This is a genomic window from Neolewinella antarctica (genome assembly GCF_011927835.1).
Lineage (GTDB): Bacteria > Bacteroidota > Bacteroidia > Chitinophagales > Saprospiraceae > Neolewinella > Neolewinella antarctica.
The window spans coordinates 57,672-115,342 of record NZ_JAATJH010000005.1; the positions used below are offsets into that span (position 1 = coordinate 57,672).

The 57,671-nt window shown below is 56.0% G+C and carries 41 protein-coding genes (2 of these 41 cut by a window edge); 23 read left to right on the top strand and 18 right to left on the bottom strand.

Going from position 1 to position 57,671, the window contains the following annotated elements; all coding sequences use genetic code 11:
- Positions 1-953, bottom strand: the 5' portion of a protein-coding gene (gene porX, locus GGR27_RS14445; RefSeq protein WP_168038550.1) for a T9SS response regulator signal transducer PorX. The gene continues 604 nt to the left of window position 1, outside the view; 953 of the gene's 1,557 nt are visible here — the first part of the coding sequence; the start codon lies at positions 951-953; the stop codon falls past the left edge of the window.
- Between the two features lie 564 nt (positions 954-1,517).
- Between porX and meaB the strand changes: the two genes are divergently transcribed.
- The 5 genes from meaB to purN all read left to right on the top strand — a co-directional run bounded on the left by meaB (position 1,518) and on the right by purN (position 5,193).
- Complete coding sequence (meaB, locus tag GGR27_RS14450) at positions 1,518-2,546, top strand: methylmalonyl Co-A mutase-associated GTPase MeaB (protein ID WP_168038552.1); 1,029 nt, start codon at positions 1,518-1,520, stop codon at positions 2,544-2,546.
- A gap of 3 nt (positions 2,547-2,549) precedes the next feature.
- On the top strand, positions 2,550-3,137 hold the full coding sequence (locus tag GGR27_RS14455) for a LemA family protein (RefSeq protein ID WP_168038554.1): 588 nt from the start codon (positions 2,550-2,552) through the stop codon (positions 3,135-3,137).
- Positions 3,138-3,140: 3 nt separating this feature from the next.
- Positions 3,141-3,572 carry a TPM domain-containing protein gene (locus GGR27_RS14460; protein WP_168038556.1) on the top strand — a complete coding sequence of 144 codons (432 nt, stop codon included), beginning with the start codon at positions 3,141-3,143 and terminating at the stop codon, positions 3,570-3,572.
- A 42-nt stretch (positions 3,573-3,614) separates the two neighbouring features.
- Positions 3,615-4,472 carry a TPM domain-containing protein gene (locus tag GGR27_RS14465; protein WP_168038558.1) on the top strand — a complete coding sequence of 286 codons (858 nt, stop codon included), beginning with the start codon at positions 3,615-3,617 and terminating at the stop codon, positions 4,470-4,472.
- A gap of 151 nt (positions 4,473-4,623) precedes the next feature.
- Positions 4,624-5,193, top strand: coding sequence for a phosphoribosylglycinamide formyltransferase (purN, locus tag GGR27_RS14470; RefSeq protein ID WP_168038560.1), 570 nt, complete (start codon positions 4,624-4,626; stop codon positions 5,191-5,193).
- Positions 5,194-5,340: 147 nt separating this feature from the next.
- Here purN and GGR27_RS14475 read toward each other — a convergent pair whose 3' ends face one another.
- The 3 genes from GGR27_RS14475 to GGR27_RS14485 form a co-directional block, all read right to left on the bottom strand.
- A complete protein-coding gene (locus GGR27_RS14475; RefSeq protein ID WP_168038562.1) occupies positions 5,341-6,672 on the bottom strand; it encodes a SusD/RagB family nutrient-binding outer membrane lipoprotein in 1,332 nt (443 codons plus the stop codon).
- 13 nt (positions 6,673-6,685) lie between these two features.
- Complete coding sequence (locus GGR27_RS14480) at positions 6,686-9,997, bottom strand: SusC/RagA family TonB-linked outer membrane protein (protein ID WP_168038564.1); 3,312 nt, start codon at positions 9,995-9,997, stop codon at positions 6,686-6,688.
- A 646-nt stretch (positions 9,998-10,643) separates the two neighbouring features.
- Positions 10,644-11,408 carry a tetratricopeptide repeat protein gene (locus GGR27_RS14485; RefSeq protein WP_168038566.1) on the bottom strand — a complete coding sequence of 255 codons (765 nt, stop codon included), beginning with the start codon at positions 11,406-11,408 and terminating at the stop codon, positions 10,644-10,646.
- A gap of 344 nt (positions 11,409-11,752) precedes the next feature.
- On the opposite strand from GGR27_RS14485, the gene GGR27_RS14490 reads away from it, so the two are divergent.
- Positions 11,753-14,473, top strand: a complete 2,721-nt coding sequence (locus tag GGR27_RS14490) for a protein-disulfide reductase DsbD family protein (RefSeq protein ID WP_168038568.1) — start codon at positions 11,753-11,755, stop codon at positions 14,471-14,473.
- A gap of 91 nt (positions 14,474-14,564) precedes the next feature.
- Here the strand turns inward: GGR27_RS14490 and GGR27_RS14495 are convergent, their stop codons facing one another.
- On the bottom strand, positions 14,565-16,001 hold the full coding sequence (locus GGR27_RS14495; RefSeq protein WP_168038570.1) for a D-alanyl-D-alanine carboxypeptidase: 1,437 nt from the start codon (positions 15,999-16,001) through the stop codon (positions 14,565-14,567).
- Positions 16,002-16,233: 232 nt separating this feature from the next.
- Here GGR27_RS14495 and GGR27_RS14500 point away from each other — a divergent pair, with 232 nt between their 5' ends.
- Positions 16,234-17,016, top strand: coding sequence for a hypothetical protein (locus tag GGR27_RS14500; RefSeq protein ID WP_168038572.1), 783 nt, complete (start codon positions 16,234-16,236; stop codon positions 17,014-17,016).
- A gap of 49 nt (positions 17,017-17,065) precedes the next feature.
- Here GGR27_RS14500 and GGR27_RS14505 read toward each other — a convergent pair whose 3' ends face one another.
- The 4 genes from GGR27_RS14505 to GGR27_RS14520 form a co-directional block, all read right to left on the bottom strand.
- The gene (locus GGR27_RS14505; protein ID WP_168038574.1) at positions 17,066-17,764 is read right to left on the bottom strand and encodes a glycosyltransferase; all 699 of its coding nucleotides are present in this window, start codon (positions 17,762-17,764) and stop codon (positions 17,066-17,068) included.
- A gap of 77 nt (positions 17,765-17,841) precedes the next feature.
- Positions 17,842-19,068 (bottom strand): class I SAM-dependent rRNA methyltransferase, encoded by a 1,227-nt coding sequence (locus GGR27_RS14510; RefSeq protein WP_168038576.1) that lies wholly within the window; start codon positions 19,066-19,068, stop codon positions 17,842-17,844.
- A 126-nt stretch (positions 19,069-19,194) separates the two neighbouring features.
- A complete protein-coding gene (locus GGR27_RS14515) occupies positions 19,195-19,806 on the bottom strand; it encodes a D-sedoheptulose-7-phosphate isomerase (RefSeq protein ID WP_168038578.1) in 612 nt (203 codons plus the stop codon).
- 75 nt (positions 19,807-19,881) lie between these two features.
- Complete coding sequence (locus tag GGR27_RS14520; protein ID WP_168038580.1) at positions 19,882-21,030, bottom strand: glycosyltransferase; 1,149 nt, start codon at positions 21,028-21,030, stop codon at positions 19,882-19,884.
- Positions 21,031-21,571: 541 nt separating this feature from the next.
- On the opposite strand from GGR27_RS14520, the gene GGR27_RS14525 reads away from it, so the two are divergent.
- The 7 genes from GGR27_RS14525 to GGR27_RS14555 all read left to right on the top strand — a co-directional run bounded on the left by GGR27_RS14525 (position 21,572) and on the right by GGR27_RS14555 (position 31,717).
- Positions 21,572-23,827: a hypothetical protein gene (locus GGR27_RS14525; RefSeq protein WP_168038582.1), complete on the top strand. Its 2,256-nt coding sequence runs from the start codon at positions 21,572-21,574 to the stop codon at positions 23,825-23,827.
- Between the two features lie 398 nt (positions 23,828-24,225).
- A complete protein-coding gene (locus GGR27_RS14530) occupies positions 24,226-24,897 on the top strand; it encodes a transposase (protein WP_168038584.1) in 672 nt (223 codons plus the stop codon).
- Positions 24,898-25,225: 328 nt separating this feature from the next.
- On the top strand, positions 25,226-28,054 hold the full coding sequence (gene polA, locus GGR27_RS14535) for a DNA polymerase I (RefSeq protein WP_168038586.1): 2,829 nt from the start codon (positions 25,226-25,228) through the stop codon (positions 28,052-28,054).
- 744 nt (positions 28,055-28,798) lie between these two features.
- Positions 28,799-29,338, top strand: coding sequence for a hypothetical protein (locus GGR27_RS14540; RefSeq protein WP_168038588.1), 540 nt, complete (start codon positions 28,799-28,801; stop codon positions 29,336-29,338).
- A 276-nt stretch (positions 29,339-29,614) separates the two neighbouring features.
- Positions 29,615-30,064, top strand: coding sequence for a hypothetical protein (locus tag GGR27_RS19865; RefSeq protein WP_209037953.1), 450 nt, complete (start codon positions 29,615-29,617; stop codon positions 30,062-30,064).
- A gap of 711 nt (positions 30,065-30,775) precedes the next feature.
- Positions 30,776-31,246 carry a GreA/GreB family elongation factor gene (locus GGR27_RS14550; protein WP_168038589.1) on the top strand — a complete coding sequence of 157 codons (471 nt, stop codon included), beginning with the start codon at positions 30,776-30,778 and terminating at the stop codon, positions 31,244-31,246.
- A 132-nt stretch (positions 31,247-31,378) separates the two neighbouring features.
- Entirely contained in the window at positions 31,379-31,717 is a 339-nt protein-coding gene (locus tag GGR27_RS14555) for a nucleotide pyrophosphohydrolase (RefSeq protein ID WP_168038590.1), read from the top strand.
- Between the two features lie 776 nt (positions 31,718-32,493).
- On the opposite strand, the gene GGR27_RS14560 is transcribed toward GGR27_RS14555, so the two are convergent.
- Both GGR27_RS14560 and mce read right to left on the bottom strand, forming a co-directional pair.
- Positions 32,494-33,840, bottom strand: a complete 1,347-nt coding sequence (locus GGR27_RS14560) for an MFS transporter (protein ID WP_245184682.1) — start codon at positions 33,838-33,840, stop codon at positions 32,494-32,496.
- A gap of 132 nt (positions 33,841-33,972) precedes the next feature.
- Positions 33,973-34,995: a methylmalonyl-CoA epimerase gene (gene mce / locus GGR27_RS20140; RefSeq protein ID WP_245184683.1), complete on the bottom strand. Its 1,023-nt coding sequence runs from the start codon at positions 34,993-34,995 to the stop codon at positions 33,973-33,975.
- A 134-nt stretch (positions 34,996-35,129) separates the two neighbouring features.
- Between mce and GGR27_RS14570 the strand changes: the two genes are divergently transcribed.
- Positions 35,130-36,002: a mevalonate kinase family protein gene (locus GGR27_RS14570; protein ID WP_168038592.1), complete on the top strand. Its 873-nt coding sequence runs from the start codon at positions 35,130-35,132 to the stop codon at positions 36,000-36,002.
- Positions 36,003-36,077: 75 nt separating this feature from the next.
- Here the strand turns inward: GGR27_RS14570 and GGR27_RS14575 are convergent, their stop codons facing one another.
- Positions 36,078-37,928, bottom strand: a complete 1,851-nt coding sequence (locus tag GGR27_RS14575) for a hypothetical protein (RefSeq protein ID WP_168038594.1) — start codon at positions 37,926-37,928, stop codon at positions 36,078-36,080.
- 181 nt (positions 37,929-38,109) lie between these two features.
- Here GGR27_RS14575 and GGR27_RS14580 point away from each other — a divergent pair, with 181 nt between their 5' ends.
- From GGR27_RS14580 to GGR27_RS14595, 4 genes are all read left to right on the top strand, one after another.
- On the top strand, positions 38,110-39,672 hold the full coding sequence (locus tag GGR27_RS14580; RefSeq protein WP_168038596.1) for a sodium:solute symporter: 1,563 nt from the start codon (positions 38,110-38,112) through the stop codon (positions 39,670-39,672).
- Positions 39,673-39,860: 188 nt separating this feature from the next.
- A complete protein-coding gene (locus tag GGR27_RS14585) occupies positions 39,861-40,874 on the top strand; it encodes a beta-ketoacyl-ACP synthase III (RefSeq protein ID WP_168038598.1) in 1,014 nt (337 codons plus the stop codon).
- Between the two features lie 229 nt (positions 40,875-41,103).
- Positions 41,104-41,892 (top strand): hypothetical protein, encoded by a 789-nt coding sequence (locus GGR27_RS14590; RefSeq protein WP_168038600.1) that lies wholly within the window; start codon positions 41,104-41,106, stop codon positions 41,890-41,892.
- A 460-nt stretch (positions 41,893-42,352) separates the two neighbouring features.
- A complete protein-coding gene (locus GGR27_RS14595; RefSeq protein WP_168038602.1) occupies positions 42,353-46,426 on the top strand; it encodes a tetratricopeptide repeat protein in 4,074 nt (1,357 codons plus the stop codon).
- 260 nt (positions 46,427-46,686) lie between these two features.
- Here GGR27_RS14595 and GGR27_RS14600 read toward each other — a convergent pair whose 3' ends face one another.
- Positions 46,687-48,057: a lytic transglycosylase domain-containing protein gene (locus GGR27_RS14600; protein ID WP_168038604.1), complete on the bottom strand. Its 1,371-nt coding sequence runs from the start codon at positions 48,055-48,057 to the stop codon at positions 46,687-46,689.
- Positions 48,058-48,456: 399 nt separating this feature from the next.
- On the opposite strand from GGR27_RS14600, the gene GGR27_RS14605 reads away from it, so the two are divergent.
- The gene (locus tag GGR27_RS14605; RefSeq protein WP_168038606.1) at positions 48,457-48,987 is read left to right on the top strand and encodes a single-stranded DNA-binding protein; all 531 of its coding nucleotides are present in this window, start codon (positions 48,457-48,459) and stop codon (positions 48,985-48,987) included.
- 188 nt (positions 48,988-49,175) lie between these two features.
- On the top strand, positions 49,176-49,625 hold the full coding sequence (locus GGR27_RS14610) for a single-stranded DNA-binding protein (protein ID WP_168038608.1): 450 nt from the start codon (positions 49,176-49,178) through the stop codon (positions 49,623-49,625).
- A 495-nt stretch (positions 49,626-50,120) separates the two neighbouring features.
- Here the strand turns inward: GGR27_RS14610 and nadC are convergent, their stop codons facing one another.
- From nadC to GGR27_RS14630, 4 genes are all read right to left on the bottom strand, one after another.
- Entirely contained in the window at positions 50,121-50,975 is an 855-nt protein-coding gene (nadC, locus tag GGR27_RS14615) for a carboxylating nicotinate-nucleotide diphosphorylase (protein ID WP_168038610.1), read from the bottom strand.
- Between the two features lie 263 nt (positions 50,976-51,238).
- Positions 51,239-52,297: a pyruvate dehydrogenase (acetyl-transferring) E1 component subunit alpha gene (gene pdhA, locus GGR27_RS14620; protein ID WP_168038612.1), complete on the bottom strand. Its 1,059-nt coding sequence runs from the start codon at positions 52,295-52,297 to the stop codon at positions 51,239-51,241.
- Between the two features lie 231 nt (positions 52,298-52,528).
- On the bottom strand, positions 52,529-53,401 hold the full coding sequence (locus tag GGR27_RS14625; RefSeq protein WP_209037954.1) for an alpha/beta hydrolase: 873 nt from the start codon (positions 53,399-53,401) through the stop codon (positions 52,529-52,531).
- Positions 53,402-53,678: 277 nt separating this feature from the next.
- Positions 53,679-54,452, bottom strand: a complete 774-nt coding sequence (locus GGR27_RS14630) for an ADP-ribosylglycohydrolase family protein (RefSeq protein WP_168038614.1) — start codon at positions 54,450-54,452, stop codon at positions 53,679-53,681.
- A 212-nt stretch (positions 54,453-54,664) separates the two neighbouring features.
- Between GGR27_RS14630 and GGR27_RS14635 the strand changes: the two genes are divergently transcribed.
- Complete coding sequence (locus GGR27_RS14635; RefSeq protein WP_168038616.1) at positions 54,665-55,405, top strand: RDD family protein; 741 nt, start codon at positions 54,665-54,667, stop codon at positions 55,403-55,405.
- 15 nt (positions 55,406-55,420) lie between these two features.
- On the top strand, positions 55,421-56,185 hold the full coding sequence (locus tag GGR27_RS14640) for a sulfite exporter TauE/SafE family protein (RefSeq protein ID WP_168038618.1): 765 nt from the start codon (positions 55,421-55,423) through the stop codon (positions 56,183-56,185).
- A 16-nt stretch (positions 56,186-56,201) separates the two neighbouring features.
- On the opposite strand, the gene tamL is transcribed toward GGR27_RS14640, so the two are convergent.
- Positions 56,202-57,671 carry the 3' portion of a translocation and assembly module lipoprotein TamL gene (tamL, locus tag GGR27_RS14645; RefSeq protein ID WP_168038620.1) on the bottom strand. Its footprint extends 1,047 nt past the window's final position, so the window shows 1,470 of its 2,517 coding nt (coding positions 1,048-2,517); the start codon falls outside the window, past its right edge — the gene reads right to left on this strand; its stop codon occupies positions 56,202-56,204.

The following is a 57,671-nucleotide window of genomic DNA, read 5'->3' on the forward strand; positions in this document are numbered from 1 at the left end:
AGCCGGTCCATTTGCTTCTCCAGCAGGTCGGCTTCGTGGTTGTTCTTGCCGCCTTCGTCCGAATCGTTTTTCCACCATTGCTTATACCGCTTAGCAATATCGGAAGGCATCATGCCCGCGAAAATGGCGTTACGGGAATACTGCGTGGCGGTGGGAAGAATGGAATAGAAATAATCCTCTTCTTCCACTTTGAACAACTCCGATAAATAAGGTTCGATCACCTTCCACTGGTCGAACCGCATATTATCTAGCAAGACCATGACGGTGGGGACTTCCTTATTCAAATGCGGAAATACCTTTTCACGCATTAAGTTATGCGACATGATCGGCGCGTCTTCGCCGTTCATCCAGTCCAGATAATTCCGGTCGATGAATTTACTGAATTCGGCGTTCGCTTCCTGCTTCTGCACAGCCAGGATCTCGCCCATCTGGTCGCTCTGGCTATCGTCCAGTTTCAGTTCCCAGTTAATTATTTTCTTATAGGTATCGACCCACTGTTCTTTATCCAGTCCGCTATTTATTTCCATTAGCAACTGGCGGAAATCCTGCTGGTAATCGGTATTTGTTTTTTCCCGTACCAACCGCTTCTCGTCGACGATCGTCTTCAGCGTCAGCAAAATCTGCATCGGGTTGACGGGCTTGAGCAGGTACCCCGCAATTTGACTGCCAATGGCTTCTTCCATCACGTGCTCCGCCTCGTTCTTGGTGATCATCACGACGGGGATGACGTTGTCCGTCGTCCGGATCCGGCTCAGCGTTTCGAGCCCCGTCAGTCCGGGCATGGATTCATCGAGGAAGACGACATCGAATTCCGTTTCCCCCTCCAGCTCCTCCAGCGCATCGTGGCCGTTCGTGACGGTGGTCACTTCGTAGCCTTTTTTCTTGAGGAAGAGTACTTGTGGTTTTAGGAGGTCGATTTCGTCGTCGGCCCAGAGAATTTTTATTGCTTCCATGTTTGGGGGTGTAGTATGTGTTTGCTGTTTACGCGTTGCGGGTTGGAACGGTTTGTTTGAGTGTTAAATTACCCATAGTTTTCTTGGGGTCGCATTTTGCGTTGCTCTTGCCTAAGATAGTGGGCGCGGCCGCGGGTGCAAGGAAAGTTAGTGAGTAGTATGAACTAGAGATTATGGTACCATAATCGCTATTTCGCTTTCGTTTTTGCCCGTTTCGCCCTCCTTTTCGGAAGAAAAGGAGCAAAATTCTTATCCTGTGAGCCTGGCTGATCGATATTCTGGTGCCCGGAAGGCTAAAATCTGTAAACTCGCCTTTTCGCTCTGTGTTTCAAGTAACACTCGTCAGTTACACAGTCAAATGGTTTCAATACTAAACTTAGTGGCGGCTCAAACAGTACAGATTTCTTCACGCCTTCCGGGCACCAAAATACCGGCCAGGCTCAAGGGACGGTTAATGAGTACTAAGAATATTTGGAAAAGTAGCGATCTCCAATATCACGCCCTTCTCAAGACTATAGACCTTAGACCAAAGACCCCAGACCAAAACTCTTCCTACCTTCCCCCATGCCAACCGCAAAAGCCCTATACCAACAACTAACCACCCCAAATAACCGCCGCCCCCTAGCCCGCGCCATAACCCTCCTAGAATCCACCCGCCCCGAAGACCGCCGCCTCGCCGACGAACTCCTCGACCTAGCCCTAGAAAATAGCACCACCCGCAAAACCACCCGCCTCGGCGTCAGCGGAACCCCCGGCGTCGGCAAATCCACCTTCGTAGAGAATTTCGGCCTGGAGCTGATCGAAGCGGGTCACAGACTTGCCGTGCTGGCCGTAGACCCGACCAGCTCCCTCAGCGGTGGCAGCATCCTCGGCGACAAGACCCGGATGGAAAAACTAAGCCACCACCCCAAAGCCTTCATCCGGCCCAGCCCGAACGCCGGCCACCTCGGGGGCGTAACGGCCGCTACGCGCGGGGCTATCCTATTATGCGAGGCAGCCGGTTACGATTACGTGATCGTCGAGACCGTTGGCGTGGGGCAAGCGGAGTGGCGGGTGCACGGGATGACGGACGCTTTTCTCCTCCTCGCCCAGCCAGCCGCCGGGGACGATCTTCAAAGCATCAAGCGCGGCATCCTCGAACTGGCGGACCACATTGTCGTCAACAAAGCCGATCGTTTGCCGAAGGAAGCTAAGCAAACGGCGCTTCAACTACGGCAGGGTTTACACCTCGCCCCGCCCCGCCCGGACGACTGGATCGTCAAGGTCACCACCATCAGCGCCCTTACCGGACAGGGCCTTCCGGAACTACGCGAACGCCTCGCCCGGTACATGGCCCAATCCGAAAAATCCTTGCACCCGCGCGACGCGACAGCTAGTCCCGATTCAATCGTGGAACGGCGCCGCAAAGGCCAAATCTTGGACTGGCTAAAGGAACGCTGCGAGCAACGCCTGCACGCCGACTTCGAAAATTTCCTCCGCGAAAAGTCCCGAACAACCGACGGATTGCAACGTATAATCGACGAACGGACAACCCTTTCCGCCGCTACTGATGTTCTATTAGCGGAATTCACCCAAACCAAAAAGAAAACTTAAGTTATGAAATCATTCGGAACGCTCGGCATCGTCGTCGCCATCCTTGCCGTCCTGCTCATCGCGGGCTGCAGCAATTACAACGGCTTCGTGGACGCCGAAGAGAATATGGAGCAATCCTGGTCCAACGTCGAAACGCAGTACCAGCGTCGCTCCGACCTCATTCCTAACCTCGTCAACACCGTTAAAGGTGCCGCGGAATTCGAGCGGGGAACCCTCGAAGCGGTCACCAACGCCCGCTCCCGTGCGTCCAGCATCACCATCGAAGCTAACGACTTGACGCCCGAGAAACTTGCAGAATATCAGGCAGCGCAGGGCCAACTTAGCCAGGGCCTCGGCCGCTTGCTCGCCACCGCCGAGAACTACCCGAACCTCAAGTCTAACGCCCAGTTCCAGGAACTTCAGGCCCAGCTCGAAGGCACGGAAAACCGGATTGCCGTAGCACGCGATCGTTTCAACGAATCGGCTACGTCGTTCAACAAAAAGGTCCGCCGCTTCCCCGGTACGGTCTTCGCGAGCGTCTTCGGTTTCGAGGAAAAGCCACAGTTTAAGGCAGAGGCCGGGTCCGCCCAGGCACCGACCGTCGAATTCTAGATCATGGTCAAATTCTTTAGCGCCGACGAGGAAGCCCGCCTCGTCGGTGCCATCCAGGCGGCCGAATTGAACACTTCCGGAGAGATTCGGGTCCACGTCGAAGTCGGTGAACGAAAAGCCGCCCTCAACGTCGCTACCCGCGTGTTTAAGGAGCTCGGGATGGACAAAACCGCCGATCGCAACGGCGTCCTTATTCTCCTGGAAGTCGACCGGCGCGAGTTCGCCATCATCGGCGACGAGGGCATCAACAAAGTCGTTTCCCAGGACTTTTGGGACGACGAGCGCGACCTCATGCAACGTCACTTCCGCAAGGGCGAATTCGTGGAAGGCATTAGCCTGACGATCGAGCAGATCGGGGCTAAACTCCGGAAGTTCTTCCCCTACCAGACGGACGACGTCAACGAACTTCCCGACGAGATCAGCTACGGCGGCTAGTCATAAACTTTGCCGGACTTTTCACCACAACAACACCCAGCCTTGAACCAAGTACGCCACTACACGGAAGCTTTTGTCACCCCAGCCCTCCTCCGGGCGGTGGCGCTCTTACTATTGTTGTGCGTTGGTTTGGGGGTGCAGGCGCAGTCCGCCATCCCCGCTAAGTCAGATAAATTAGTCAACGATTTCGGCAACATGCTGAGCGCGGGTGAGGAGTCCGCACTGACCCAGAAGCTCAACCAGTACGCGAAGGAAACATCCACGCAGATTGCGATTGTCACCGAGCAGTCCCTGAACGGGTACACGGCGTTCGACCGCAGCATTGAGATTGCCCAGGGTTGGGGCATCGGTGGTTCCGAGCGGACCGACAACGGTATCCTGATGTACATCGCCCGCGACGACCGGCGCATTCAAATTCAAACCGGTTACGGCACCGAAGGCTTCCTCCCCGACGCCCTCGCCAAACGCATCATCGACCAGATCATGACGCCGGCCTTTCGTCAGGGCCAAATTTATCAGGGCATCGACGAAGCAACGGGCGCGATCATGTCGCTCGGCAAGGGTGAGTACACGGCGGATGATATTAAACAAGAGCAGGAGGGTTTTCCCCCGATCCTTATTTTCATTGGCATTTTCCTCATCTTCATGGCCCTCAGCTACTTCAATCGCCGCGATGACGACGATGACGACGACGGCGGCTACTGGCGCAAAGGCTCCTACGATATGGACGACCCGAATAAGCAGGTGCGACGGCGTAGACGTCGGGGTGGCGGCTTCATCTTCCTACCCGGCGGCTTTGGCGGTGGCGGTGGTGGCGGCTTCGGGGGCGGTGGTGGTGGCGGATTTGGCGGCTTCGGTGGTGGTGGATTTGGTGGTGGTGGCGCTGGCGGAGGTTGGTAAAAAAGTCTTGAGTCTACGGTCTGTAGTATTTAGACTGAAGACTCTAGACCACAGACCTAAGACTATTTTCTTGCGCGGTCGCGGGTGCCAGGAAATTTGGTAGAGAAGCAAACCTCATCCGGCAACTCCCCGAACGTCTTACCTTGCGGCCATGATGAATCTCGCCCTTTTCGTTTCCGGCACCGGCTCCAATGCCCGAGTCATTATCGACCGTTTTCGGGCGCATCCGGAAGATGGGGTTAAAGTTGTTTTGTTGGTTAGTAATAAGGCCGACGCCGGTGCTCTACTCATGGCGGCGGAGCGCGACGTACCCACCTTGGTGCTCGACCGCACCACTTTTTTCGAGACGGAAGATTTACTCGCTCAACTTGCTAGGGTCGACGTAAACTTCATTGCGCTAGCGGGTTTTCTCTGGTTGATCCCCCCCTATCTCGTCCGTGCTTTCCCCAATCGTATTCTGAATATCCACCCTGCCCTTCTACCTAAGTACGGCGGGAAAGGTATGTACGGTACCAACGTTCACCGCGCCGTGAAGGCCGCTGGGGATTTAGAGAGTGGCATCACGATCCACTACGTCAACGAACGGTACGACGAGGGGAATACCGTCTTCCAGGCCGCCGTCCGGCTGGATGCGGACGATACGCCGGAGGAGATTGCGGCGCGGGTGTTGCGGTTGGAGCACGGGAATTACTGGCGGGTGCTGCGGGGGTTGGCGGATTGAACCTTAGTCAGTGGCATTCCCGATTTAGTTCCACCGGGGGGGGTATCATGTTAAGCTAGCACAAGCCAGTTACCACCAAAAAGCCCCCACAACTTGCGTTGCGGGGGCTTTCGGTGCACCTACAAAGTGTCGTTGATAATTAATTAGTTAGTTATCCCAACCTACATTGTCGGTGTAGATATTTACGTCGTTTTCATTCGGAGCATTGGTGTTGAACAAGTACTCATCCTGGCTATAGTGCCACCGGACGGGGATAATGTTTCCGTTCGTAGGCTCCAAGTTGGGGATGTCGGTCCGTCGCCAATCGCTGTAAGCTTCCGGCTGGAGGTATAGCGCGATGTACTTCTGTGTCATTACGTTTTCGAGCGTTAGGTTATCGGCACCAACGCCGATATTATCCTGACCTACGTAGTTATCGTAGTCGTCTTCAGAAAGACCGAGCCGGTCAAACGAAGCACGAATACCGTTCAGGTAAGCCTCGTAACCCGAGTCATCATCGTCGTCATCAGCATCGAGTGATGCTTCGGCGATGATGAATTGCATTTCCCGATAGGTGATAAGCTCCTGGTTGAAAGCAGCGATCAGGTACGGATGTGATGGATTAAACGTAGGGTTGAGAACGTTCAACCGCATGGTGTCATCCAGTGAGGTCAGTAAGTCACCAAACTGTGGGTGAAACTCGAGGTCGCCAGTCCGGTCACGATTAAAGCGTGACCATTGCCCGGGGTTATTAGCGTCGGGGTATTGAAAGGCCAGATTGTCGGCGGCGCTTTCAAAAGAACTACTCGCCAGGGCAGCAGCTCCGTCGAGATCACCCTGTTTGAGGATCGTACGGGCGCGCAATGCACGAGCGGCTTTGGCCCACTGCGTCGCTGAACCTCCATAATAGACATCATCGCCTCCGGGAACTATGGGACCACCGTCGCCTTCGAGTAAGGTGATGGACCGGTCAATCAGCGCTAAAGAAGCAGCGTAAATGCTTTCCTGAGAATCAAAAACCGGGCTCAAGTTGTCTAATCCACCGGTCGCTTCCGTATAAGGCATGTCGTCCCAGACGTCCGTAGCGGTTAGCAGCATGAAGGATTCAAGAACGTTGAATACGGCTTCATAATGATTGAAACCACCTTCAACTGATTTCCCGCGTGCAATCCGTGATTCAATCAGGATGTTCTCGTAGGTATTTGACCACGCCGCGTCAAACCGTACTGGCGTCAGGCCGGTGTACTGATTGAAGGCCGACCACTGACGCTCTACACCTTCGACTTGCTGGACTAACATACAGTTAAAACGGGAGAAGGCCCCCCCGTAAAGATCTGCGATCTGAATGCCAATTTCGGGTAATTGAGCCGAAACGGTTACTTCAACCGGCTTGTTGGGGTTGACGTTGAAGTCATCGTCCCCCAAAAATGTTTCGCACGAGGCGAAGAGAAAGAATCCCGCGCAAAGCGCCAGGAGATATTTATTTATTGAAATATTCATTATCTGGTGGTCTTTAGAAGGATACGTTAAGCTTGAAAATGACGGAGCGGGTAGCTGGCATGTTGAAGTAGTCGAAACCCTGGCCGTTGCCGGTACCACTGAGGCTGGTTTCGGGGTCAACGCCTTCGTAGTCAGTAATTAGGAACAGGTTACGGGCGCTTACGCCAAAGGAGCCGCCCTTCAGGAAACCCGTAGCGGGAAGCCGATAAGTAAGGCCCGCTTCGCGTAATCTTACCCAGCCACCGTCCTGTACGAACTGTTCACCAACGGAACCGAAGCCACCTACCGCAGAAGTCCAGTAACTCTGGTCACGAACTACGGCAATATCGCTCGGTGTGCCGTCAGAAAGGACACCCTCGAGCGGAGCGGCGGGCTGAACGCGTGAGTCCGCCGTTTCCTGTGAGGCACCGAAAAACGAGAGTGCCCAGGCGGTACCATTCCACATGTCGCCACCCTCGCGCCAGTCTAACAACCAGTTCAAGCTGAAGCGTTTGTAAGTAACGGTGTTGTTCCATCCGATAATGAAATCAGGGTTAGGATTACCAATGGCCCTTTGCGTTATGTCGATGGCTTCGTAGCCGTATTCGTCACTGTCAATATCATCATTGATTACAATTTGACCTTCCGGGATATTTAGGCCATTATCATTATCACCACCAGTTCCTTCCCGTTGGTAAGCACCACCGAAAATAGCACCGTACTGGTTACCCGCTACGATGTAGCTACCGGCGGAAGCGAATCCGTCAAGAAATAAACGCTCCAGACCCGGAGCCAATTCATTAACGATGGACTTACTCCTAGTAAAGTTTATCTGAGTCGAATACTCAAAATCAGTTGTCTGGATCGGGATGGCACCAATAGTGAGTTCAATACCATCAGAAGTCATGGAGCCAGCGTTAAGAAAGATATTGGTGTATCCAGTCGAGGGCGCTACCGAAGCGGGTAGAATAGCATCCGACGTTTCCACTTGGTACCAAGTCGCATCGAGGCTTAAGCGTCCGTTCCAGAAACGGAAGTCAGCTCCAAGTTCTAGTGTGTTGGATATTTCTGGCGTCAGTGCGGAGTTACCTAAATCGTTTTCTAAGTTGAATCCCGTATTTCCGGCAATTGGGAAGTTAATGTCGTCGGCCCAACCGTCACCGATCGCATTAGTTTCGTACGGTGTAGTCGTTTGGTAAGCACCCGGGGGAGGGCTTCCTACCTGAGCGTAACTAGCCCTGAGTTTGCCGAAGCTTAGGATAGAATTGGAAACATCGAGCAGTTCAGAAAAAGCAAAAGAGAGCGCAACGGATGGGTAAAAGAACCCAAGTTCACTTAAAGGACGCCCCGGAGCGGCAAGGCGGCTATCGTAATCCTGGCGGCCGGAAAGCGTCACGTATAAAAACCGACGGTAGTTAAACTCCGCTTGGCCAATAAACCCAATTTGGCGGAAGCGATCAATCGCCTGGCCTGCAGTAATGTTAGTAGCGTTACTTAAATCTACAAAGCCTGGAAATACAAAACCGTCGCCAGTCGTAAACGTATTTCGGTTGTTGAAGCTGAACGCGTTGCTACCGAGCACGTAGTTCAGGCCAAAGTCCTCGTTTAGCTGACCGCCACCGGTCAGGTTAAGAACGACATCAATCTGATTAGTTGAGAATTCATCCTGAATAATTGAACCAATCGCGTTGGTATTCGAACCGACTTCGAAGTTCTGTGTGCGAACGTCGGAAGTGATGTCGAACCCCACGTTAAGATCAAGATTCACCCACGGGTTGAAAGCGTAATTAGTTCTAAAATTACCAAACGCCCGGTTGACACCTTCGTCACGCAACGTATTGTTGAGCGTCCAGAAAGGATTGTCATAACCACCTCCGCCACGGTAGCTGCGCTGTCTACCGTTGTCAGCAAACACGTACGCACTGGGGTCTTCAACTGCGTCTTCGCCGAGTCCGTTAGAATTATCGAAACTCGGTGGCGTACGCAATAAACCTAAAAGAAGACCAGAAGTGTTGGACCCCTGCTGCACGCGCTGAAAATCAGAGCGCGTATAGTTCATCGAAGAAGAAAGCGTGAGCTTATCAATTGGTGTGTACGTCGATGCAAGCTTAACGGTGTACCGTTCGTACTCCTCGTTAGGAACGATCCCTTCCGCATTCAGTGACGAGAGTGACAGACGAAAGGTAGCTACGTCACTACCACCACTAAGGCTTAAACTATTGGTATAATTAGTACCCGTTTGGAAGACATCTTCTAGCCGGTCGTCGTAAACATTGGCTGCCTGCCCGTTGCCTTGTCCTCTGGGGACGAGAAATCCATTCTTATCCCACCGGTAAGTATCGCCTCCAAGGAAAGCGTTTTGGAAACGAGACTGTTCTCTCGGCGTGAGAGCGCTGGGGTCCGCCGTGTACTGGCGCAGCCAATCTTCGGGGCTGGTTGCGTACTCCAAGTCAGAGAGAGCCCCGCCCCATGATCCGGAAGCACCACTTTCAGCTCCTAAGGGACTACCTCCGGAACCCTGAGAAAAAGTGTTCTGTAGGTCTGGCAAACGCGTTACCTCTTCAAACCCGACGGCGGTGGAGAAATTCACCTGTAGGCCTTGATTACGCTTGCCTTTCTTGGTGGTAATGATGACTACCCCCGTCGAACCCGACGTTCCGTAGAGTGCGGTTGCGGCGGCACCCTTCAGAATGTTGACACTTTCGATATCATCGGGGTTGAGGTCCATCAGCCGGTTAGCCTGGGCGGTACCGGCGGTGCCGGCCTCGCTAAGCTGCGTTTCATTGTTGGAGCGAACACCATCGATGACGATCAGGGGTTGATTATTACCGATCATTGAAGTAACTCCGCGAATAAGAATTCGAGAACCCGCACCCACCGAACCGGAGGAGCGCGTCACTTGAATACCGGAAGCTTTACCGACCAGCGCGTCCACCGCACTGTTGGCACCGGAACGGGTGATCTTGTCCGCTTCCACTTGCTGGACGGCGTAGCCGATCGCTTTCTCGCTCCGTTCGATGCCGAGCGCGGTTACGACAACCTCACCCAGTTGCTGGGCATTTTCGGCCATGGTGATTTCGTAAGTAGTCTGACCCGCTACCAACGGAACCCGTTGCGTAGTGTAGCCTGTGTAAGAAATCAGTAATGCCTCCGCATTAGCGGGAATGGCGAGGGAAAACTTTCCGTCGATGTCCGTGACGGTACCGGAAGTAGTGCCCCTGACCAGGATGGACGCCCCGATCAAAGATTCGCCGGACTCGTCGTAGACGGTGCCGGTGACCGTCTGGGCAAACGCCGCCGAAAAGGCGAAGCAGACGACCGCAATTATGAGTGAAAATCTCTTCATGCTAATTTCGTTTAGTGGATTACTAGTCTCAAATAATTAAAGAAAATGGATTTTTCGTAGCGGGGTGTAACTCCGGCGATTATCTTGTATTTATCAAGTGCCGCACTGAGGCGCCGCGCAATGCCGCTGAGTTAACTGGTATTCCTAGGAGTGGAATGGAATTAGGACCGTGCGCTGAATGTCATCTTACTTGCAGCGACCAGATGGGACTGGTGGGAGGCTAATTTTACCGTAGTGTAAACGTAAAGTTAAAACTTTTCGCTGCCTAAACAAATGCCAGTATTTTAAATCGCTTGTTTTATCACTTAATAATTCCCGTTCGGGCGCCTACTAAATTCGGTTGGAGGCTTGGCACGTGAATTGGCGAACTAGCCATCCGTAGAAAGCGGTGAACCCTAGCTCCTCTCGGTGCTCCTCCGCACCCGCGTCAGCGCCCAAATCTCCTTAAAGAGAGTTTCGCGGACGAGCACGAAGGAAAGGTCGTAGCTACCGGCGCGGGTGCTGGACGGGTCAAAATCGACAAGATTTGAGCTGCGTGACCAGCCGTTTTCTATTAATTACGTGATCAGAAGATCGCCAGCTAAAACGAAAAGCCCGGAATGACTTAAGCGTCATTCCGGGCTTCCAAAACCGTGGCGGAAATCAGTTACTCCCCCTCCAGCATCACAATGTACTTATCAGCCTCACCGGCCATCGGGCTACGGCCGTAATCCTGCTTCAGGCGGCGGAAAGCTGCGAGGGCCTCATCGTTCTGCCCTTCTTTTTGGTAAAGCTGACCGAGTTTGTTGAGGTAGTAACCGGCGGTAACGTAGTTCTCGCCCGCGGCGTCGACGGCATCATTATAATTACTGATGGCGGCGGCGTTGTTACCAAGTTCGCTCTCCGCGTCGCCAATGATACCGGCTTTCATGGCGGGGAGGAGGGCACCGTCCGCATCGAAACGGGTCGCCCATTCCTTGGCGGCTTCGAACTTACCGAGGTTGAGGTAGGAGACGGCGGCGTAGTACTGAGAAAGATTACCAGCCTTGGTGCTGCCGAAGTCGTCGATGATGTCGAGGAAACCATAGTTGCCGAGGGCGTCACCTTCCAGCGCGATGGAAAAACTATCGCGCTCGAACGCGGATTGCGCCTGCTGCAAGTATGCGGCTGCGTTCTTTTCGGCCGGGGCCTTGATGAAGGTTTGGTAGATCACGATGCCAACGACGACCGCCACGATCGCCAAAACGGTACCGACGATCAGGTTGCGGTTGCGCTCGAAAAAATCGAGGCCCTGGTCGCGCACTTCAACGACGTTCACCAACTCATCGTCACCGTCGATTTCGGAGCCAGCCGTATTGGTCTTGGTCGCGTTCCGACGACCAGTGGCGGGGGTGCCGGAAGGGCGGCGGCCAATATTGTTCTTCTTTGCCATAACACATGGTTTTAACGCCGGGGCCGGGAGCGGCGGAGCGCGAAAATGGAGCGCAAAGATAAACAACTGGGCAGTATATCGGTAGGGGGATCTTTGGGGCGTTAATTTCTTGACGTTCTTTGGTTTTCATCCTCACTATTTCTGCCCACCGTGAAGGTGGCCCAGGCCTAGTAACCAGCGGGTTAACATCCCGTTACAACAACCGGATACCAAGTTCACTACGTTTGTAATATTCAGCTACGTGCTGTATCCGACCGCCAGTGTGACGCATCCATCCGCGCGTTCGCCTTGTTGCCCTTTACCGGCCGTGCCGTTCGTGCGCGCCCTCCCCTCAAGCGACCCTTATGCCTTTCAGAATTCTAGCTTTTTTTCTTCTCCTTTCTTCTCTTCCCGCGGCGGCCCAGTTCGCCAGCCCGATCGGTTGGGAAACCAGCGTGGAGTACGTAGCGGGCGACGAGTTTAACCTCATCACCACGGCCACCGCCGAAGAAGGCTGGTCGATTTACAGCGTTTACACGCCGGACGACGGGCCGATCCCGACCTCCTTTACCTGGCGGGCGTCGGATAGCTATCAGCTGATCGGAAAATTGGTGGAAGAAGGCCACAAGAAGGATGACCTCGACGAGATGTTCGGTGTCCGCGTCATTAAGTTCCTGAGCGACGAGCCGGTGCAGTTTATTCAGAAAGTCCGCGTGCTTGATTACACTACGCCCATCAGCGTGCTGGTCGAGTACATGTGTTGCGACGACGAGCAGTGTTTGCCACCGACGGAAGAAGAGTTTGTTTTTGAAGTAGCTCCGGCCGCACCAACCCGTGATGCTCTCGCACCTAACGCTGAGCCGGTCACCACACCCCCAGTCGCTCCCAAGTCCACGCAACCCGATACCACCAGCCCCGACGGCACCCGCCCCATCCGCGGCACCAAACCGAATGAGCGGACAAATAATGGCGTCGCGGCGGCCATGCCTACTTCAGCGGTTCCTTCCCCCAGGAATCCTGCATTCCCGATAGCTAGCGGGACCGCGCAAGAAGAAAAACCTGATTTCACCCCCGTCACCTACCGCGCCGCCGGCCCCACTGCCACCAAGACGGACCCGATTGGTTGGACGTTCGAAGCCGAAAATGTTGCGCCTGATGTGTATTTAGTCCGCATGACCGGTCGATTGCTTGCCGGGTGGACGACCTACGGCAAGGACGTCGACCCGGACGTCGGCCCCAACCCGACGGAGTTCTTCGTAGCCACCGATGCGGGCGTTAAAACGCTCGGCCCGATTACCGAAACGAGCGCCACGCGTAAGAAGGCGTTCGACAAAGCCTGGGACGCGGAGGTGATCAAAATTAACGGTGGCCAGGTCGTTTACGAGCAACGCGTTAACGCGGCGGACGCGACGGATATCACCGGTTACGTGTACTACCAGACTTGCGACGACGAGGTCTGCTTTCCCCCCAAAGAGGTTCCCTTCTCCCTCGCGCTAGGCGCTACCCTTATAGCCAGCATTGACGGTATTGCGGGTGGGACAGAAGATCCCGACTTGGTCGGGGCGGGTGTAGGGGATAATGGCAAAGCCATCACGGCCGGTCTCGGTATCGGTGTAGCCTTCAACCCGGAACCCATCGGGGCGTGCAGCGTCGGGGAAGCCGCGACCGAGAATAAGAGTCTCCTGAACGTTTTCGGGCTGGGCTTTCTCGGGGGCCTTTTTGCCCTCCTGATGCCGTGCATTTTTCCGATGATTCCGCTGACGGTCAGCTTCTTCACCAAAAGTGGTGGGACGAAAGCGCAGGGTATCCAAAAAGCGGCGCTCTACGGATTTTTCATTTTCCTGATCTACGTACTGCTCAGCGCACCCTTCCACCTCGTGCAGGGGCTCGACCCGAGTTTACTCAATGACATCGCCAGTAGCGTTTCGTTGAATATCGTCTTCTTCGTGGTCTTCCTCTTTTTTGCCGGTAGCTTTTTCGGCTTCTACGAGTTGACCTTGCCCGAGAGCTGGAGTAACCGCGCGAGCAGGGCCGAAGGGTCAGGTGGCGTGGCCGGTATCTTTTTCATGGCGCTGACGTTAGCGCTGGTAAGTTTTTCTTGTACGGGGCCCATTTTGGGTAGCCTGCTGGTACAGTCCGTATCCGGCGGTGCCTGGCCGTTAACGGCGGGGATGGCTGGTTTCGGCGTGGCGCTCGGTCTGCCGTTCGCCCTGTTCGCCGCCTTCCCCGGGTTTCTCAATAACCTCCCGAAGAGCGGTGGCTGGCTGAACAGCGTCAAGGTCGTGCTCGGTTTCGTGGAGGTGGCGTTGGCATTTAAGTTCCTTTCCAACGCCGACTTGGTGGGAGAATGGAATTTACTAAAGATCGAGCCTTTTTTGATCGTCTGGATTTTGTGTGCGTTAGGTATTGCGGCTTATCTCTTCAAACTCATCAGTTTCCCCCTGGACGGCAAGCAGCGGAAAATCGGTGTCATCGGGGCCATCGTTGGCGCATCCATGCTCGCCTTCGGGGCTTACCTCGTGGTCGGCCTGACCACCGCCGACGACACGGGTACCTATAAGACACGGAACCTCCTGAGCGGTATCGCCCCGCCGGTCTGCTATAACTTCTTTGCCGACTGCGACGCTGGCCGCAACCTGCTGCCCTTCAAATCCCTCGCCGAAGGCCTCGCCTACGCGCAGGAGGTTGACAAGCCCGTGATGTTGGACTTCACCGGCTACACCTGCGTGAACTGCCGCAAAATGGAGGAGAACGTCTGGACGGATGACCGGATCAACCGCTACCTCACGGACGAATACGTCATCGTCAGCCTCTACACCGACGACCGCTCCGACCTCCCCGCCGCCGAGCACGTGGAAGTCGACCGGCTCGACGGCACCGGCCGCACCAAACTCATCGACCAGGTCGGTGAAAAATGGCACTATTTCCAGCAGACCGTTTTCGCCCGTTCCAGCCAACCTTATTACGTACTGGTCAGCCCGGACGGGAAAACACTCAACGCCCCCGTGGCCTACACGCCGGACGTGGACGACTACGAGAATTTTTTGAAGTGTGGTTTGAGTACTTACCGGGGCTTATCCAAATAATAGGTTGAGGGCATCCTGCCCGAACGTAACGGCGGTAGCTCTTCACGTTCGCTACCGCACGTGCGTTCGGGCAGGATGCCCTCAACCTTGGCTACAGCTCCTCATAACACCACCCCAAAACCTTTTCCATCTCGATATAGTACCGCAAACTAGATTGCACAAAATTATTGTGCATAAAGCTGAACGCCAGCCACCGCCCCCGCTTCGTTTTCACCAATCCACTGATGCAGGCCACGCCACTGAGCGACCCCGTTTTCGCCCACACGTAAGGCTCGCTGGCCCCGTCGAATCTTCTTTTCAACGTCCCGTTGTCCCCACCGCCGGAGGGAAGCAGGTCGAGCAGTCGCTCCCGGCCGACCTCCTGGTCCAGTGCCATAACGATGCGGGTAAGTTGGCGGGGCGTGACGAGGTTATAGCGACTCAGGCCACTCCCGTCCACCCAGCGAAAATCACTGATGCCGAGGGCGGGGAAGAGCGTATCCCGGGCGTAATCGATAATCCGTTCTTCGTCGGGCACGCCGTAGCGTTGGGCGGCGGCGAGGAGGAGAAGCTGCTCGGCGAGGTAGTTGTCGCTGTTCTGCAGGAAGCGGCGGTAGACGGTGTCGGGTAGGGTAACTTCGAAGGTATTCAGGTCGGCACGCGGCGGGTAGGGTTGGTAGCCGGGGCTGGCGTTGAGGCCGGGGAGGGCGGCGTTAAGTTCGCTAACCATCCAGACGGGGGACAAGGTCAGGGACCGCTGGAGGGGGTAGCTGTTCGGTAGGTAGCCGGGGCGAACGACGAAACCGTTATCGAACTCACGCCGCCAGGTGCGGGGGCGTTGGTCGGCGTCCTGCGTAATTTGGGACAGGGCATTCGGCGGCGAGCTGTAGACGAAAGGGACACCCGGCACTTCGGATTCTTGCTGTTCGACGTAGAGCCGGTTGCCAAACATAGGAAAAGTGGAGCGCTCGAAAACGTAACCGCCGTTGTAATCATCCCAGCTCCAGCCGGCACCGTAGCGGGGGAGCTGGTCCTGGCCGGTGGGGTAGTGGATGATGATGGGTTTCGGGGTTTCACCAAGGGGGGCGCGGCCGCTGGTGCCAAGTACGTTGGTGTTGGGAGCAATGCCTTTTTGACGCAGCCACGGGGTGAGTAAATCGTCGGCCAGAAACTGGGGATGAAGGGTGAGTGGATAACCCGTCCCCCAAAGTTCCAGGTGATCGAGGTAATTCTGGTAGAAGACCGCCGGGGCCCGGTTGCCCAGCACCCGGTTGGCTACGTAAAAAGTAAACAGCTTAACGTTGCTGGCGGGCACGAAAAGCCGGTCGGCGTTGTAGTCGTACAGCCGGGCACTAGTAGAAACATCGTAGAGGCTGAAGCCCGAAATCCCTTGCTCGAAGACGGTATTCTGGTCCACTAGTCGGGACAGTTTTTCCCGCTCGGAAGTACTCAAACCCGCACGGCCATCCCCCTGACCCTGCACCCGCGACAGCGCAAGGAATAAACTTAGAAATAGCAGGAAATGAAGGTGATGGTTGGCTGAATGCATGTCGATTATACTGAGAGAACTGTTGGACAAATGTAAGCCCAGCAAAGTAAAATCGACTGACCCGTTCTGACGTAACCACTCAGAATTTTTGATCTGGAAGTAGCATAATCCTGAAGATAATCCACACCCGAGCGGGCCCCGCTACCCGCTCGGGTGTGGATGATACATTTACTATTGGGATAAAATTATAGGTCTCCCATTAATCAGTTGCGACTACTACCTTTAGGGACACGTGAACTATCTAATTGTCTTACTGCTCCCAATTATATTTGTCTCCTGCGCCGGTCGGTCGACCTCCGAAAAAGATTCAACCCTGACCAATACTGCCGCGACGAGCATCAGAACCTCTGATAAAGAGTCAGCTCTGTCCGCCACCACTTCCGGTGTCGCATCATCCACAATGCAGGCGAGCAACGAGCTCTCCGATCAAATACCCGCAGGTTACCGACTCTTCTTTTCTACCACGGGCGACCTAAATAGTGATGGCATTCCGGACGAGGCACTCATCATCAAGGGCACCAGCGCTGATGAATGGAAAGAAAACACTTTTGGCGAAATCGTAGACCGCAATCGCCGCGGCATCATGATTTTTCTTAGCAATAATGATTATCTGGAATTGAAAATGATGAATCAAGCCTGCTTTTCTTCTGAGAACGAAGAAGGTGGCGCCTACTATGCGCCTGAGCTAGACCTTGAAATAGAAGATCAAAAGCTATCCATCATTTACCGCCACGGTCGTTACGGTTACTGGTGGCACACCTTCCGTTACCAAGATGGCACCTTCGCCAGAATTGGCTACGATAGACACGAACACCGTGGGCCCGTCATGGAGAGAATTATCAGCGCCAACTTTCTTACGGGACGCATCAAAACGCTAACGAATATCAACGAACTGGCCGAGAGTGAAGAGGACGAGGAGTTGAGTGAAGAATGGACTAGAATTAACCAAAGCCCCGTGCCATTGGGTATCATCACTGATTTCGACGAATTGGGCTTGGAACCATACGTTGATTAGCGTTATTCACTGCGCGCTTTCCTAAAAAAACTTTAGCACAAAAACCTATCTACCAAGGGTCCAACATCTGCTTATAAGTACTCACCATCGCCTCCTGCGGCGCACCGGCTTTGTACATGCGAAATACTTTCAGGTTGGCCATCTGCACGCGGTACCAACCGTTGACGCGGTATTTGCGGGCCGACACCAGAATGTTGCGCGGCATGACGTGGAAATTAAAATCGCTCGCCCAGGTCCGCTGGATGATGTCGTAGTCTTCCATGATTTTCATGTCGCGGAAGCCACCAAGCTCGTCGAACGCCCGGTGGGTGAGGAACAGCGACTGATCGCCGCCCCGGCAAGCCAGGCCCTTGAAGCGCGTACAAAAGGCGTTAATAGATAACAGCGGGTGAAACGTATCGAACTTAAAGCGGTAGCACCCCACGTCGTTGCCCGCCTTCACACTGCTTTGGATGTCGTTGTAGAAACCCTTGGGCGGGGTCGTGTCCGCGTGCACGAAATAGACGACGTCGGCCTCCGGTACGTGATTGCGCGCCGCCTCGTTCATCTGTGTTGCTCGACCGCACCGATCGCACAGCAGGTGACGGACGCCAGGGTTGGCGGCGATGACGGAGGCGGTTTCGTCCGTACTTCCGCCGTCAGCGATGGTAATGGACCCACGGCCGGCGAGTTCGGAAACGAGAAAAGGGAGCAGGACGCGCAGATTATCCGCCTCGTTGATGACGGGCGTGATGACGTGTAAATTCATGGGGAAAAGTCGTGAAGCAGTAGGTCAGCAAGGTACGGAATCGAGGCCGGGCTGGTTTGCCCGTACCGAACTAAGCGTCAGTAAATCCGGTAATAAACCGTCTTGAGGTAAGCACCTTCCGGAAAGCCAACGGGGTGGTCCACGTCGTGAAATGTCTTGTCCAGTAACTTGTGCTTCCGCCCGGAAACTTGTAACGCCACGGCGATCACCTTGAAGAAATCTTCCGCCGTCACCCGCGCCGAACAGGAAGCCGCGACGAGCACACCGCCCGGCGCGACGAGCGGCACGGCCAGCCGGTTGATCTTCCGATAAGCGGCCAGTGCGCCCGGGATTTCCTTTTCTGATTTGGCAAAGCTCGGGGGATCCACGATCACCAAATCGTAGGTTTTTTCGCTTTCGGCTAATTCCGCCAGTCCGTCGAAAGCATCCGCTTCCATATTTTGGTGGCGGCCGGCGACGGCGGGGTCGCCCCCAAAATTCAGTTGCACGTTCCGACTAGCTTGTTCCAGTGCGGGGCCGCTGACGTCGAGGCTAGTTACCCCAGTAGCGCCACCGGCCAGGGCGTGAACGCTGAAACCACCCGCGTAAGAAAATACGTCGAGCACTTCTTTGCCCTCCGCGAGTTCTCCAATATGCTTCCGGTTGTCCCGGTGGTCGAGAAAAAAGCCGGTCTTGTGGCCCCGGACGACGTTGGCGTAGAACTGCCGGCCGTGCTCGCGGAAGATGAGTTCTTCCTCGGGTAGATGCCCGCTTAACACGGCTCCGTCCGTCAACCCGGCACCCGCCGTGCTGGCCCGCGCGGCGTTCTCGACCACGCGCGCTAATCGCAGCACGAGCGTTTCGGAGCCGGCCACCTCGAGAATCAGCGGCAGCAACGTATCCAACCAAGGCAGCCAGGCGGCGGAGTATAGTTTGAGCACGCATACGCCCGCGTAAACGTCCACCACCAAGCCCGGTAGGCCGTCATTTTCCCCGTGCACGAGGCGGTAACCGGTCGTATCCGTGGCCAGCAGTGGCGTGCGTAATTCTTTTGCCGCCGCCAATTTCTTCCGAAAAAAGTCTTCGTTTACCGTCGCCGGCCCGCCGCCGTGCAGCACCCGGATGCGGATGGGCGAGCCCGGGTCGTACAGGCCCACGCCAATGCATTTATTTTTTTTGACACTGAAGACCACGGCCAGGTCGCCCGCTTTGCCTTCGCCCTTTACGGAGCGGATGGCGCCGTCGAAGAGCCATGGGTGGCCGGCGCGGAGGGCTCTTTCGCCGGGGGCGGTTAGGGTTACTGGTAAGCGAGAGGTTTTTTTCATTTTCTGGGTTTTGCCTCCGGGGCCGACTGAGTCGGAGCGGGTTTCCGGAGGACGTGGAGGGGAGTATGGGAGGAGAAAAAATACTCCCGAATAGTTGTTTCCTCCTCCCTTCTTCTTTTTACTTCCTCAACTTCCTCCGGAAACTGCCGGAGGCCGAGGAAACAAACTACGCTCCACCACCTCACAAATACCGTGCCCAAAAAGCATGTGGCACTCTTGAATCCGCGGCGTATCGGTAGAAGGAATCGCCAAATGGTGATCACAAAGCCTCCCCATTTCGCCCCCACTCGCGCCGGTCAACCCAACGGTAACCATCCCGTTTTCGTTCGCTTTTTTCACGGCCCGGACGATGTTGGCGCTGTTTCCGGAAGTGGACAGCGCGAACAGCACATCGCCCTTTTGCCCAATGGCCGTCACCCAGCGCGAGTAAATTTCCTCGAAGGAATAATCATTTGCGACGGCCGTAATGTAGCTCGTATTGACGTGCAGCGCTTCGGCGAACAGCGGCGGCCGGTCGTAATAATAACGGCCGGATAGCTCCGCAGCTAAGTGCTGAGCGTCCGCCGCCGAACCACCGTTGCCGCAGAAGAATACTTTGCCGCCGTTACGGTAGCAAGTGACGATGGCCTGGGTAATGGCGGTGACCTTATTAATGAACTCCTCGTCGTCCAGCAATTGCTGCCGGAGATCGATGGCGGTTTGGAGATTGTGCCGAATGGTGGCGGCGGCTTTGTTCATGGGGGGAAGGTAAGGGTAGCTGGTCTGGGGTCTGGGGTCTGGGGTCTGGGGTCTAAGGTCTGTGGTCTTTAGTCTTTAGTCTTTAGTCTGTGACTTGGAGACTTTAGACCACAGACCCAAGACATTCTCTACCATTCCGGCCCATTCGTATTTTAGCTTTTCGGTTTTAATATTCTCCCTCATTGCCGCTCGATCTGTTTCGGTGAGGTACTTGACGATACCGTCGGCAATCGCGGCGGGGGTGGGTTCGACGACGTAGCCGACGACGCCGTCCGGGCACATGGCGGGCAGGCCACCGACGTTGGTGACGACCATGGGGAGTTCGAAATGGTAGGCCACCGGGGTTACGCCGGACTGGGTCGCGCGGCGGTAGGGCTGGACGAGTAGCTCGGCGGCGCAGAAGAAATCCTTGACCCGATCGTCGGGGATGAAGCGATCGTAGAGTAATATTTGGTCGCCAATTCCTAGTTCTTCGATCAGCGCATCCGTCTCCGCGCGGCCACCGTAAAATTCGCCGGCGACGAGTAGTTTCGTGCCCCGTTTTTTGAGGCGTTCGTCGGCCATGGCGTGCAGCAGCAGGTCTAGCCCCTTGTATTCGCGGACTAGACCGAAGAAAAGTATGTATTCAGTATTCGCAGAAAGGCCCAGGTTTTTCTGCGCACCGATAGCTATCGGGGCGGGGCCCGGGCAAGTACCGAAGTGATCGTAGATGGGGTGTGGAGAAATGATCGATGGCTTATTCTCAACAAACGCCCGCAGGTCGTCGTGTACCGAATCCGTCAGCGAGATAAAAGCCGCACACGAAGCCGCGAAGTACCGGGACAACTGCCGGTCCCCCACCCGGCGCTCGTGCGGGATGATGTTGTGCACCACCGCAATTGTCGGCACGCCGGCTACCCGCGCAACCGTCCCGAAAGCCGGCCCCATGAAGGGAAGCCAGTAACCAATCAGCAACAAGTCAAACCCACCCCGCTTAATCGCCCGCCCCGTTCGTACCCAGCTAACCGGATTTATGGAACTCAGCGTTCGTTCGATGCGCACGTCCGGCGGCGGTGGCGCGTCGGTAAACTGGCTTTTCCCGGGAAACAAAAAATCCGGATACTGCAACGTAAACGTGAAAATCGTCACCGCATGCTCCTTCGCCAGCTCCACGGCGAGGCGCTCGTTGAAGGCAGCGAGGCCACCCCGGTAGGGGTTTGCGGGTCCGAGGAGGGCGATTTTCATATTGTTAGGCTCGTGGTTTTTAATGAACACCTGGGGGCACGGGTCGATGAAGCTGGGGCTAAGGTCGGTTTAAAGGGAGAATAAAGAGGAAAGAACAAAGAGTAAGGATGTGGGAGCTTACCACTACAGCCGTCTTTACTCTATTCTCCTCAAGTGCGAAGCACGATCTATATTCTTTGAAGCGGAGTATAGAGGAAAGAACAAAGAGAAAGGACGTGGGAGCTTACCGCCGCAGCCGTCCTTACACTATTCTCCTCAAGTGCGCAGCATGATCTATACTCTTTCCTAAGGAATAAAGAGGTAAGATTAAAGAATAAGGACGTCGGAGCCTGCCGCCGCAACCGTCCTTATTCTATACTCCTCAAGTGCGCAGCACGATCTATACTCTTTCCTAGGGAACAAAGAGGTAAGATTAAAGAATAAGGACGTCGGAGCCCGCCGCCGCAGCCGTCCTTACACTATTCTCCTCAAGTGCGCAGCACGATCTATACTCTTTCCTCCCTCTTCCATGCAGCGATACTATCTACGTTACCTTAGCCCAATGCAAGCCTCCCCGCGCAGCTTCCTCCGCTCCTTCCCCGTTCAGCTCCTGCTGCTGCACGCGCGGCGGCACTTTATGCTGCTGCTGGTGTGGGCGCTGTTCGTACTGATGATGTCCGGTTACCTGGGTCGAAACCTCGGTTTGCAGTACCTCTTTCTCGACCCGGAGTACCTCAACGTGACGGGCTTTTGGTCTTTCCTGATCATCGGCCTGGCCTACGGTTACTTCGTTATGAGTTGGAATTTAAGTACCTACTTACTTCTGGGTGGCTACTTTAACTTTCTGGCGAGTCTTTCGCGGCCCTTCTTCAAGTTCTGCATCAACAACGCGCTGCTGCCGCTGGGGATTTTGCTGCTTTATTGCCTTCAAATCGGCCGTTTTTTTCGCCTCGAAAATAATTATCTGGCGCTCGGGGAGGCACTGACCGGCCTGTTGTTGGGGCTCACCATCAGCCTTTTTATTTACGCCCTGTACTTCAATCTCACGAACCGCGACATCAGCTACTACCGGCCCAAATTCCGCGACCCGCCGCCGAACATGGGCCCGTCCCGCACGTACAAAAGCACCGCGGGCCGTCGCCCCTACCGCACCCGCGGCCTCGGCCCGAAACTCAGCGGTCTCTACGACAACCCCTACCGGGTCGAAACGTACGTCAACGAGAAGCTTAAGTCGAAGCTCGTCCGCTCCGTAGCCCACTACGAAAGTTCGCTGCTGCAGGGCATCTTTCGGCAGAATCACACGAACGCCCTGCTATTGCAGGTTGGGACGATCGTGCTGCTGGCCGTCCTCGGCATCCTGATCGACCGGCCCGTGTTTCAAATTCCCGCCGGCGCTAGTTTTCTGATCCTTTTCAGCCTGGTCGTCTCCATCATCGGGGCCATCAGCTACTGGTTTTCGGAGTGGCGGGTGACGCTGCTAATTCTGTTCGCCGTCGGCGTTAATGCCCTCACGAGCAGTGCGTGGTTAGCCATCGATAACCAAGCTTACGGGCTCGACTACGACGCCCCGCCGGCCGCGTATTCCCTCGCCCGCATTAACGGTCTTTACGGCAGCCAAAAGCTGACGGACGACATCGCGGCCACTACGGAAATCCTGAACAACTGGAAAGCCAACCAACCCGATGCCAAGCCGCCCTTCATCGTCGTGTGTGCCTCCGGCGGGGGGCTGACGGCGGCGCTCTGGACGACCCACGTCGCCCAGACGCTCGACCGCTGTAGCGAGGGCGCTTTCCTGCGCGGCACGGCCCTCATGACCGGTGCTTCCGGCGGCCAGATCGGGCTGGCGGCCCTGCGGGAAGCTTACCTGAGCGATCCTGATTTCCGCGAACGGGAAGCCGACCGGATCGACCGAATCAGCCGCGACTTGCTCAACCCCATCGCCTTTTCCATCGTCAGCAACGACTTATTCCTTCCCTTCGCCAGGGTCGACGTTATGGGCCGCCCCTACCGCCGCGACCGGGCCTACGGCTTCGAACGAGAACTCAACCTCAATACGGGCGGCCTCCTCGAAAAGCCGCTCGCCGCCTACCGGGAGCCGGAACGATTAGCGCAAATTCCACTCATGTTCATCACGCCGAGCGTGGTAGATGATGGCCGGCGGATGGTCATTTCCCCGCAGGGTGTTTCCTACATGAGCGCGCCGCCACTGGCCATGCGGGGCGAGGTCGATTTGGAGCCAGACATGGTCGATTTCCGGTGGCTGCTCGCGGGTCAGGACGCCGACAACCTGAGCTTCCTTACGGCCCTGCGCATGAACGCGACTTACCCCTACGTGCTACCGTTGGTCCGCCTGCCGACCGTGCCCGCAGTGCGTTTGATGGACGCCGGCTACCGGGATAATTACGGCATCGTTTCCGCCGCGCGGTTTTTGACGGTATTTCAGGATTGGATCCGGGAGAATACTTCTGGCGTCCACGTCGTCCAGATTAGTGCCTTTCGGGAGAACGAGCCGGCGGCGGACGAGGGTGGGCGGCGTGGCGTGGTGGAATCTCTATTCAGTCCCGTTGGCGTGGCGGGTAATATTCTCGGGGTTCAGATCCTCGACCAGGAAGCCATTCTGGGGCAACTGACGGAAATCATCGGCCCCGACTTTTTTCATCTCCACCGCTTCAATTATCAACCGGCGCTGGACGACCCATTGCGGACTTCGGTATCGTTCCACATGACGGAGCGGGAGCGGGTGCAGGTGCTGCGTGCGTTGGATTCGGATGAGATGAAATCTAAGCTAGACGAGGTGGTTCGGATTTTGGGGCGCTAACGCGGGTGCTGGGTTTGGCCCGGATGCAACGCGCGTTGGTCATGCCGTCGTTACGTTCGGCCCAGAGGCCCTCGGCCTAATAAACATGCCCCCTAGGTCGAGGGCCTCCAGGCCCGAAAGCAGTGCGCGCTGGTTATGCCGTCGTTACGTTCGGGCCAGAGGCCCTCAACCTAATGAAATATTGCCCCCTTAGGCCGAGGGCCTCCAGGCCCGAATGCAACACGCGTTAGTCAGCCCTACGTTACGTTCGGGCCGGAGGCCCTCGGCCTAGTAGAATACCGCCGCCCTAGGTCGAGAGCCTCCAGGCCCGAATGAAGCGTGTGTTGGGTAATTTTATGTTACGTTCGGGCCGGAGGCCCTCGGCCTAATAACTTTTTTAATTAAAGAACTACGGACAAATGCCACGTTCCCAAAACGCGAAGCTACCTCACTTCGACATCAACACCGCCGTTCACATAGCCTACCGATTAGCGGGCAGCGTACCCGTAAAACAGTTGGAATACCTGAATAAATCTAGGGCACTGAAAATAGAACGAGCCGTAGCCAACGCACTGCTTCGTCCACCAAAGATTTCGGGAGATTGGTTGCGCAGGGAAAAACAAGCCATCCACCAAAGGCACCACCTGGCGCTGGACAACTACCTGCACAATAATTCAAACGGACCATACCATTTGCAAGATACCAGAATAGCTGAGGAGGTGATCGCCAGTTGGCGATTACTGCACGAGCGGAAAGAAATCTACTTGTACGTTGTATGCATCATGTCGAACCACGTTCACCTGATCGTGGATTGCCCGGTGGGCGTGGAGGCGGTGTCGATAAGTTCGGTAGTTCGAAAAGCGAAAGGGTATACCGCGAGGGTAGCCAATAAATTACTGGATAGAAAGGGAACGGCATTTTGGGCGCCGAATTACTTTGACACGAGTGTGCGTAGGGGACGGTTCTTGCGGGCCGTGTGGTACGTGCTGCACAATCCGGTGAAGGCTGGTTTGGTTGAACAGTGGGAAGACTGGCCTAATACTTGGTTGAACCCTGAATATGAGTTACTTTTCAGGAGTGAGTGCTTCTAGTACTTCTCCATAGGTCGAGGGCCTCTGGCCCGAATATAACGAGAGGAAGGGAGGGGTAACTAACACGCATCTCATTCGGGCCGGAGGCCCTCGGCCTAATAAAATAGTGCTTCTCCATAGGTCGAGGGCCTCTGGCCCGAATGTAACGAAAGGAAGGGGGGGGGAACTAGCACGCGTCTCATTCGGGCCGGAGGCCCTCGGCTTAGTAAAATATCACCCCTTAGGTTGAGGGCCTCCAGGCCCGAACGTAACGTGAGGTGGAATCAACGCGCGTCTCATTCGGGCCGGAGGCCCTCGGCCTACCCCCATCGTTTCTTACCTTTGGCGAATGTCCGACACCACCGAAAAAAAGCTCTTCCTCCTCGACGGCCACGCCCTCGTTTACCGTGCCCACTTCGCCTTCATCAATCGACCGCTGATCAACTCTAAGGGGATCAACACGAGTGCGATGATGGGCTTTACGCGTACGCTGTGGGACTTGATGAAGAATCAAAACCCTACCCACCTGGCCGTCGTTTTCGATCCGGACGGGCCGACATTTCGGAACGAGCTTGCGGCGGATTATAAAGCCGGGCGGGAGGAGCAGCCGGAGGACATTGGGGTGGCGTTTCCGTACATCCACCAGATTCTGCAGGGGTTTAATATTCCCGTCATCATCATTCCCAACTTCGAGGCGGACGACGTGATCGGTACGCTAGCTAAGCAGGCCAGCAAGGAAGGGTACGAGGTGTACATGGTCACGCCGGATAAGGACTACGGGCAGCTCGTGGAGGACAACATCTACATGTACAAGCCCAGCCGGATGGGCAACGGCATCGAGATTCTCGGGGTGGAGGAGATCAAGAAGAAGTGGGATATTCAGGAGCCGATCCAGGTAATCGACCTGCTGGCTTTGATGGGTGATAAGGTGGACAACATCCACGGCGTGCCCGGCATCGGCCCGAAGACGGCCGCGAAGTTCATCAACCTGTACGGCAGTGTGGAGGGTATTTACGAGCACATCGACGAGATTAAGGGCAAGAACCGAGAACGGCTCATCGAGCATAAGGCGCAGGCGGATTTGAGTAAGCTACTGGCGACGATTGACGTTAACGTCCCCGTCCAGTTCAGTGCCGAGGCGTACCACATCAACGAATTCGACTATGAGCACCTGACGGACATTTTTCGCGACCTTGAATTCCGGACGATTGCCAACGAGATCCTCAATACGAACCCGGCCCTGGAGCAGAACGCACCGGTTTCTTCGCAGGGAGACCTCTTTGCACAACCCACTTCTAATGCACCCGCGTCCGCGCAAAAAGGCGGAAAACGGTTCAGCAAACCCGCCGCGCACGCCATTGCCGACGACCACTTTGAGAACACGGAGCAGGATTACCACAAAGTCGAGACCAGCGAGGAGCGGGCAGGCCTAATTAAGAAACTTGGCGAGCAAAAAATTTATGCTTTTGATACTGAAACGACGAGCATCGACCCGACGCAGGCGCTGCTGGTCGGGATGAGCTTCAGTTGGGCCGCCGGGGAGGCGTACTACGTGCCCGTGCCGGAAGACCGCGCGGAATGTGAGGCAATCGTGGCTGAATTCGCGCCACTACTGGCTGACCCGAACACCGAAAAAGTAGGGCAAAACCTGAAGTACGACATGATCGTCCTCGAACGCTACGGCGCACCCGTCGGCGGCACGCTGCTGGATACGATGGTGATGCACTACCTCATCCACCCCGATAAGCGGCACTCGATGGACCTGCTCAGCGAGGAATACCTGAACTACAAACCGATCCCGATCAAGGAGCTGATCGGTACCGGTAAGAAGCAACTGACGATGCGCGACGTGCCCGTCGACAAGGTTGTTGACTACGCCTGTGAAGACGCCGACATCACGATGCGCCTTTACTATGCGCTATGGCCGGAACTGGAGGAAGAAGGGCTCGTCGAGCTCTACAATACCATCGAAGCGCCATTGATTCCCGTGCTCGTCAACATCGAACTGGCCGGGGTTAATCTGGACGCGAAGTTCCTGGAGGACTACTCCGTAGTGCTGACCACACAGTTGAAAGACATCGAAAAAGAGATCTACGCGGAAGCCGGTAGCGAGTTCAACATCGGCTCCCCGAAGCAGATCGGTGAGATTCTTTTCGGACGGATGGAAATTCCTTACAAGGGTAGCAAAACCAAGACCGGACAGTTCAAAACCGACGAAGCTACTTTGCAGGATGTGGCCGTTGAGTTCCCAATCGTCAAGAAGATATTGAAGTACCGCAGCCTGTCGAAACTGCTCGGTACGTACGTGGACGCGCTGCCGTTGCTGGTTAACCCCGAAACCGGCCGGATTCATTCCAGCTTCAACCAGACCATCGCCGCGACGGGCCGCCTGTCGAGTTCCAACCCTAACCTTCAGAACATCCCGATGCGGACGCCGGAGGGGGCGGAAATCCGTAAAGCCTTTGTGCCGCAGGATGAGGACCACGTACTTTTAGCGTCGGATTATTCACAGATTGAATTACGTTTGGTCGCCGCTTTGAGTGGAGATGAAGGAATGGTAAATGCCTTCAACGAAGGCCGCGACATTCATACCGCCACCGCCGCGATCGTCTTCGATGTTCCCTTCGAGGAAGTCGACCGCACGCAACGGAACCAGGCCAAAACGATCAACTTCGCCATTCTTTATGGCGCGGGTAGTCAGCGCTTGATGCAGGAGTTGGAGATTAGCCGCCAGGAAGCTAGTGACCTGATCAAAAACTACTACGAACGCTTTGCCGGTTTGCGAGAGTTCATGAAAACTTCCGTCGAAACAGCGAAGGAAGAAGGCTACGCGATGACCCTGCTGGGCCGCAAGCGTACCCTACGTGACATTAACAGCCGCAGTTCCATGTCCCGCGCGCTGTCGGAACGAATGGCGATGAACACCCCGATCCAGGGCACGGCCGCCGACATGATCAAGATTGCGATGATTCGGATCGACAAAGCCCTACGGGAGGGCAAGTTTAAGACGCGAATGATCCTGCAGGTGCACGATGAATTGGTATTCGATACGCCGAAGACCGAGGTGGACCAGGTGAAGCCGATGATCGAGCGGTTGATGCGGGAGGCGATTCCTAATTTATCGGTGCCGATTGTGGTGGAGACTGATTTGGGGGGGAATTGGCTGGAGGCGCATTAAATGGGTCTGTGGTCTGTGGTCTGTGGTCTGTGGTCTGTGGTCTGTGGTCTGTGGTCTGTGGTCTGTGGTCTTTACATCGAACGTGTTCTTTCGTCGGGGAAAGCTTATGGGTTATGTAAGTTAAATCTAATGAACTAGCTCCGTAGTCCCTACGCAAAGAGTAATGATCATCGGGTGTTGCGGGGCTGGAAAATCAACTTTTGCAAAAAGGCTGAGTGGCTTTGCCAAACTTGAGGTCGTGCATTTAGACCACCACTGTTGGCAACGCGGTTGGCGGGAACCGGATAAATTAGCGTGGGACGATGTAGTTAGGAATCTAGCGAATAAGGCCAGTTAGATTATGGATGGAAATTATGGTGGCAGTTTGGACGTAAGACTGGTAAAGGCGGATACCATCATTTACCTGAATTACCCAACGGTAGTCTGTTTGTGGAGAATAACCAAAAGAACTTTTAGGTATTTCGGGAAGACACGGCCCGGTATACCGAAGGGCTACAAAGAGAGGTTTGATTTAAATTTCTTTCATTACGTAGCTACGAACAACTCGGAAAGAAGAGAAAGCTCATTGAACAAATTAAGTGGTTTGGCGGAGAAGAAAGAGATAATAACAATTAGAAACGATGAGGAAGTTGATTTTTTTTGATAGATTTAAGTCGATATAAGGATCACACCAAATTTTAGTATCATTTTAGTAGTAAGAAATCACCTAGCTAATTCATATCTCCGTAAACACCTAACTGAAACATGAGACAAATTTTCTTGCTACTCTTCACCTTACTGTTGAGTGCGCCCGCTCACGCAGCCCTATCCATTGCAGCAACCCCTCCGGTAGCGTCAGTATCCGCACCGCAGATGTTTTCAAGCAAAGACTTTAGTGCACAATCCGCAGCGACTAATCTCGGTCGCAAGTTGAGGTTTACGGAACGGTTGGGCTTAGCGGTTGCCCGTGGAAAAATGAAAAGAGCCAAACGCCGTGCCGCAAAAAGTGGAACCGACAAGGCTCCTGCCGATAATTTTGCTTTGGCAAGTTTCGGCGCCGGCATCCTTGCAGTTTTACTATTTGCCATCCTGTTGCCTCAACTCAGTGCGCTTATTGTTGCGGCACTTCTGGGCATTTCAGCTTCCGCATTTGGTTTTGTTGCTCTGCTTAGATTTAGGCGTAACCGGCGGTTGCGTACTGGTAAAGGATTTGCTATTGCCGGACTCGTGCTGGGCGGGCTATTTACTGTGTTGATGGTTGTATTCCTAATTGCCATCGCGGTAGACCCGAACAGAGCGGGTTGAATGAAAAGCTCTGCCAAAGACACTGCACCATTGCTGGGACGCAGTATAATTTTTATCGTTTCCTTGTTAGATCGAAAGTTTGCTAAACTTCAATGACTGATTTTACGCAGATTTCTTAGCACGAAAAAGGTGCTTTCGTGATTTGCCTCGCAGTATTGCAGGCGCTATGTTTTGGCTTCGCAGTACTTCGTGCTCTGTGGTAGCACCCGTTTACGCAAGGTCACTTCGTTAGTTAGCTTTCATGCTGAAAATCCTGTCCATTAAATCAGCAACCCGATGCGTTCCCGTACCATCGAGAACGGCAGCTTACCTAACCACCACCGTTATGTCCGCCCCAAAACACTTAAACCCGGCAACACCTACACCCTTTTATCAATACCGTGGTTACCCAGCAAACCCCCGCCGACAATGCCCCGCAAAGGCAAAAACTACACCGAACGCATGACCGGCCCGCGCGGCGAATGCGAACTCTGCCACCGGACCCAACCGCTCACCGAGCACCACCTCATCCCCCGCGCCGTGCACGGTAAGAAGTTCTTCCAGAAGCGGTTCACGAAGGAGGAGATGACGCACCGGCGCATCAGTATTTGCCGTAAGTGCCACAAGGGAATACACCGGCTGATCCCCGACGAAAAGACGTTGGCTCGGGAATACAATACCAAGGAGTTGTTACTGGCCGAAGAACGGGTCGCCAAGCACGTAGCCTGGGTGGCTCGGCAGAAGTGAGGTTTGTTGGTTTGTGAGGTCGTAGAATTATCTACTGATCTTACGCAGCATCTTTTTTTCTTGCCACAAAGGGCACAGAAAACACAAAGAAGCGTCACCCTTTGTGATCTCTGTGTGCTATGTGGTTAAATCTTCTGCGTAAGATCAGCTAATCGTTAGGTCGGTCCAAAAATCTGAATAGCGCTGCGCCAATTTCTCTTGCGCTTCCCGCAATAACCCCGCACCTGCGACCGCGCCCGCGCCACAACCAAAACACGAGCCTACCAGACACAAAAAAGGCAGGCTCAGATAAACTGACCTGCCCGAACATTAACCAAAAACCCAGCAAAAGACTTGACATTAATTCTTGAGATATTCTTTTCACTCGGTGAAAAAACTCGCGATAGTCCGTCGCTCGGGGGGTAATTGCTACAAGGAACAACTACCTCGGTTTTCACCGGGCAAATATTGGTCGTTGTGGCAATATGAGAACGCCACGCGGTGGTGGCGCTAAAAATTGTGTCTTCGTCGTTCCGTATGAACTACACTACACAAACCCGGTATTAATTGGATATGTTCGGTATTTCGGTATATTATTCGGAATAGGACGCCAAACATGCCCGGGATAGATTCGTTTAAATGGGTACCGCCCGCGGGCAATCTAAAGGTCGAGAATTTCTGATCGAAGCGCTCCACCCGTTTATTTAACCAATGCCATTAGCACACAATAATATGGAACTCACCAGAACGCAACAAGCCACCAAGGACGCCATCGTCAAGCAAATCACGAAGATGAAGCAGGAGTCGCTCGACAACATCATGAAGATGCAGCGGATGGACAACCAGGAAGCCAAGAAAGAGACCGAAGACGGCATGAACATGTTTGAGGACGGCAAGGTCGACCAGGCACGTAACCGCGTCACCGCTCGCTCTTCCGTCGCCGACGCGCTGGCTCAGGACATCAACCTCCTCAAAGGCATCAACACGATTACGCCCACCGAAGAAATTCAGATGGGGGACGTCGTGCACACCGACAAGGGCAAATTCTTCGTCGCCTGCGCCAGCGATGCCTTCACCATCGAGGGGGAGAAGTACATCGGCATTTCGACCGAAAGCCCCCTGTTCCGTGCCCTGCTTGGCAAGCACGATGGCGACACCGTCACCGTAAACGGTAACGACTTTAAATTGAAGAAGTCATTTTAACCGGCTGGCGCCCGTTGCGATGATCAGCGTTCACGTGACGACCGCCACCAAGATTTCAGGCGAGGCCGGCCCGGTGGGTCGGCCTTCGTCGTGTAACCGCACCATCAGCAAACATTTAAATCCCCTAATCTAGTGACCCTACAGGAAGCCCAAACAAGCGTCGACGAGTGGATCAACACCATCGGCGTCCGCTACTATTCCGAGCTCACCAACATGGCCGTGCTCACCGAAGAAACCGGCGAAGTAGCCCGCCTGATCGCCCGGCTTTACGGGGAGCAATCCTTCAAAAACCCCGCCGACGAGGCCGCCGCCCCAGCAGCGTTAGCCGACGAGATGGCCGACGTACTCTTCGTTTTAATTTGCCTCGCTAACCAAACCGGTGTCGACCTCACGGAAGCCCTCCGGAAGAACCTGGCGAAGAAGACAGTTCGTGACGCGGATCGGCACGCTAATAATGAGAAGCTTCGGTAGGAGTATGCTTATTTTGTGTAGGGATAGCTACGATGTCATACAAGTTTGCGAGTGATAAATAATTGGACGACATTAAACGTACATCCCGTAACCCTCTCCCCCGGCCCCTTTCGCTGCGCGGCTGCCTACGGCGGTCCAGGGGGGAGGGGAGACGAGGCAGCTCGCTACGCTCGTCAAAATGTTGCAATCATACTGTCCGATCACTCACTATGATATTATGTAACTGATGTTACGCAGATTATTTCGCCACATAAACACAAAAGCACAAAAATCGGTGTACGGCTACGCCGAAGCACCGTTTACTTACTCTTGTGTGTTTTTGTGGCATAATCCGGTTGCGTAAGGTCAGTTATGTAAGCCTGCGAACGGTGATTACATAATCCCTAAATGAGCAGTATTGATAATTGCCCGAGAATATCGGTACTAGTCATCCGTCCCTTGAGCTTGGCCAATGTTTTGGTGCTTTAAAGGCGTGAAGAAATCCGTACTGTCTGAGCCCCCACTAATTGCATATCAAGACCACAGGCTAGTGCTACCAACAAGCACAATTCTGAAACACAAAGTGAATGGCGAGTTGACGGATTTTAGCCTTTCAAGCACCAAAACATTGATCAGCCAAGCTCACAGGACAAGAATTTTGCTTCTTTTCTTCTGAAAAGAAGTGCAAAACGGGCCGAAACGAGAGCAACGCAAAGCTGTACGTAAATACTAGCTCTCTGGCGCGGCCGCAGGTGCCAAGCAAATGGAAAGGAGCAGAGATAATTGGCAATGCCTAATCAAGCCACCGCCCGCAACCGACTAGCCGTAACCACCGCCACCACGCTCATCACCATCGTAAAATAACCCAGGTTCTCGTACCCATCCAGCATGCCCTGCTCGTTCTCGGTAATGATCAGGCCCGCCACCAGCGTACTCCCGAACAAAGCCGCTTCGTTTACTGACTGCCGGATCGACATAAAACTCCCCCGGTTCTCCGGCCGGACGACCGAGGTGATCATCGTTGTGGCCGGCACGTTACGCCCGCTGGCCACCACGAAGAAGGAGGAAGTTACCAGCAAGCCTACGTAAAGTGAATCCGTTTCTAGGTTCGTCAGTAGGTAGATACTCCCCAACGCGAAAAAGGAAGCGACCGAAAAGATCAGCATCCGCCCGTAGCGGTCCGCCAGCTTCCCGAACAGCGGTAGCAACACTACGGTCAAAATCCCTCCAACCAGGTAAACAAGGCTGATCTCCGTATCCGAAAAGCCCACGTTGATCTGCATGTACGGGGCGATGAAGGGGATGATCGTGAAGTGACCCAGCATCAGCGTCATCGTGAAGAGCAACGCCGCCCGTTGGTTGGAGTCGGAAAAGATCTTGACGAACGGTTCCGCGATTCTCCGGAGCGTCCCCTGCGGGGCGAGGGCTTGTTCCACCGGGGATAAGGCTATTTCATCAAGCACATCCGCCATGGCTCTTCCGTCTTCCCCTTGCGACGCGCTAGCTAGTCCCGCACTTAGTCGGGGCGACGCGCTAGCTAGTCCCGCACTTAGTCGGGACGGCCTCGCCCGCTCACTTGACATGTGACCGCGCAAACTAGGAATGAACCGCCACGCCAACAACCAGAACAGGGCCGCGATACCCGCCGTAGCAACGAACGGAGCGTGCCACCCCAACTTACTGGCAATGTAGATGCCGGACGGAATACCGATCACGCTCGCCGCCGAAAAGGCCGTCATCACCCAGCCCATCGCCGAAGCCCGCCGCTCCAGCGGAATCACGTCGCCCACGATGGCCAAAACCAGCGCGCCGAGCGTGCCCCCGAAAATGCCCGTGGCGGAGCGTAGGCAAAGGAGCCACAAGTAAGTCGGGGCGAACGCGCAGGCCAGCGTGCCCACCGTAAAGCCAGCGAATAAAAATAAAAGCGCCGTGCGCCGGTCGAAACGATCGATGAAGGCCGTACTGATCAAATTACCCATCAGCGCCGCGCCCGCATAGGCCGATACCACCCAGGCAAACTGCCCCGGCGAGATGGAAAACTCTTCCATGATCGTCTTACCGAGCGGCATGATGATCATGAAGTCGATGATGTGGGAGAACTGGACGGCGGCCAGGATGAAGAGCAGCTTTTTTTCGGAATTCAAATTTAGTCGGTTAAGGTTGAGGGCTTGTAGCCCGAACGAAACAGCGGTAGCCCCGTAACACTAGACTACCGCACCCCCAATAGCTATCGGGGTCGGGCTAAGACCGACGAAGTCAGCAGCGAAGCTCTCCCCTCAACCTATGAGTGATTTCTGGAGGATGCCGAATAACTCCCGGCCCGCCCGCGGGGGGATGGAATTATGGGCGGTAGTAAAGGTGACGACGTCGAAAAGCGGGTCGAAATAGCCCAGGTATTCGGACCGGGTGCCACCGAACGGCCGCTTCTCCAGTTCGTCCGTCAGCGGAACGTCGAACCATAAACCGACCAGTTTGCCGGAGGTTGCGAGTAGGTCGTGCATCTTAAGGGCGTAGGCTTTTCGGTTTTCGCCGGTAGGTGGGAAGGAGCAGAAAAAGGTTTGCTCGAGAATGAGGTCGTATTGGCCTTGGTGGGCAAAAAAGTCGCTCCGGATGGCTTGTTCCGCGGGGAAATCCGGGACGCGTTTTAAAAATGCCGCCAGCGGCTCCGGCGCAATGTCGAGCACGGTAACGTTTCGAAAACCGCTGTTCCAGGCGTACTCCGCCTCGTGGGCGTTACCCGCGCCGGGGATAAGGATGCGCAGGCTTTTATCGCTTAGCTGATCGAGGTATTCTTTGATCGGCGTGGAGGGGCTGCCGATGTCCCAACCGGTGTTGCCCGCCGCGTAGCGCTCCGTCCAGTAGTCACCGTCGCGGGCGCCTTCGTTTGCCGGAGTTGGTAGAATGCTCTGGCATATCTCTACCAGGACGCCGTTCGTGCTTTTGGGGTGAAGGAAGCAGACCAGTTTGTTGTCCGCCCCGGGCGTCGGCTCGGTCTGGAGGAGTTCGAAACCGTCGGCGGCCAGGCGGGCCATTTCGGCGTGAATGTCGTCGACCTCGAAGGCCAAATGGTGGAGGCCGGGGCCGCGTTTGGCGAGGTATTTGTGGAGGGTGCTTTCCGGACCGGTGGGGGTGACGAGTTCGAGTTTCGCCTGGTCGCCGCCGGCTTCAAAGAAGACGGTCCGTACGTGCTGGTTACCAACGTCCTCGGTCTTGTAGGCGGGCCGGCCCAGGAGGCGGGTGATCAGGTCCGTGGCGGCGGGCGCGTTGGCGACGGCAATGCCGATGTGGTCTAAGCGCATGGGGTGGGGGTAGTTTATTGGAAGCTCTTTGTTATGGTATGGGTCATTCACCTAATTTGTACATCACGTGTCAAGTTTGGCAAATTAAAGGGCTTTCGCAAAACCCGTTTTCCCGCTCGGTAGTTGTAGCAGCGATGGGCAATCGTTATCCCGCAAAAGTGTTATTGTTTGGTGAGCACACCGTTCTGCGGGGTGGTCGTGGACTTGCCGTGCCCTATGGTCGCCTGTCGCTCAGGTGGGAGGAAAGCAAGCCGGATGAGACCCTCCTCCGGTTCGGTGACTACCTGAAAAAAGAGTTCTCCCAGGAGCTGCTGGACACGAATTCCCTGGAAGATCACCTCCTCGAAGACTGGCGCCTAACCGGTAACATCCCCGTGGGTTACGGCCTCGGCAGCAGCGGTGCCGTTTGCGCCGCCATCTTCGACCGTTTTGCCACCGACAAGGGTAGGCAGCTCAGCGGTAACGAATTGCGCCACCAGCTCGCGCGCATGGAGAATTACTTTCACGGAGACAGCTCCGGCACGGACCCGCTGATCTGTTACTTGCAGCAGCCGATGTTGCTCGGTCAGGGCGTGGCTCCGCAGGCGGTTCAGCTCCCCGAAGATTACGGCGATTATTTCTTCCTCGTCGACACCGGCCGGACGCGCAAAGCCTCCACCCTCATCCGCAAGTTTACCGAAGCGTACGACGGCAGGCCGGAGTTCGCCGCAATGGTCGACAACGTATGGAAACCAAAGGCCGACACCGCCATCGATGCCCTGCTGAACAACGACCGGAAAGCCCTCCTCAAGGCCTTCGCCGAGATCAGTGAGTTTCAGATCAAGCACTTGCGGACGTTTATTCCGAAACCCATCCGTAAGCAGTGGTCCGGCAGCAATTACCGCCTCAAAATCTGTGGCGCCGGCGGCGGTGGGATGCTGCTGGGTATGGCCAACCGGCCGAACGCACGGATTAGTGGGCTGGGGACGGTTTACTGGTTGCGGGAAGGGGTGGTGGCGGGGCAATAATCCGCTCGCTACGCGGTGCTTTTACCGGAGGGGCTCAACGATAGGCTGCGCTCTTTTTATTGGCTACAAAGCTATCTACTCCTTTCTGTATAATATCGCTCGGTAATCATCCACCCAGACATCTTGTTGCGGCCAGTTGTGCAGGAACGTTTTAGCGTACCACCCTTCCCGTAAGCTACCGGGTAAGTGGACGTAAAAGGCTGCCTCCCCCCAAACGCCCTGCTTTCCGAGCGACCAGATATTTCCGTCTTCATTACCGATGAACGCGGAGATCGGTATGCGGCGGGTGAATTGCTTCGATCCGTTTTCGTCATAAATTTCCGCCACCAGGGTAAGTAGGGCGTCGCGGTTTGGGTAGGGCGTGCCTTCCGCCAGGTAGCCCTGAACGCCGACCTTCAAATATTCTCCGGCGGCACTGGCGGGCAGGGGGAGATGCTCGCTCAGGTTCTGGAATTCCTGCGGATCGTGGTAGGCGAATTGACCGGACAGGGAGTGATCTTTGGAAACAGTAGGTCCATATCTGGCAACATCCTCAAAATCATCGCTGGCGAGGGTATCGATCAGGACCAGTTTCCCTTCATCGGGCTGCAGGCTGTTCGTGTGGTAAGCTCGTAGGGCATTAATACTGTTGCTGAGTTTACCGAAACTGGCGACGTAGAAGGCGCGGTTGTGGCGCTCCGTCCAGATGTAGCCCTCGCGGGATTGCCAGGTTTGGAAGATGTTGAGCGCGGCGAATAGAACCGTGGCGACCACCGGTAACCACTTCCAACGTTTGGAGCCCGACAAGCCGGCAAAGCCCGCCGCCAGCCCAAACGCTAGGTAGGGGTAGGCATCCACCATCGGCCGTTGGCCCAGCCCGGGGAAGTAGCTGTAGACGTAGTAGCTGTAGTGTATCCAGGTGTTGAGGACGGTAAAAACCAGAATGGGCAATAACCAACCTTTTGCGTAGCGGCCCAGCACGAATAGCCCCCCGAGCGCAAAAAACATGATCGGAGTATAGATCAGCCAGCCGTTATTGAAATAGAAAAAAGCTTGCCAGATGCGGGGCTTCAGGAAGTCGAAGCCCTCCCCTTCGTAAGGGTTAAAAATCAGCTGCCCGCTGACGTAGTACCAGTACGCAATTTGTAGGGAAAAGACCAATCCGAAACCGACTACGGCCGGGGCGAGTAGTAGAAAATTTTGCTTGATGAAGTCCAGGCGCCCAATTAACGTCTTCCCGTCGTAAACACCCCACACGACCGGCACCAGCGCCACCACAATCTCCGGCACCCGCGTCAGCGCAATCAAGCCCACGACGGCCCCCAACAGCAGCGCCCGCGTAGCCTTCGGCGACTCCCAGAACCGCACCGTCGCGTGGAGTAGCCAGGTATGGAGGAAGAAAAGGAACCCGTGAGACATCGTCACGTAGTTCGTGTGGTAGAACAAATTAGTGGCCGCGGCCAGCGCGATGCAGGTGATGGTGACTACGCGGTCCGAGAAGTAGCGCTTCAGCGGTTTAATTAACAAATAGAAAGCTAGAATAACGTAGCAGACAATTGCGAAGCCAACCGAAGCGGCGTAGGGCCTCGTCCAACCATTCGCCTCGTACTCCGGGGAGGCTTTTGCGTACAGGTGCCCCAGGAAAAAGAAAGGCGTCTCCAGCAGCGGAACGCCGAGGGTGTACTTGATGTAGCGGCGGCCTTTCTCGGTGAGGCGGACGCCGTAGATGTCCTCGCGTGGGTCCGCGCTCGAAGGATTCACTTCACGTAGCGTGGTGATGGTCTTGTCGTAATCCCCCACATCCCCGTGCACGAAAGCACTGACGACGTGCATGTAGTAGAAGCAGGAATCGCCGTGGTAGAGGGTGTCCGGCCACCGGTCGATGACCAGGTTGCCGGCGACGAGGAAAATGGCCAGGGCGGTTAGGAGGGTCCGCGTGTGGGTCAAGGGGAATTGGGTTTTAGGAAAGATAAAGATAAAGGTAATGGGGACCGCTAGTGCTAAAAGCAGCGCGGGCGGGAACAGCGAAATTGTGAGGGAGTGCTCACGCTACTTAAGTCGATCCTTCGGGCCGCATCAGTTACGGGCAAGACCGATCTTTGTCGTTATACCTACCTTGCGCGCCGCAATGAACGACACCCTCACCCCCGGCCTCATCATTATCATCATCGCCGCCTACTTCGCGGTACTGGTGGGTATTTCTTGGTGGACGAGCCGGGAGGACAGCGACAACGAGAGTTTCTTCCTCGGGGGGCGGAAGTCTCCCTGGCCGCTGGTGGCGTTGGGGATGGTCGGTGCTACCCTTTCCGGCGTTACGTTCATTTCCGTGCCCGGGGCCGTCGGGGCGGGCGGTGCGAACCAGGCCTTCAGCTACATGCAACTCGTGTTCGGTTACTTGTTGGGGTACGTCTTCATCGCTACCGTTCTGCTACCACTCTACTACCGGCTCGGCCTCACGAGCATCTACGAATACCTCAAGGACCGACTGGGGCGGCACGCCCATAAGATCGGTGCTTTCTACTTCCTGCTTTCCCGGACGATCGGGGCCGCTTTCCGGCTGTTTCTCGTAGCCATCGTACTTCAGGAGTACGTCACCGGCCCCTTCGGGCTTCCCTTCTTCGTGACGGTAGCCATCACGATCCTGCTGATCTGGCTGTACACCTTTAAGGGAGGCATCCGGACGATCGTTTACACCGATACGCTTCAGACCGTCTGTATGCTCCTGGCGGCGGGCATGACGGTCTACTACATCGGCGAAGCGCTGGAAACGGACCTGAGCGGCATGGTCGGTCTGATCCAGAACAGTGACTACGGGCAGGTATTCTTCTTCGAGGGTGGCTGGACGGACCCGAATAACTTCTTTAAGCAGTTCTTCAGTGGCGCGCTGATCACGATCGTGATGACAGGCCTCGACCAGGACATGATGCAGAAGAACCTGAGTATGCCCAATTTTCGGGATGCGCAGAAGAACATGGCGGCCTTCAGCATCGTGCTCGTTTTCGCCAACCTGCTTTTCCTCGCCCTCGGCGCCCTGCTCTACATTTACGCTAACAGCGTAGGGCTGGCGATCCCCGAAGCGTCCGACCAACTTTACCCCAGCATTGCACTGCGCAACTTGCCGGCCGCGGCGGGGATCTTTTTCATCCTGGGTCTGGTTGCCGCCGCTTACTCCAGCGCGGATAGCGCGCTCACGGCACTGACGACTTCGTTCTGCGTAGATTTCCTGGGGATGGAGGAGCGGCGCGCGCCCGGGCTGGACGGTCCCGTGGTCGACAAGAAACAACAGCGGCTTTACGTACACATTGGTTTTTCCGTGCTGTTATTCGTGGTCATCATGTCCTTTAGTCTGATCGGCGACCAGGCGGTCATCACCTCTCTTTTCAAAGCGGCGGGGTACACCTACGGGCCACTGCTCGGCCTTTTTGCTTTCGGGCTTTTCACCCGGCTGCGGGTTCGTGAATTCGTAAGCGTGGGTGGCGTGCGGGTACCGGCACTGGTCATCGTTTGCGTGCTGGCACCGATTATTTCGATCGTTGTCGACTACTATTCCGCGGCGCTGCTCGGTGGCTTCCAGTTCGGTTTCCTCATTCTCGCTTTCAACGGGTTGCTGACTTTCCTCGGGCTCATTGCCTTAAGTGACTTCTCTGCGGTTGCGGAGAGAGAAGAGGAGGCGGTAGGCGGTAGGCGGTAGGCGGTAAAATAGTCATGATTGAGAGGAACGCCCTACCGCCTACCAGCCTACCGCCTAACGCTCCCTACCAGCCTACCGCCTAATCTTCCTACCGCCTACTCCCCCCTTAGCCATCGGTAAATCACCACCTAATTCACCTTGCCAGCCCGGGTCCTCCCGGTGTATCTTCGTCCGCCCAAACCAAAACCATGAGTCAAATTCGCGCAGCCATTACCGGCGTTCACGGCTACCTCCCCGACTACATTCTTACTAATGAGGAACTAGCCACCATCGTCGATACGAACGACGAGTGGATTACTTCCCGCACCGGCATCAAAGAGCGGCGCATCCTGAAGGGAGAGGATATGGGTACTTCGAAAATGGTCATCCCCGCCATCGAGGGGTTGCTAGAAAAGACGGGTACTGACCCAAAGGCCATCGACCTCATCATCGTCGCTACCGTGACGGGCGACTCCATTTTTCCGGATACGGCCAATACGGCGGCTTACCACACGGGCTGCACGAACGCTTTCGGCTTCGACCTCAATGCCGCCTGTAGTGGCTTCCTGTACGCCCTCACGGTCGGTGCGAAGATGGTCGAAAGCGGCGCACACGATAAGGTAATTATTGTCGGCGCGGACAAAATGTCGTCCATCATCGACTACACGGACCGCACTACTTGTGTCATATTTGGCGATGGCGCGGGTGCCGTGTTGTTGGAGCCGAGCAGTGAAGGTTACGGCGTGCTGGACTATCAGCACCGGGGCGACGGCAGTGGCGAAAAGTTCCTCTACCTCGTGGCCGGTGGCTCCCGCAAGCCGGCAACGGTCGATTCCGTGATGGCCCGCGAGCACTTCGTCCGCCAGAACGGGATGCCCGTTTTCAAGGCCGCCGTTTCCGGGATGACTAAGGTCGTCGGTGAAGTGATGGAACGCAATGACCTGACGGTCGACAACCTGGCGTACCTCGTCCCCCACCAGGCTAACATCCGCATCATCCAGTCCGTCTCCCGCATGACCGACCTACCGATGGAAAAAGTCATGGTTAACATCCATAAGTACGGCAACACCACGGCCGGGACCCTCCCGCTTTGTCTGTGGGACTACGAACCGAAATTGAAGAAGGGGGATAACTTGGTGCTGACGGCCTTCGGTGGTGGCTTCACGTGGGGCGCACTTTACCTGAAGTGGGCTTACGATGGGGCGGAACGGGCCCAAGAATAGAATTCGTCCCAGCCGGGCTCGGTCAATCACTTCGCTCCTCACCTAATTAGCTGGCACCCGCGGCCGCGCCCAAATGCTGCGCTACGGCTGGTCAGTTGCGGGGTACGATGACTTTCTATTGTCGCCATTTAACACGCGCGCGCATCATTGCCGACCTGACCACTAGCCGTACGAACACGGACCTAAGGGAACCGTTTGGGTGTTACCATACCAATGGCCTTTCCACCCCATGAGCCAGGACAAATTCAACCGTAGAGAACTGCTGGAACAGTACCTACTCGGCCTCACCAGCCGGGAGCAGACGCTCTACGTCAAGGAGATGCTGGAAAAGGACCCGACACTGGCCACCGAGCTGGAGGAGCTGCGCGAGCGCATGTCGGAATACATCACGGAACAGGGTATGGAGCAGGACGGCAGCGACCGGCAGCGGTCCCTCCAAGATTTTCATGACCTCGACCACGAAATGATCACCGCCATGACCCGGCGGAACCACAATTTGGTGATCTGGCGGCTGGCCCTGAGTGGCGTATGCTTACTGCTGCTATTCCTGAGTGGCTACCTCTTCCGTAGTAACCAGAACTACCGCATGGAAGTCGACCGCGAAAAGGCACTCCACGCGCAGGACGACGCCAGCGCTCAGAAGAAAATAAAAACCCTGGAAGGGCAGACGGTAGCTTGGGATAGCCTGAATACGCAAACCATTCCCTCGGCCGGGGGAGACGTACTGGTGCACTACCTCGCCGAAGAAGACATTACGTTTCTGGACCTATCGCACCTCGCGGCATTGCAACCGGAGGAAGCCTACCACCTCGAGATGATCGACGGGCGGGGCCGTTCGGAAAAGCTGGTCGTCAGCGATAGTACTCGCCTGAGTCTGTTGCCCCTGGTGGCCAACGTTAACACCGTAAGGTTGTGGCGCTCCGCCAAGGCGCACGATCTACCGCGGGATTCCGCGCTGGCGGTGCTCGTCGCCCGCTTTCCACTCAGCCTCCGGGCAAATGCGCTGGTGGTCGACTAACAATATCCAGCCGTGAAGGCTGATCTCACGTTATTTTGGTGCTTTTTCGCCCTTTTTCGGTAGAAAGGGGGTAGATCGCTTGTCTATACGCCGGGCAATTACGACCTTTTGGATTCTATTTTGGGCAAGCCTTGCACAAATCTGCCTTTTCCGTTCCTCTCGTTAATCCATACTTTATGACCATGTTGTATATTCTGTTGCTCGCGTGCGCTATCGGAGGGAGTTTTAGCCTCTCGTCCGCGTTGTTTGACGGCTCCCGTAGGTTCTAACTAATTGCCTTAGTAATTAACCTATTTTGGGTGCCAGTACGCCGAACGGCCTCCCCGTCAATCAGACGGGGAGGCCGTTTCTACGTCCGGCCCTTACTTTTGGAAGGGGTAGACATTTCTTACGCGCTCCGCGTTGTACTTTCAACCTTCATAAGGATATCCTCTAGCCCGCCTGACCTACTGGTTTTTCCATGCAACCACTCATTCCTCCATTCATTCAACAGCGCTTGCTGGCCGGTGACCTCTCCGGAGAGATCGCCGCCTTTACGCTGAACGTGGACCTGTCCGGCTTCACGCCCCTGACGGAATCGCTGATGAAAGAGGGCATCAGCGGTGCGGAGAAGTTGTCCCAAATTCTCAACGAGGTATTCGAGCCACTCGTCTCGCTCGTCTACAAGCAGGGGGGTATTATTCCTTATTTCGCGGGGGATGCCTTCACGGCCGTTTTTCCGTTGCCACTTACCCGAATACACGCCCAACAGATCATTCAGATCACGGATAAGGCGCGTAAGATTTTTACCGCGCGGGATAGTGTCTTCGGGGGTAAATACCGCATCGGCGTAAAGGCCGGGGTTGCCGCGGGAAAGGTGAACTACGGGATAGTGGGGGACGAGCTAAAAGCCTTTTACTTCCGTGGCGGTGCCATCAACGACGCCTCCGTAGCGCAAACGAAAGCCAACGAGGGTGAGATCGTCCTTTCCGCCAACATGAACGCGCTGCTGGAGGGTCGGGAGACCATCACGGAAGAAATTACGACCGGCTACTACCGCCTCGTCGGCGAGCCATCCCTCAACACTAAGGTCGTCCTGCCAACCGCGCTCGACCTGCCCGCCGTCGACCCGAAAGTGGCCGCTCAGTTTCTCCCCCCGGAAGTCGTGCGCTACGACCAGGCGGGCGAATTTCGGACGGTCGTCTCCATTTTTCTTGCTTTCGAAGCGGTACATACCCACGAAGACCTGAGCCACTTTGCGGCGGTCGTGCTCAATCAGGTGGACGATTTTGGTGGGTACTTTAAGGAGGTGGATTACGGAGACAAGGGCTCGCTGATGGTCATCTTCTTCGGCGCCCCGGTTTCTTACGAGAACATTACCGTGCGGGCGCTGGAGTTTGCCCTGACGGTGCAGTCGGAATTACTGCAGCTAAAAGAAGAGCAGCAGGCCAATTTTCGCTTCCGGCTCGGGATGACGGTGGGTACTGCCTTCACCGGCATCGTCGGTGGGCAGGAGCGGGCGCAGTACGCGTGCGTCGGCAACCGGGTCAACCTCGCCGCCAGAATCATGGGCGCGGCCGACTGGCAGGATATTTTAGTGGACGACGAATTAGCTGCCGTAAACCACTTTCGCTTCGAACTGCGGGGAAACACCACGTACAAGGGGATTGAAAAACCCGTCCAGACTTTTGCGCTGGTGGGTCGCCGCCAGTCACTCGGCAAACCGAACTACGGCAACCAACTAGTCGGTCGCGAGCAGGAAACCAAGCAGCTACTCAAGTTCGCCCAACCTATTTTCGGTGGTAAAATGGCCGGCGTCGCCTACGTGCTCGGGGAGGCGGGCATCGGCAAGAGCCGGCTAACCTACGAAGTCCGCCGCCAGCTAAACGAGCGCCAGGCCATCAACTGGATGATCGCGAGCTCTGACCAGATTCTGCGGAAGCCCTTCAACTCTTTCGTCTATCTTTTGCAGCGAATGTTCCGCCAGAGCCCGGACCTGGGGAGGGCACAAAATCAACGGCGCTTCCAGTTTCGGCTCAGCCAGATTCGGCAAAGGCTCCAACAGTTGGAAACCGACCGCACGACACAAATCCTCACCGAACTCGACCGTACGGAAAGTATCCTCTCCGCCCAGTTGGGCATCGTCACGCCGCATTCTCTCTGGACGCAACTCGACGCGCAGGGCCGTTACCTGAACACCATCGCCGCCTTCGTTAACCTCCTCCAGGCCGAAGCCGTCATGGCACCCACCGTGCTGGAACTCGAGGACATCCACTGGATGGATGACGACAGCCGCACCGTCGTCCGGCAAGTTATCCGCCGGAGCTACGACCTTCCCCTGTTGATCATCGCTACCTCCCGGGCGGATGATGACGGAAACTATCCGCACCTGAAAATCGAGAAAGATAAAAAAACGACCGGGCTGGAAGTCTTGAAGATCGAGATCGGCGCCCTGACGACCGACGCCGTCCGCCGCATGGCCGAAACAACGCTCGGTGCGCCGATCACGGAGGATACGATGGCTACGCTGCTGCGGACCACCAACAGCAACCCGTTTTACTTGGAACAAGTACTGGAATACTTCCGGGAAAACGAACTCCTGGTGAAGAACGACCGGGGTGTACTGACGCTCAGCGACGAGAGCATCAAACTTTCCACCAGCATCTCGTCGATCCTGACGGCGCGGATCGACCGCCTTTCGGATATGGTCCGCGAAACCGTAAAGGCCGCCGCGGTGATCGGGCGGGAGTTCGACCTGCCCGTCCTCACCGAAGTACTCCGGGAAGAAACCGGGCTGGATACGCGGGAAGAAGTCGTTGCGCTGCTCAAAGAGCAAGTAGACATTGCCGAACGGGGCCAGATCTGGAGCGCGATGAGCGAGCTGCGGTACATTTTTCGCCACAGCCTGTTGCGGGAGGCCGTTTACAGCATGCAGCTCACCACGCGGCTACAGCAATTGCACCACCAGACGGCTACCGTTATCGAACGTCTTTACGGCGACGCGCTGGAGGAGCGGTACGTGGACCTGGCTTTTCACTACGAGCACGCGGGCAGCAAAGAGAAAACGATCGAGTTTCTCAGCAAGGCCGCTAATTACGCCCGCGCCAACTTCCAGAACCAGCAGGCACTTAACCTCTACCAGCGGCTGATCGAAAAATTCACCAACCACCCGGACGAGGACATGATGGTGAACACCCACGTCGGCCGGGGGAAAGTGCTGGAGATCGTCGGCCGGTGGGAAGAGGCCGAGACCTCTTATTTGGAGGCGCAACGGTTGGCGAAGGCCAGCCGGGACATCGTGCTACTGGGTAGAACGAATAATCACCTCGGCCGGCTCTACACCTTTAAGGGGGAATACGACAAGGCGATGGAGTACCTGAAGACGGCCGGGAGCCTCTTTGAATCCGTCGACGACATACTGGGTATTTCCAAAGCTTACGGCAGCATGGGCAACGTCTACTTCCGGACGGCCGATTACCAGCACGCGCTCGAATATTATAACCAGTCGCTGGACCAGGGCTTCAGCCACGCGGGCATTTCCAGCTCCGCCGAAACGATTAGCCACCTGGGGCTTACCCACATGAACCTGGGTGATTACGCCGAGGGAATCCGGATCATCGAAGAGCAAATCCCACTCCACCAGGCCAACCAGGACAGCATGGGCCTCGCGAGCCTGCACACGAACCTGGGCATCGTCTACTTCGAGAGCGGCGACTTCGAAAAAGCGATGGAAAACCACCACGCCGGCCTGGAGCTAGCGAAGGAACTGGGCAATAAACGCCTCCAGGCGATCGGCCTGGGTAGCCTGGGCAGCGTTTACGAACGGCAGGGGAAATTTAGTGAGGCCGCCGAGCACTTCGAGCAGGATCTACTGATTTGCAACGAACTGGGCGACCTCCAGGGTATTGCCGTCACGGAAGGCCTCATCGGAGACATCAACACCGTGATGGGCAACTTCACAATAGCAATTCAGCATCTGGACCATTCGCTGGCCATCTGCCGGGAGCTGGGTTACCGCAAGGGTATAGCCAAAGCCGTCAACACACTCGGAGACATCTATTATTTGCAGGGGCAGTACGATATTTCGGTGATGTACTACGACCAGGCCATCGACATCGCCCGGGCGACGAACAACAAGCTCGTTTTGGTAACTTCACTGGAGGAGAAAGGGCGCGTCCTGTTGGCTAGTGGGCAACTGGAAGCCCTGCAGGAAGTCGCGGCGGAGGCTTACGCGATGGCCGAAGAACTGGGTAACCCGGGCATCTCTTTCGTCACCGCTCTACTACACGCCCGGTCCATCGCCGCGTGCGACGTGCGGAAGACGGCCGAAAGCGCCCGCAAGATTCAGGATTTGTTGGCGCAGGAAGAAATCGATGACGAGCAGCGGGCGGAGGCGTATCTGTCCCTCCACCAAGTAAGCGGCGGGCTGGACGAGCACGCGCGGGAACGATCGCTGGAGCTCTACCGAGCGCTTTACGAGCAGACGCCTAAGTTTATCTACAACTACCATATTGCTAACCTGGAATCCGGCAGACACGAAGAGGCGAAAATTTAACTTGCGTATTGCGGGGCTACTCCCACCCGCTTCACTTTTCCTCCAATCTACTCCGCACCGGCCCCGATAGCTATCGGGGCGCCCTACCGTAACCCGCCCGAGCGTGAATTTCAGCAGCGTAGACTTACCCATCCCTTAAGGTCGGGAATGCCGTAACGGTACCGAGCTTAGGTCTTAAAATAGATGTCACTGAGCACGCACGCACGGTCCTAAGTAACCGACGGGTCAGCGATGGAAATTGCAGTACTCAGAGTCATTAATTAGTTAAACCATCCCTTGATTAAGTCCGTAAAGGAGGTTTTCTGCGTCTTCGGCGGCGTGGGTTGCACGAATTCGTCAACGTCCACGTAATGCGTTCGCCATTCGGTGCGCACGGGGGTCAGCGGGCGGCGGCTCACGGCCACGGCCGCCACGGGGGTATTCCGATCGCGGGGGTCGTACGGCTGGTACTCAGCGACGCGGTAAAAGATGAGCGGATCGAACTCGTGCAGGCTATCGAGCTCGCCGCGGTTGCTCCAGATGGCGAGTTGATCGACGGGGATGCGGTTTTGCTCGGCGACCTGGCGGAGGGTGGTATCTCGGTAGCTAGCAACCGTGCCGTACTGCACGTAGTGGCGGTCGGCGTCGAGTTTGCCTGCGTGCAGCCGGGGGCTGGACCACGGCAGGGCGATGTCACACTCATCAACCGTAGCCGCGTGCTTTGCCAGGTAGGTACGCATGGCGGGCATGACGCGCTGGGGCAGACGGAGGTGGTGACCGCGCGAGCCGCCGGGAAGGAAACCGCGGAGGTACTGCGGGTTTAGCTCTACGACGTTTTCCGGTTTGAGGCCGGTTACCTGGGCGACGCGGTGGAGGCTGAGCTTGCGGTAAACGGTGATCGATTCGGTGACCTGCATGTCCAGCTCCATCTCCCCGACGGGGACGTCGTGGTCGTGGTAGTAGGCCATGATGTAAACCGCGGCGATAATGCTGGGAATGTAGTGAGCCGTTTCACCGGGCAGGTGCTCGCGGATTTGCCAGTAGCTGGGGTTCTTCTTGCCACTTTTACGGATTGCTTTGTTGACGTTACCCGGGCCACAGTTGTAGGCTGCGATGGCGAGCGACCAGTCTTCGTAGCGGTCGTACTGGTACCGCAAATACTGGAGGCCGGCCGCGCAGCCGCGCTCGGGGTCGAGGCGTTCGTCGAGTTGGTCGCTGACGGTTAAGCCGAGTTCGCGGGCGGTGCCGGGCATCAATTGCCAGAGGCCACCGGCGCCGACGCGGCTGGTTGCGTAGGGGCGCAGGGCGCTTTCCTGGATGGCAACGTACTTGAGCGCACGCGGCATACCGGCGGCGTCGAGCTGTTCCTCAAAGATGGGGAAGTAGCGGGCCGAGCGGGCGAGCATCCGGCCAGTCGCGCCGGGCCAGCGCTCGATGTAGTTGACGATGCGGCGGCGGACGATGCGGTCGTGGCGGTGCTCCATCATGTCCGTACCGAAAGCGGCCAGACGGGCCTTGACGAGCGAATCGGAGACGTCCATGATACGGTCGGCAAGTATTTCGGCGGTTGTTGGGGCAGTGGCCGAGGCGGCGGTGGCGCAGCAAATCAGGGCTGCAAGCCAAGTAAATCTCAGGAAAGGGGGAAGGGACATTACGAGCGAAGGTAAGGAATGGGGGGCAAAGCCATTTCGGACTGCCCCCGGCACACCAATCGGGGCGCGGACGTAGAAGCAGCGTTGGCGAGAAACGCAAGGGAATTGAGCGAAGTAGTAAATTTCGCTAAAAAACTTTAAAATGCACCCTTTCAACGTAAATATTTCATTATCAATTACTTGCGAGTTGTACGGTCACACAATATTCGTTTTTAAACGTTTTTAACCGAAAGTATTCGGATTATTTACGACTGCGGCTTGGTGGTCCCCTCACATTTGCATCGTCATCAACTGAACCGGTAGTCATATATACCCACTCACTGGCGGCGCATACATCTTCACACAGCGGTCGTATTACTACAACACACATCGGGTACGGCCATCCAAACCAGTTTTATTATGAACGTACGTAACTACATCCACCTCACCGGCAACCTCGGCGCCGACCCCACCACCGCCATCCTTCCTTCCGGCGACCTCGTCTGCAACTACAACCTCGCCACTAACGAGTATTACCGCGACAAGGCTGGCAAGCGCGTCACCCGTACCGAATGGCACAGCGTCAAGGCTTACGGTAAACTAGCTGAGATCTTCGCCGAGCACCTGAAGAAGGGGAGTCAAATTTCCGTCGTCGGCAACGTGCGGTACGCAAAGTGGGAAGACAAATTTGGCCAGAAGCGAACCACCGCAAACGTCATTGCCCGGGAGTTCACCTTCCTCGGCTCCGGCCGCAAAGACAAGCAAGAGGCCCCCGACCACTACCTCACGGACGACGCCCCGACCATGGAATACGGCGAGCACGCCGTCGACGCCATGGACGCCGAGATCGAAGCGATCATCAACGAGTCCGCAACCGCCACCGCCGCGAAGCCCCGGTCCGCCAAGAAAACGGGGACCCGCCGGACGAAGGGAAAAGCTACCGCTGCCTGAGCGGCCTAACCCGATTCGCCCCGGTCCATTAAAAGCACTCGAACATCTTTCTTTTTTTGCAACCATGTTCCCCCATCCTCCCGGCTCCGCACGGGGCCGGGGGTGGGCCTTGGTTAGCTGCTTCCGCTGGCGCCGGACAAACGCGCGCTTCCCCGAAGCACGCTATTCTTTACTACCAAAATTCTTACATGATGAATACCAGCAACTTCGTTACCCTCCTCGGCCGCCTCGGCGCTGCCCCCGTGCGCAAGACACTCCCCAATGGCAACAGCCTTCTTGAATTCAGCCTGGCGACCAACAATTCCTACAAAGACCGCGACGGCAACCGCGTAACGAAGACGGATTGGCACCGGGTAAAAGCCTTTGGCCCAGTAGTGGACACCCTCGAACGCTACTTAAGCAAGGGCGATCAACTCTCCGTCGTCGGGGCACTGCGCTACAATGAGTGGACGGATAAGCACGACCAGAAGCGGAAGAGCGCCGAAGTCATCCTGAATGCTTTTTCTTTCGTCGGTAGCCGCAACTCCGAAGACGCGCCGGCCCCGGCCGCCACGACCAAGCTAAAAGCAACTTACGCCGGCAAATTGAATAACGCCGTAGCGCTAGAAACCGCGGCGGCAACGGATTTACCCTTCTAGCGTCGGTCCACCCCTTACTAAGATTTTTATTCACCCGAGCAGACTCTATGGTTCGCTCAGTTTGTCCCCCCTTTTCATTTTCCTACTCCGTGCTGACTAAATTACCCAAGCACGTTCTTTCAATTAACGGCAGGAAAAATTCGGCTGGCTGGTACTCCTCTGGGGTGCTGGCTAGCTTTTTTTGTGGTTACAGCAAATATTACTAAGCACTTGATGAATATTCGCGGGCAATTTAGAACGTAGCGCTGAGCTAGTTATGAGCGTAGCCCCGCCGCCGGGGGTGGGTGATTTTTTCTTATTAACAGATCTTACACAATTGGATCTTGCCACTTAGCCCCAAGTACCGCCAAGCAAACCACGTAAGCACAAAACCGTAGGTAAAAATGCTTCGACGTAGCCGGAAAAAAATTGTCCGTGCTTTTGTGTTTATGTGGCTAAAAAGTCTGCGTAACGTTGGTTACTGAGATGAACGAACGATCGTAAGTCTTTACGTAGTCACTTCACCACCTTCAAACTCAAATCCAGACTGGTCGCGGAATGAGTGAGCGCACCAACGGAAATGTAGTTCACCCCGGTCAGGGCAACGTTGCGGATCGTAGTCAGGTTAATGCCACCGCTGGCCTCAGTTTCGAAGCGGTCGCCAATGTGCTGCACGGCTTCTTTGAGGATGGGTAGCTCAAAGTTGTCGAGCATGATGCGGTCTACCCCACCGACCTGGAGGACTTCCTCCATTTCCACCAGGTTGCGTACCTCTACGGTGATGGGCAACTTCATGTCATTGTCCGCGAAGAAGGACTGCACGCCGGTGATGGCTTTCGTAAGCGATCCGGCTGCGTCGACGTGGTTGTCCTTGATCATGATCCGGTCGTAAAGCCCGTCGCGGTAATTATAGCAACCGCCGAGCCGGACGGCCCATTTCTCCAGGAAGCGGAGATTGGGGGTCGTTTTTCGAGTATCCAGTACCTTGACGGGTAGGTCTTCCACTTCGAATGCGTAGCGGTTGGAAAGCGTCGCAATGCCACTCATCCGCTGCATAGTGTTCAGCACGAGCCGTTCGGCGCGGAGCAGCGCTCGGGAATTGCAGGTCACGTAAAAGGCTTCATCCCCCACGTGCATCAGTTCCCCGTCTTTCATCCGCTGGTCGAATTCAGTAGTGGGGTCGACGGCTTCGAAGATCATCTTGGCGACTTCCACCCCAGCCAACACGCCAACATCTTTCACCAGCAAACGTGCCGTATCCCGCTTACCGGCCGGGATCGTGGCTTCACTGGTAAAATCACCCGGGCCAATGTCTTCCGCGAGTGCCTCGGTAGTAAACTGTAAAATGCGTTGGCGTAAGGTCTCGGTCATGATTTTTGGGCTTTTTGCGGCGCAAAGGTAGGGGGATTTTTCTTGGTCCGCCCACGGTGTGGGGGGCAAATGACAAGTTTTACACAGTAGCCGTCGCCGGTACTTCTAACGCAGAGAAACCAAGTTCCTGGCAGGAAGCTACTCATTTGAGCTGCTCCGTACCGGATCATAATGGCATTTCCTCAAAACACAAAGAAGCGCCCCGGAACAAACCGAAGCGCTTCTAAATATTTAGCTATTCTGAAACCAAGCAGTCGGTCAGCTTACTTAATAAACTCGATCGGCTCCGAGGCATAATTATCCGTGTAGAGCTCGGAAGCATCCGGGTACTCCCCGGCTTCGGCGAATTTCTCCGCCTCGGCAACTTCGGCCTTCACGGCGTCCTTGATGGCTTTAATTTCTTCTTCGGTCGCCAAACCGTTTTCGAGTATCAGCTTTTCGGTGGCTTTGATCGGGTCGCGGCCCTGGTACTCTTTGACTTCGTCCTTTTCCCGGTACTTAGCGGGGTCGGAAACCGAGTGCCCCTTGTAACGGTACGTCTCGATGTTGAGGTAATAGGGCCCGGCACCGGAGCGGATGTGCTTAGCGGCGCGCTCGATGGCCTCGTGCACGGCGGCGGGGTCCATCCCGTCGACGGTCTCGGAAGGCATTTCGAAGCTGGCCCCCAGTTTGCTCATGTCGGTCACGTTAGACGTCCGTGCTACGGAGGTTCCCATTGCGTAGCCGTTGTTCTCGCAGATGTAGAGCGCGGGGATTTTCCAGTTCATGGCCATGTTCCAGCTTTCCCAGAGCGCACCCTGGCGGCTGGCGCCGTCACCGAACATCGTTACGCACAGATTTTCCGTGCCCCGGTAGGATTCCGCGAAGGCGATGCCGGTACCGATGGGAATTTGCGCCCCGACGATGCCGTTGCCACCGAAATATTTATTCTCCTTGTAGAAAAAGTGCATGGAGCCACCTTTTCCCTTCACGATTCCGGTGCTTTTGCCGTAAAGCTCGGCCATCGCCTTTTTCATGCTCACGCCCCGGCCGATGGCCGTTCCGTGCTGGCGGTAGGCCGTTACGATGGCATCTCCGTCAATCAGCGCGGATTCGATGCCGGCGGCAACGGCTTCCTGGCCGATGTAAACGTGACAAAATCCACGGATTTTTTGCTGGCCGTAGCTCATCAACGCCCGCTCCTCGAAGCGGCGAATACGCAACATTAAAGTGTACCACTGGAGGTACTGCTCTTTGCTGTACTTGACGCCCTTAACGGAGCCGTTCTTCTTGGCGGCCGGGGTTTTCTTCGCGGCGGCGGGTTTTTTGGTTGCTGTAGCCATCTTAATTAGTTTGCGAAATTTCGCTGGTTACTGGATTGATCTTCGTGTAATATAGGATACAGGTTTTTGGGGGGCTTTGTTGTGGGGAGGGGGGAGTAGGCTGGTAGGCGGTAGGCGGTAGGCGGTAGGCGGTAGGCGGTAGGTTGGAAATAAATCGGCATCCCAATGTTCACGCCCCCATGGTGCGGAGCCCTACCGCCTACCAGCCTACCGCCTACTTCTTCCTACCGTCTAAAACTGCCGAAAGCCCTTACCCACAAAACCCAGCACCTGCGGCAGCGCCTCCCGCCAGTAAGTCCAGTTATGCGCCCCGTCGCGGACGCGGTATTCGTGCGGCACTTCTTTCTTACGTAGTTCCATGTGTACCAAACTGTTCTCGGCGAACAGGAAATCGTCGTCGCCGCAGTCGATGTACCAGCGTACGCTACTTATCTTTTCCTTATCGCCGGCCTTGACCAGCTCGACGAAATTATTGCGTTCAAAATGCTCCTGAATCTGCGCATCCGTGAACGTCTCGCCTTCCCGCACGTAGCGTTGAGCGACGTCGTCGGTCGTCATCCCCCCGGCCCAGGCGCTCAGCGGGCAGGCGGCGCTGAATAGTTCGGGGTGGCGCAGCGCGTAGGTAAAAGCCCCGCCGCCGCCCATGCTCAGGCCGGCAATGGCGCGAAAACGCTTCTTTTTAAGGATGCGGAACTTGCTTTCGACCTGCGGCATGAACTCCGTAAAAAAGTGATCCTCGTAGTTCCATTCCCCGCCGGGCCGGTTGAAATAGCCGATCTTTTCGGTGTCGCCGTCGGGCATAATGATGATCATCGGCGCGGTCGTGCCGTCGGCGATGGCGGCGTCGGTGATGCGTTTCACTTCGCCAAATTGCACCCAGCCGGTGTGGTTATCGCTGTAGCCGTGCAGGAGGTAGAGCACGGGGTATTCCCGCTCGTCGGCGGCGTATCCGGGGGGTAGGTAGACGGCGTAGTTCCGCTCCATCCCCAAAATTTCACTCCTCATCGTGAGGTTCGTGATCACTTTCCCCGTCGCTTGGGCGCGGGCGCCGGTGCAGGGTAAAAGGGCAAGCAAGCAGAGTAACGGGTATCCGTAGGGGTGCATGGGTACGTGGGGGTTTTTACGATTAGCCAAAGTAAGGGTTAACCCGCGAACCCGCTATCTTTGGCGGATGAAAAAGCCGTATTACCTGTTGCTGGTGCTAGCTGCGCTCTTCCTGGAAGGTTGCCGGGCTGGTGGTTGTGGGTGCCCGATGTATTAGGCGGTAGGAAGATTAGGTGGTATGCGGTAGACGGTAGGTACCAACATCGTACTTCTCGTAACGCCTGAATGACGGGCCTACCGCCTACAAGCCTACCGCCTAATCTTCCTACCACCTTTCTTAACTCACCTGCAAGACCCGCTCAAACGCGCCGATCACGTCGATAAATTCGTTCGGCAAAAAAGCATTCATCACCTCCTCCAGCGGCGCGGCGAGCGGTCCGTAAAAGGCCTCGGCGATGGACCCGGCAATGGCCGCCTGCGTGTCCGTGTCGCCCCCCAGACTCACGGCCAGGCGGATGGCGTCCACCAAGTTTTCGGAATCCAGAAAGGCGATGATCGCTTCCGGAACGGATCCCTGGCTACTTACGTCGAAAGTATATTCCGGGCGAATCTCCTCAATCGTACGGCGGAGATTGTAGCCGAATGTATCGGTGATGTATTTACGGATATCCTCCTTCTTTCCACCCTGTCGGCACAGGAAAATCGCACTGGCCACCGCTTCGGCTCCCTTTAGGCCTTCCGCGTGGTCGTGGGTAATCCTGGCCGTTTCCCTTGCTTTGGCCCGCACCGTTTCGATGTCGTTGAACAGCCAGCCGACGGGGCTCACCCGCATGGCCGCGCCGTTACCCCAGCTGCCGTACGGACCGAAAATATCGCCGTGCATCCACTTTTTGAACGTGCCGCCGTACCCGGCATCGGGGTAGCGCAGGGCGTATTCCTGCACGACCTCGGCAAAGTCGCGCTGGTTGAGGATGGCATCGGCCACCGCGATGGTCAGAACGGTATCGTCGGTGAAGTGGCAATCGGTAGTGACGAGCTCGAAGTCGTAGTCTTTAGCTCCGTTTCTCTCGAGCCTGGAACCAATGATGTCTCCGATGATGGCACCTTTCATAACGTATGTTTTTAATCGGCCACAAGATAAAGGTTGGGGGCATCTTACCCGAACAAATCGGCGGCAGCGCTACCGCACGAACGTTCGGCCAGGATGCCCTCAACCTTATTACCTTGCACCCGCGACCGCGCAGAAAAAACAGTCTATGGTCTGTGGTCTAGAGTCTTACCGCAGACCGCAGACCCTAGACTACAGACCAACTCCCCCCTCCCTTGCCCCTCGACACCATCACCATCCAAACCACCCAAAACGTCAGCATCGACTACGATCTGGCAAAAGTAGGCGCGCGCATCGGTTCGTTTCTGATCGACGCGGTGATCGTCATTGTCGCGTTTTGGCTACTGGTACTGGTGGTCAATGCCCTCGGCGTGAACTGGAACGAGACGCTCACCATTGCCGTGGGGCCAGTCACGTATTTCATCCTTTACTTTTTCCTTTTCGAGACCTTCAACCGTGGCCAGACGCCCGGCAAGAAATTAATCGGACTGAAGGTGATCCGCCACGACGGTCGCGACCCCACGCCGGGTGATTTTTTGGCCCGTGCCGTCTTCCTTTTCGTCGACGTCATCCTCACCGCGGGCATGGCCGCCGTCCTGCTAATCTCAACCAGCAAGAACAAGCAGCGCCTCGGCGACATGACCGCCGGCACGGTCGTCATTCAGGCCAACAACCATTCCATTTTCTCGCTCGAAGAAATCATGGGCATCAAGGACCGTAGCGAATACGAACCCATTTTCCCCGGCGTACAGCGGTTTACGGACCAGGACATGATGGTCGTCAAACAATCGCTCAACCGTCTGCGCAAGTACCAGAATTCGGCCCACCGCCAGGCCATCCGCCAATTATCGCTGCGCATCGCCGGGCAGCTCGGCCTGGAAGCGAGTGAGGTGAACCTCACACCGGAGAAATTTCTGGAAACCGTCCTGATGGACTACATCGTCATCACCCGCTAAGCCCACTTACCACCCGTGACTTACCTCATCGCCTTCCTCGGCGCCGCCCTCGCCGGTGCCATCAATACCCTATCCGGCAACGGCTCGGCGATTACCCTGACCATTCTGATGGAAGTCATCGGCCTACCACCCGACGTAGCGAACGGGACGAACCGGGTGGGCGTGCTCGGTAATGGCTTTGCGGCGTCTTACGGGTTCTACCGCAACGGACGCTTCGAGGTGACGGATGGACGACGACGCGAAATGTACCAGATCGTGGGCATCACGACGGTGGGCGCGGTACTCGGTGTCTACCTGAGTCTGATCACCTCCAACGCCGTCTACCGGGAGATTTTTCGGTACCTGCTGATCGTGATGCTCGGCGTCATTCTGGTTAAGCCCAAACGGTGGATCAACGTGCCGGAAGGAGAGCACTTCATTAGCCGCTGGCTGAGTGTTCCGCTTTTTTTTGCGCTAGGCATCTACGGCGGCTTTATTCAGATGGGCATGGGCGTTTTCTTCCTGGCCGTGATGGTGCTGGTGGCGCGCTACGACATCATCCAGGGGAACGTCGTGAAGGTGGTCGTCGTCACGATCTATACCGTGCTGGCGGTAGGTATTTTCGCCTGGCGGGGCTTGATCGACTGGCCGATCGGGCTACTGATGGCGGCCGGGCAGATGGTGGGCGGCTACCTGACGGCGGCCTACGCTTCCAAACATCCGAAGGCAGGTGTTTATGCTTACTGGCTGTTGGTGGTGGTCGTGCTTGGGGCGATTCTGAAGGCGTTCTGGCCAGGATAATTCCACCCAGGCACCACTAAAACGGATACCCCAAGCCTAATTGTGGTCGGATATCGGAGAGCTCGAAGGACCGAAAGGTCGTCCAGTAGGCACGTTCGCCGTAGCGAATATTCTCCCGCGTGGCTACGTCGTCATCCAGATTGCTGTCGGGGTAGTTGTAGCGGAGGGGGACGGCAAAGTCCAGCCGGAAAATGAAGTAGCTCAGGTCGATGCGGAGGCCGAACCCGGCATTGACGGCGATCTGCCGGTAAAAGGGCTGCGCGAGAACGGTCGGCAATTGTTCTTCCCGGAACCGAAACTTCGCGCCCGGCCGGTCCGGGTCCGCCTCCAGTGTCCACACGTTACCGGCGTCGAGAAAAAACGCGCCCCGGAAGAAAGAAAACAGCGGAAAGCGGTACTCGGCGTTGAACTCTAGGCGCAGATCACCGGTCTGAAATAGGAACAGGTTCGTGTTCACGTTGCTGCTGTCGACCAACGAAAGCGGATCGACGTAGCCACCCGGCCCGAGCCCACGTGGTGCCCAACCCCGCATCGAGTTAGCCCCACCGGCAAAAAACTGCTTCACGTAGGGCAGTTCACCTTCCGCCCCCGCCCCGAAGGGCTGCCCGATCTCGGCGACGAAGCGCGCCGAAAAGCTCGACTGCGGCGAGTAAGCTTTGTTGTAGCGCAGCGAGCTTTGTAGGCGGACGTACTTGGCGAACTCCGCCCCGGAGCGTGGCTGTAGCGTGCTGGGGTTCTCCGAGAAAATGTTGACCAGCTTGTTGATCCCGAATATCTCCGCCCCGGCCACCTCGACGTTGCCGTTGAAATTGATGGAGCGGCCCCGCCGGTCCGGCCGCCCCGCCCGGTTGTACTCCAGGCTACGAAAAAGGATCGAGAAAAAGAATTGCTGCCCGAAACTCCGCCGCAGCCGCTGGTTGTCTTCCAGCACCCGTGCGAACTGCGGCTCGATGGTGGGGTCGAGCACGTCGATCGTAAGGTGGTTGATCCGGTAGTTGGTCGTAGCCGACTTGCGGTAGTCGTAACCCAGGCGGGCGTTGAAGATCGTGTAGGAGAAAAGCTGGCGGATGAGCAAGTATTCGTAGCCGATACTGTAGCGGGTGCTCGCTTTTTCGCGCAGGTTGGCCAGTGTCTTATCCCCGATAAAGTTGCCGCGCCAGGGTGCCGGGAGTCGGTTCAGGAAAGAGTAAAAGCTGAAATCCCGAAAGCGGGGCAGGTTAAGGCTCATCTCTGCGGCCAAGTCGACCGTATTGAAAAAGGGGTTGTTGTTATTCGGCCGCGGGTTCACTTCCACGCCGGCGCGGACGCTGGTGGAAAGTAATTCCCCACCGCCAAGCAGATTGCGGTTCTGAAAATTAGGCTCCAGCGAAAGACCGATCAGGTTACCCACGCCGGCCGATCCGTTCCGGTTGGTATAGTTAACGTCGAAGTCTACACCCACCGACATCTGTTTACCCGGCGACAATTGTATGAGGTAATCGATCAC

Bases quoted from the DNA above. Each gene is read 5' to 3' on its own strand.
- meaB (WP_168038552.1), top strand. From the start codon at position 1,518: ATGCCAACCGCAAAAGCCCTATACCAACAACTAACCACCCCAAATAAC.
- GGR27_RS14455 (WP_168038554.1), top strand. From the start codon at position 2,550: ATGAAATCATTCGGAACGCTCGGCATCGTCGTCGCCATCCTTGCCGTC.
- GGR27_RS14460 (WP_168038556.1), top strand. From the start codon at position 3,141: ATGGTCAAATTCTTTAGCGCCGACGAGGAAGCCCGCCTCGTCGGTGCC.
- purN (WP_168038560.1), top strand. From the start codon at position 4,624: ATGATGAATCTCGCCCTTTTCGTTTCCGGCACCGGCTCCAATGCCCGA.
- GGR27_RS14475 (WP_168038562.1), bottom strand. From the start codon at position 6,672: ATGAATATTTCAATAAATAAATATCTCCTGGCGCTTTGCGCGGGATTC.
- GGR27_RS14480 (WP_168038564.1), bottom strand. From the start codon at position 9,997: ATGAAGAGATTTTCACTCATAATTGCGGTCGTCTGCTTCGCCTTTTCG.
- GGR27_RS14485 (WP_168038566.1), bottom strand. From the start codon at position 11,408: ATGGCAAAGAAGAACAATATTGGCCGCCGCCCTTCCGGCACCCCCGCC.
- GGR27_RS14490 (WP_168038568.1), top strand. From the start codon at position 11,753: ATGCCTTTCAGAATTCTAGCTTTTTTTCTTCTCCTTTCTTCTCTTCCC.
- GGR27_RS14495 (WP_168038570.1), bottom strand. From the start codon at position 16,001: ATGCATTCAGCCAACCATCACCTTCATTTCCTGCTATTTCTAAGTTTA.
- GGR27_RS14505 (WP_168038574.1), bottom strand. From the start codon at position 17,764: ATGAATTTACACGTCATCACGCCCGTCATCAACGAGGCGGATAATCTG.
- GGR27_RS14510 (WP_168038576.1), bottom strand. From the start codon at position 19,068: ATGAAAAAAACCTCTCGCTTACCAGTAACCCTAACCGCCCCCGGCGAA.
- GGR27_RS14515 (WP_168038578.1), bottom strand. From the start codon at position 19,806: ATGAACAAAGCCGCCGCCACCATTCGGCACAATCTCCAAACCGCCATC.
- GGR27_RS14520 (WP_168038580.1), bottom strand. From the start codon at position 21,030: ATGAAAATCGCCCTCCTCGGACCCGCAAACCCCTACCGGGGTGGCCTC.
- GGR27_RS14525 (WP_168038582.1), top strand. From the start codon at position 21,572: ATGCAAGCCTCCCCGCGCAGCTTCCTCCGCTCCTTCCCCGTTCAGCTC.
- GGR27_RS14530 (WP_168038584.1), top strand. From the start codon at position 24,226: ATGCCACGTTCCCAAAACGCGAAGCTACCTCACTTCGACATCAACACC.
- polA (WP_168038586.1), top strand. From the start codon at position 25,226: ATGTCCGACACCACCGAAAAAAAGCTCTTCCTCCTCGACGGCCACGCC.
- GGR27_RS14540 (WP_168038588.1), top strand. From the start codon at position 28,799: ATGAGACAAATTTTCTTGCTACTCTTCACCTTACTGTTGAGTGCGCCC.
- GGR27_RS19865 (WP_209037953.1), top strand. From the start codon at position 29,615: ATGCGTTCCCGTACCATCGAGAACGGCAGCTTACCTAACCACCACCGT.
- GGR27_RS14550 (WP_168038589.1), top strand. From the start codon at position 30,776: ATGGAACTCACCAGAACGCAACAAGCCACCAAGGACGCCATCGTCAAG.
- mce (WP_245184683.1), bottom strand. From the start codon at position 34,995: ATGCGCTTAGACCACATCGGCATTGCCGTCGCCAACGCGCCCGCCGCC.
- GGR27_RS14570 (WP_168038592.1), top strand. From the start codon at position 35,130: ATGGGCAATCGTTATCCCGCAAAAGTGTTATTGTTTGGTGAGCACACC.
- GGR27_RS14580 (WP_168038596.1), top strand. From the start codon at position 38,110: ATGAACGACACCCTCACCCCCGGCCTCATCATTATCATCATCGCCGCC.
- GGR27_RS14585 (WP_168038598.1), top strand. From the start codon at position 39,861: ATGAGTCAAATTCGCGCAGCCATTACCGGCGTTCACGGCTACCTCCCC.
- GGR27_RS14590 (WP_168038600.1), top strand. From the start codon at position 41,104: ATGAGCCAGGACAAATTCAACCGTAGAGAACTGCTGGAACAGTACCTA.
- GGR27_RS14595 (WP_168038602.1), top strand. From the start codon at position 42,353: ATGCAACCACTCATTCCTCCATTCATTCAACAGCGCTTGCTGGCCGGT.
- GGR27_RS14600 (WP_168038604.1), bottom strand. From the start codon at position 48,057: ATGTCCCTTCCCCCTTTCCTGAGATTTACTTGGCTTGCAGCCCTGATT.
- GGR27_RS14605 (WP_168038606.1), top strand. From the start codon at position 48,457: ATGAACGTACGTAACTACATCCACCTCACCGGCAACCTCGGCGCCGAC.
- GGR27_RS14610 (WP_168038608.1), top strand. From the start codon at position 49,176: ATGATGAATACCAGCAACTTCGTTACCCTCCTCGGCCGCCTCGGCGCT.
- nadC (WP_168038610.1), bottom strand. From the start codon at position 50,975: ATGACCGAGACCTTACGCCAACGCATTTTACAGTTTACTACCGAGGCA.
- pdhA (WP_168038612.1), bottom strand. From the start codon at position 52,297: ATGGCTACAGCAACCAAAAAACCCGCCGCCGCGAAGAAAACCCCGGCC.
- GGR27_RS14625 (WP_209037954.1), bottom strand. From the start codon at position 53,401: ATGCACCCCTACGGATACCCGTTACTCTGCTTGCTTGCCCTTTTACCC.
- GGR27_RS14630 (WP_168038614.1), bottom strand. From the start codon at position 54,452: ATGAAAGGTGCCATCATCGGAGACATCATTGGTTCCAGGCTCGAGAGA.